This is a genomic window from Mesorhizobium sp. M0500, assembly GCF_040321165.1.
Taxonomy (GTDB): Bacteria; Pseudomonadota; Alphaproteobacteria; order Rhizobiales; family Rhizobiaceae; genus Mesorhizobium.
The window spans coordinates 1-52,264 of record NZ_JAMYRB010000031.1; the positions used below are offsets into that span (position 1 = coordinate 1).

General features: G+C 61.7%; 44 protein-coding genes and 5 pseudogenes. 13 read left to right on the forward strand and 36 right to left on the reverse strand.

From position 1 onward, the window contains the following. Window positions 1–28 precede the first annotated feature (28 nt). The 5 genes from NKI70_RS29555 to NKI70_RS29575 all read left to right on the forward strand — a co-directional run bounded on the left by NKI70_RS29555 (window position 29) and on the right by NKI70_RS29575 (window position 7,160). Entirely contained in the window at window positions 29–1,510 is a 1,482-nt protein-coding gene (locus tag NKI70_RS29555) for an arylsulfatase (protein WP_502898949.1), read from the forward strand. Window positions 1,511–1,849: 339 nt separating this feature from the next. After that, complete coding sequence (locus NKI70_RS29560; RefSeq protein ID WP_352641420.1) at window positions 1,850–2,809, forward strand: SphA family protein; 960 nt, start codon at window positions 1,850–1,852, stop codon at window positions 2,807–2,809. 90 nt (window positions 2,810–2,899) lie between these two features. After that, window positions 2,900–3,877 carry a formylglycine-generating enzyme family protein gene (locus NKI70_RS29565; RefSeq protein ID WP_502896963.1) on the forward strand — a complete coding sequence of 326 codons (978 nt, stop codon included), beginning with the start codon at window positions 2,900–2,902 and terminating at the stop codon, window positions 3,875–3,877. 123 nt (window positions 3,878–4,000) lie between these two features. Continuing rightward, window positions 4,001–5,221 carry an alpha/beta hydrolase gene (locus tag NKI70_RS29570; RefSeq protein ID WP_352725795.1) on the forward strand — a complete coding sequence of 407 codons (1,221 nt, stop codon included), beginning with the start codon at window positions 4,001–4,003 and terminating at the stop codon, window positions 5,219–5,221. 277 nt (window positions 5,222–5,498) lie between these two features. After that, the gene (locus NKI70_RS29575) at window positions 5,499–7,160 is read left to right on the forward strand and encodes an arylsulfatase (RefSeq protein ID WP_352641421.1); all 1,662 of its coding nucleotides are present in this window, start codon (window positions 5,499–5,501) and stop codon (window positions 7,158–7,160) included. 799 nt (window positions 7,161–7,959) lie between these two features. Here the strand turns inward: NKI70_RS29575 and NKI70_RS29580 are convergent. Genes NKI70_RS29580 through trbB form a run of 10 tightly spaced genes read right to left on the reverse strand, consistent with a single transcriptional unit; the run spans window position 7,960 to window position 17,307 of the window. Further along, window positions 7,960–8,232, reverse strand: coding sequence for a DUF2274 domain-containing protein (locus NKI70_RS29580; protein ID WP_352483803.1), 273 nt, complete (start codon window positions 8,230–8,232; stop codon window positions 7,960–7,962). Window positions 8,233–8,243: 11 nt separating this feature from the next. After that, window positions 8,244–9,461 (reverse strand): TraB/TrbI/VirB10 family type IV secretion system protein, encoded by a 1,218-nt coding sequence (locus NKI70_RS29585; protein ID WP_352641423.1) that lies wholly within the window; start codon window positions 9,459–9,461, stop codon window positions 8,244–8,246. Window positions 9,462–9,471: 10 nt separating this feature from the next. Further along, window positions 9,472–10,500: a P-type conjugative transfer protein TrbG gene (gene trbG, locus NKI70_RS29590; RefSeq protein WP_352641426.1), complete on the reverse strand. Its 1,029-nt coding sequence runs from the start codon at window positions 10,498–10,500 to the stop codon at window positions 9,472–9,474. Beyond that, the gene (gene trbF / locus NKI70_RS29595) at window positions 10,490–11,221 is read right to left on the reverse strand and encodes a conjugal transfer protein TrbF (RefSeq protein WP_352622083.1); all 732 of its coding nucleotides are present in this window, start codon (window positions 11,219–11,221) and stop codon (window positions 10,490–10,492) included. Before trbF ends, trbG begins: the two co-directional genes overlap by 11 nt. After that, entirely contained in the window at window positions 11,222–12,544 is a 1,323-nt protein-coding gene (gene trbL / locus NKI70_RS29600; protein WP_352622085.1) for a P-type conjugative transfer protein TrbL, read from the reverse strand. It abuts the gene before it with no gap. 36 nt (window positions 12,545–12,580) lie between these two features. Continuing rightward, window positions 12,581–13,306: a P-type conjugative transfer protein TrbJ gene (gene trbJ, locus NKI70_RS29605; RefSeq protein WP_352641428.1), complete on the reverse strand. Its 726-nt coding sequence runs from the start codon at window positions 13,304–13,306 to the stop codon at window positions 12,581–12,583. Then, complete coding sequence (gene trbE, locus NKI70_RS29610) at window positions 13,303–15,753, reverse strand: conjugal transfer protein TrbE (protein WP_352725797.1); 2,451 nt, start codon at window positions 15,751–15,753, stop codon at window positions 13,303–13,305. The genes trbJ and trbE overlap by 4 nt, the downstream gene beginning before the upstream one ends. Then, entirely contained in the window at window positions 15,747–16,019 is a 273-nt protein-coding gene (locus tag NKI70_RS29615; protein ID WP_352641432.1) for a VirB3 family type IV secretion system protein, read from the reverse strand. The genes trbE and NKI70_RS29615 overlap by 7 nt, the downstream gene beginning before the upstream one ends. Beyond that, window positions 16,019–16,327, reverse strand: a complete 309-nt coding sequence (locus NKI70_RS29620; RefSeq protein ID WP_352622092.1) for a TrbC/VirB2 family type IV secretion system protein — start codon at window positions 16,325–16,327, stop codon at window positions 16,019–16,021. Before NKI70_RS29620 ends, NKI70_RS29615 begins: the two co-directional genes overlap by 1 nt. 11 nt (window positions 16,328–16,338) lie before the next feature. Then, complete coding sequence (gene trbB, locus NKI70_RS29625; RefSeq protein WP_352690722.1) at window positions 16,339–17,307, reverse strand: P-type conjugative transfer ATPase TrbB; 969 nt, start codon at window positions 17,305–17,307, stop codon at window positions 16,339–16,341. Window positions 17,308–17,363: 56 nt separating this feature from the next. Here trbB and NKI70_RS29630 point away from each other — a divergent pair, with 56 nt between their 5' ends. Next, window positions 17,364–17,735, forward strand: coding sequence for a hypothetical protein (locus tag NKI70_RS29630; protein ID WP_352622096.1), 372 nt, complete (start codon window positions 17,364–17,366; stop codon window positions 17,733–17,735). A 102-nt stretch (window positions 17,736–17,837) separates the two neighbouring features. On the opposite strand, the gene NKI70_RS29635 is transcribed toward NKI70_RS29630, so the two are convergent. Continuing rightward, on the reverse strand, window positions 17,838–19,868 hold the full coding sequence (locus NKI70_RS29635; protein ID WP_352641434.1) for a conjugal transfer protein TraG: 2,031 nt from the start codon (window positions 19,866–19,868) through the stop codon (window positions 17,838–17,840). Between the two features lie 279 nt (window positions 19,869–20,147). Here NKI70_RS29635 and NKI70_RS29640 point away from each other — a divergent pair, with 279 nt between their 5' ends. The 3 genes from NKI70_RS29640 to NKI70_RS29650 all read left to right on the forward strand — a co-directional run bounded on the left by NKI70_RS29640 (window position 20,148) and on the right by NKI70_RS29650 (window position 21,266). Next, window positions 20,148–20,351: a hypothetical protein gene (locus tag NKI70_RS29640; protein WP_352725799.1), complete on the forward strand. Its 204-nt coding sequence runs from the start codon at window positions 20,148–20,150 to the stop codon at window positions 20,349–20,351. Window positions 20,352–20,369: 18 nt separating this feature from the next. Beyond that, complete coding sequence (locus NKI70_RS29645) at window positions 20,370–20,732, forward strand: FAD/NAD(P)-binding protein (protein ID WP_352725801.1); 363 nt, start codon at window positions 20,370–20,372, stop codon at window positions 20,730–20,732. 84 nt (window positions 20,733–20,816) lie between these two features. Further along, window positions 20,817–21,266, forward strand: a complete 450-nt coding sequence (locus NKI70_RS29650; protein WP_352725814.1) for a flavin reductase family protein — start codon at window positions 20,817–20,819, stop codon at window positions 21,264–21,266. Window positions 21,267–21,459: 193 nt separating this feature from the next. Here NKI70_RS29650 and NKI70_RS29655 read toward each other — a convergent pair. After that, window positions 21,460–22,341: pseudogene (locus tag NKI70_RS29655) on the reverse strand (ISNCY family transposase); the annotation flags it as partial. A 651-nt stretch (window positions 22,342–22,992) separates the two neighbouring features. Between NKI70_RS29655 and NKI70_RS29660 the strand changes: the two are divergent. Further along, window positions 22,993–23,220 (forward strand): annotated as a pseudogene (locus tag NKI70_RS29660) (DDE-type integrase/transposase/recombinase); the annotation flags it as partial. Window positions 23,221–23,337: 117 nt separating this feature from the next. On the opposite strand, the gene NKI70_RS29665 reads toward NKI70_RS29660, so the two are convergent. The 10 genes and pseudogenes from NKI70_RS29665 to NKI70_RS29710 form a co-directional block, all read right to left on the reverse strand. Continuing rightward, window positions 23,338–24,156 (reverse strand): aldo/keto reductase, encoded by an 819-nt coding sequence (locus tag NKI70_RS29665; RefSeq protein ID WP_352578190.1) that lies wholly within the window; start codon window positions 24,154–24,156, stop codon window positions 23,338–23,340. Between the two features lie 182 nt (window positions 24,157–24,338). Further along, complete coding sequence (locus NKI70_RS29670) at window positions 24,339–25,064, reverse strand: hypothetical protein (RefSeq protein ID WP_352517354.1); 726 nt, start codon at window positions 25,062–25,064, stop codon at window positions 24,339–24,341. 131 nt (window positions 25,065–25,195) lie between these two features. Next, complete coding sequence (gene wecB / locus NKI70_RS29675; protein WP_352642338.1) at window positions 25,196–26,338, reverse strand: non-hydrolyzing UDP-N-acetylglucosamine 2-epimerase; 1,143 nt, start codon at window positions 26,336–26,338, stop codon at window positions 25,196–25,198. A gap of 723 nt (window positions 26,339–27,061) precedes the next feature. Beyond that, window positions 27,062–27,541, reverse strand: a pseudogene (locus NKI70_RS29680) (NAD(P)/FAD-dependent oxidoreductase); the annotation flags it as partial. Window positions 27,542–27,557: 16 nt separating this feature from the next. Then, window positions 27,558–28,490: an electron transfer flavoprotein subunit alpha/FixB family protein gene (locus NKI70_RS29685; RefSeq protein ID WP_352496366.1), complete on the reverse strand. Its 933-nt coding sequence runs from the start codon at window positions 28,488–28,490 to the stop codon at window positions 27,558–27,560. Window positions 28,491–28,512: 22 nt separating this feature from the next. Then, window positions 28,513–29,277, reverse strand: a complete 765-nt coding sequence (locus NKI70_RS29690) for an electron transfer flavoprotein subunit beta/FixA family protein (protein ID WP_352642340.1) — start codon at window positions 29,275–29,277, stop codon at window positions 28,513–28,515. Between the two features lie 19 nt (window positions 29,278–29,296). Further along, window positions 29,297–30,154 carry a sugar phosphate isomerase/epimerase family protein gene (locus NKI70_RS29695; RefSeq protein WP_352642342.1) on the reverse strand — a complete coding sequence of 286 codons (858 nt, stop codon included), beginning with the start codon at window positions 30,152–30,154 and terminating at the stop codon, window positions 29,297–29,299. A 3-nt stretch (window positions 30,155–30,157) separates the two neighbouring features. Further along, window positions 30,158–31,306 (reverse strand): dihydrodipicolinate synthase family protein, encoded by a 1,149-nt coding sequence (locus tag NKI70_RS29700; protein ID WP_352725803.1) that lies wholly within the window; start codon window positions 31,304–31,306, stop codon window positions 30,158–30,160. A gap of 8 nt (window positions 31,307–31,314) precedes the next feature. Beyond that, window positions 31,315–32,094, reverse strand: coding sequence for a 3-ketoacyl-ACP reductase (locus tag NKI70_RS29705; protein ID WP_352725805.1), 780 nt, complete (start codon window positions 32,092–32,094; stop codon window positions 31,315–31,317). Next, entirely contained in the window at window positions 32,091–33,233 is a 1,143-nt protein-coding gene (locus tag NKI70_RS29710; RefSeq protein WP_352642349.1) for an acyl-CoA dehydrogenase family protein, read from the reverse strand. The genes NKI70_RS29705 and NKI70_RS29710 overlap by 4 nt, the downstream gene beginning before the upstream one ends. 156 nt (window positions 33,234–33,389) lie before the next feature. Here NKI70_RS29710 and NKI70_RS29715 point away from each other — a divergent pair, with 156 nt between their 5' ends. Continuing rightward, complete coding sequence (locus NKI70_RS29715; RefSeq protein ID WP_352578185.1) at window positions 33,390–34,406, forward strand: aldo/keto reductase; 1,017 nt, start codon at window positions 33,390–33,392, stop codon at window positions 34,404–34,406. Between the two features lie 42 nt (window positions 34,407–34,448). On the opposite strand, the gene NKI70_RS29720 is transcribed toward NKI70_RS29715, so the two are convergent. From NKI70_RS29720 to NKI70_RS29730, 3 genes are read right to left on the reverse strand one after another with little or no spacing between them, the layout of a single operon-like run. Then, a complete protein-coding gene (locus NKI70_RS29720; protein ID WP_352642352.1) occupies window positions 34,449–35,708 on the reverse strand; it encodes a glycerate kinase type-2 family protein in 1,260 nt (419 codons plus the stop codon). Window positions 35,709–35,748: 40 nt separating this feature from the next. Continuing rightward, complete coding sequence (locus NKI70_RS29725; protein WP_352642354.1) at window positions 35,749–36,522, reverse strand: enoyl-CoA hydratase/isomerase family protein; 774 nt, start codon at window positions 36,520–36,522, stop codon at window positions 35,749–35,751. Then, a complete protein-coding gene (locus tag NKI70_RS29730; RefSeq protein ID WP_352578182.1) occupies window positions 36,519–38,090 on the reverse strand; it encodes an acyl CoA:acetate/3-ketoacid CoA transferase in 1,572 nt (523 codons plus the stop codon). Before NKI70_RS29730 ends, NKI70_RS29725 begins: the two co-directional genes overlap by 4 nt. A gap of 138 nt (window positions 38,091–38,228) precedes the next feature. Between NKI70_RS29730 and NKI70_RS29735 the strand changes: the two genes are divergently transcribed. Then, on the forward strand, window positions 38,229–39,047 hold the full coding sequence (locus NKI70_RS29735; RefSeq protein WP_352496356.1) for an aldo/keto reductase: 819 nt from the start codon (window positions 38,229–38,231) through the stop codon (window positions 39,045–39,047). Window positions 39,048–39,098: 51 nt separating this feature from the next. Here the strand turns inward: NKI70_RS29735 and NKI70_RS29740 are convergent, their stop codons facing one another. The 7 genes from NKI70_RS29740 to NKI70_RS29770 form a co-directional block, all read right to left on the reverse strand. Further along, entirely contained in the window at window positions 39,099–40,751 is a 1,653-nt protein-coding gene (locus NKI70_RS29740) for a GMC family oxidoreductase (protein WP_352725807.1), read from the reverse strand. Beyond that, window positions 40,751–42,247 carry an aldehyde dehydrogenase family protein gene (locus tag NKI70_RS29745; protein WP_352725809.1) on the reverse strand — a complete coding sequence of 499 codons (1,497 nt, stop codon included), beginning with the start codon at window positions 42,245–42,247 and terminating at the stop codon, window positions 40,751–40,753. Before NKI70_RS29745 ends, NKI70_RS29740 begins: the two co-directional genes overlap by 1 nt. A gap of 24 nt (window positions 42,248–42,271) precedes the next feature. Next, on the reverse strand, window positions 42,272–43,306 hold the full coding sequence (locus NKI70_RS29750) for a zinc-dependent alcohol dehydrogenase (protein WP_352642358.1): 1,035 nt from the start codon (window positions 43,304–43,306) through the stop codon (window positions 42,272–42,274). A gap of 10 nt (window positions 43,307–43,316) precedes the next feature. After that, window positions 43,317–44,258, reverse strand: coding sequence for an ABC transporter permease (locus NKI70_RS29755; RefSeq protein ID WP_352496352.1), 942 nt, complete (start codon window positions 44,256–44,258; stop codon window positions 43,317–43,319). A gap of 8 nt (window positions 44,259–44,266) precedes the next feature. Beyond that, on the reverse strand, window positions 44,267–45,772 hold the full coding sequence (locus NKI70_RS29760; RefSeq protein WP_352578180.1) for a sugar ABC transporter ATP-binding protein: 1,506 nt from the start codon (window positions 45,770–45,772) through the stop codon (window positions 44,267–44,269). Between the two features lie 8 nt (window positions 45,773–45,780). Then, a complete protein-coding gene (locus NKI70_RS29765) occupies window positions 45,781–46,746 on the reverse strand; it encodes an ABC transporter permease (protein ID WP_352496350.1) in 966 nt (321 codons plus the stop codon). Between the two features lie 68 nt (window positions 46,747–46,814). Beyond that, complete coding sequence (locus NKI70_RS29770) at window positions 46,815–47,930, reverse strand: sugar ABC transporter substrate-binding protein (protein ID WP_352578179.1); 1,116 nt, start codon at window positions 47,928–47,930, stop codon at window positions 46,815–46,817. 267 nt (window positions 47,931–48,197) lie between these two features. On the opposite strand from NKI70_RS29770, the gene NKI70_RS29775 reads away from it, so the two are divergent. Continuing rightward, window positions 48,198–48,851 (forward strand): TetR/AcrR family transcriptional regulator, encoded by a 654-nt coding sequence (locus tag NKI70_RS29775; protein ID WP_352725812.1) that lies wholly within the window; start codon window positions 48,198–48,200, stop codon window positions 48,849–48,851. 353 nt (window positions 48,852–49,204) lie between these two features. On the opposite strand, the pseudogene NKI70_RS29780 reads toward NKI70_RS29775, so the two are convergent. The 4 genes and pseudogenes from NKI70_RS29780 to NKI70_RS29795 form a co-directional block, all read right to left on the reverse strand. Further along, window positions 49,205–49,919 (reverse strand): annotated as a pseudogene (locus NKI70_RS29780) (ArdC-like ssDNA-binding domain-containing protein); the annotation flags it as partial. Between the two features lie 741 nt (window positions 49,920–50,660). Further along, window positions 50,661–50,909, reverse strand: coding sequence for a DUF982 domain-containing protein (locus NKI70_RS29785; protein ID WP_352578178.1), 249 nt, complete (start codon window positions 50,907–50,909; stop codon window positions 50,661–50,663). Window positions 50,910–51,012: 103 nt separating this feature from the next. Further along, window positions 51,013–51,309: a DUF982 domain-containing protein gene (locus NKI70_RS29790; RefSeq protein WP_352578177.1), complete on the reverse strand. Its 297-nt coding sequence runs from the start codon at window positions 51,307–51,309 to the stop codon at window positions 51,013–51,015. A 545-nt stretch (window positions 51,310–51,854) separates the two neighbouring features. Continuing rightward, window positions 51,855–52,264: pseudogene (locus tag NKI70_RS29795) on the reverse strand (hypothetical protein); the annotation flags it as partial.

Consider the following 52,264-nt stretch of genomic DNA (forward strand, 5'->3'; position numbering starts at 1 on the left):
GCCGTGGCACGCTGATCACCCCGGCCCCATGCCGGAGAGCGCGGCGACCGAGCCGTCAGCTACACCACTCCCTGGGACACGATCGCCCAACATTGACCGCATCGCGAAAGAGGGCGCGATCTTCACCGACCTCTACGCCCAACAGTCCTGCACTGCCGGACGCGCCGCGTTCATCACCGGGCAGAGCTGCTTCCGCACGGGCCTGCTCAAGGTCGGCGCGCCCGGTGCCAAGGAGGGGCTATCCGAGAAGGACCCGACGCTCGCCGAGTTGCTCAAGCCGCAAGGCTACGCCACCGGCCAGTTCGGCAAGAACCATCTGGGCGACCGCAACGCATTTCTGCCCACCCTGCACGGCTTCGACGAGTTTTTCGGCAATCTCTACCACCTCAACGCCGAGAATGAACCGGAGAACCCGGACTTCCCAAAAGATCCGGGGTTCCTCGCAAAATTCGGGCCGCGTGGCGTGCTCAAGTGCTTCGCGACAGACACGGACGATCCCACCGAGGACCCGCACTGGGGCCGCGTCGGGAAGCAGAAGATCGAGAACACCGGTCCGCTGACCGTCAAGCGTCAGGAGACGGTGGACGAAGAGTTCCTCGGCGCAGCAATGAGCTTCATAGACAAGAGCACCAAGGCGGGCAAACCGTTCTTCTGCTGGTTCAACACGACCCGCATGCACATCTACACCCACCTCAAGGCGGCGTCGCAAGGCAAGACCGGCCTGGGGTTGGAGGCCGATGGCATGGCCGAGCACGACGGCATGGTCGGCCAGCTTCTGCAGCAGCTTGACGACCTCCGCATCGCCGACAACACCATCGTGCTCTGGACCACCGACAACGGCGCCGAGGTGTTCTCATGGCCAGATGGCGGAACCACCCCATTCCATGGCGAGAAAAACACCAGTTGGGAAGGCGGCTACCGCGTTCCCGGTATGATACGCTGGCCCGGTGTCACCAAGCCGGGAACCGAGATCAACGATATCGTCTCTCACGAAGACTGGGTCCCGACGCTGGTGGCCGCGGCCGGTGAGCCGGACGTCAAGAAGAAACTCCTGACCGGCTACGAAGCGGCGGGCAAAAGCTTCAAAGTCCATCTCGACGGTTATGACCAGCACGACCTTCTGGCCGGCACCGGCCCGAGCAAGCGCAAAGAGTTCTTCTACTGGACCGATGACGGAAACCTCTCCGCCCTGCGCTATGACCGTTGGAAGATCCTGTTCATGGAGCAAAGGACCGAGGGCCTGGACGTATGGCAGGATCCGCTGATCACGCTGCGGCTTCCCAAGTTGTTCGACCTGCGGGCCGACCCCTTTGAGATCGCGCAGCGAGTTGCCGGCGATTACGACAAATGGCGGGTCGAGCGCGGTTTCGTGCTGGTGCCGGCGCAGGCCTTTGTCGGCCAGTACCTGCAAACCTATGTCGATTTCCCGCCGCGACAGAAGCCGGGCAGCTTCGCGCTCGACCAGGTTCTGGCAAAATTGCAGGAAGCCGGCGGCTCGGGCAAGGAGTGACGCTGCGTTGGCAATGACAGGAACTTTCAGGATGGGGAGTCAGCTTTCGGTTAGCTTGGCTTGGGCGATGAAGACGCCATTCCAGTGTACCAAACAGGTCGCCTCGCGCTTGGCGGCACTTCGCAGTCCGATGGGGTGTCTACTGGGCGGCAAAAACACTGACAAGAGCGGACTGCGCACGCAGTTCTCCAGCGTCAGCGACATCCTGCCCCCTGCTGGGGCCGCAGACGGGTTGGTCGCCGGTCGGGTGACGGTGGACTTGAAATGAATGGGTCTGATCAGGCGCACCTTAAGAGCTTGGCTATACGGGAGCGCCTGCCGCTTCTGGAGAAGGGTGAGATGATAAAATCCGGATCAACTCCGTGCCTACTGGCCGCGGCAGTCTTAGTTGCTGCCTTCGTTTCCGTCAGGGAAGCCAAGGCTACCGAGGCCGTTGCCGGGCGCTACGTGCCAGGAGCATTCGCAGGCCCCGGTGCGGGCATTGTGCCGCCCACGCCGGGCGTTGCCTATTGGGCGGTCTCCAACGTCTACTACCATGGCGAGGCAAGTGGCCAGATACCGTTCGGCAATGGGTCAGTGGCGGTCGGCATGAGCGGCGATGTCTGGGCCACTGTCCTGGCGGGGATCTACGTGCCCGAACTGCATCTGCCGGGCAACTGGACCTACGCCGTTGAGGTCGCCGTCCCTATTGGCTGGACCGGAGCAAAGGCCCAGGTCGGCCCCTTTGGGGTGGATCAGCAGGTCGCCGCGCTCGGCGACATCGCTTTCGCGCCGGTCGTGCTTGGCTGGCACAACGACGCCATGAACACGTGGGTATCGGCATCCCTGATGATTACGGCACCAACCGGTGAATGGAAGCAGGGTGACCTGGCCTTCATAGGACTCAACTATTGGACATTCAGCCCGGCCTTCGGGTTCACCTATCTAGTCCCCGAGCACGGGCTGGACCTCTCCGCCAAGTTCGGCGTCGACATCAACACCAAGAACCCCGACACCGACTACTACAGCGGCGCGACGGCTCACCTCGATCTTTCGGTCACAAAGGACATTACGAAGAGCCTGTCCGTCGGGGCGATCGCAGGCTTTCTGGACCAGATTGAAGACGACCGCGGTGCATTCGCCGACACCCACAATGGCTTCAGGGGCCGCTCCACCGCGATAGGCCCGCTGGTCAAATACAAGGCCAGGTTCGGAGAGAAGACCGAGGTCGATTTCACCTTGAGATGGGCCCATGAGGTTGAGGTCGAAAACCGCATGAAGGGAGACGCGGTCTTCTTTGACGTCGCCGGGAAGTTCTGAGCGGTCGCGTGACGCGGTGCGCTCGCCGTGATGGCAACACGTTGACCGTGCGGACCGACGATGTGAGTGCCTGTTTTTAGGATCATTTCGATGAGCACCGATTCCCTTGCCGAAGTCTTCGATTGCGCCGCGGCCGAGCCGCCTTTTCCGGGTATGCTCTGGATCCCAGGCGGCACCTTCCTGATGGGCTCGGACACCCACTATCCGGAGGAGGCGCCGTCACACCGGGTCAGTGTCGACGGTTTCTGGATGGACAAATTCACCGTCACCAATCGCGACTTCGAACGATTCGTGGCGGCAACTGGCTATGTCACCCTGGCTGAGAACCCAGCCAATCCCGATGATTATCCCGGCGCCTTGGCGCACCTCCTGGCTCCATCCTCGATGATGTTCAGGAAGCCGGACGGCCCGGTCGACCTCAGCAATCACTACAATTGGTGGGTCTATGTCCAGGGCGCCAACTGGCGCCATCCCCGGGGGCCTGCCAGCACGATCAGAAGGCTTGCAGAACATCCTGTTGTGCATGTCGCATATGAGGATGCAGCGGCATTTGCCGAATGGGCTGGCAAGGAACTTCCCACTGAGGCCGAATGGGAACTCGCAGCGCGAGGCGGCCTCGACGGCGCCGAGTATGTCTGGGGGCACGATCTTACGCCGGACGGCAAGCATATGGCAAATACCTGGCAGGGAGAGTTTCCCTACCGGAATGCTGTTGACGACGGTTTTGAATATACGGCCCCGGTAGGTTCATTCCCTGCCAACGGCTTCGGTCTTTACGACATGGCTGGCAATGTCTGGCAATGGACGACTGACTGGTATCAGGAACACAAGGCGATCAACAGCCCGTGCTGCACGGCCGTTAATCCGCGTGGAGGCAATCGCGAAGCGAGCTACGACGCCCGGCTGCGCGATGTGAAGATCCCGCGTAGGGTCACCAAGGGTGGCTCCCATCTGTGTGCGCCAAATTACTGCCGGCGCTATCGGCCCGCAGCGCGAATGGCGCAACCGGTCGACACGTCTGTCTCTCATCTCGGCTTTCGCTGCATCGTGCATAGAAAACTGGATTGAATGGTCAATGAGCACAACCCATCCGCGGCCTCCCTTGGAGCAAATCGGTCCGCTTCGGGTCAGAAGCGACCAAGGGCTATGTCGGCGTTGATCCAGATGCGGAGGTTCTCCTTAGGAAAGACCATGAGCCAGTCAATGTTCAAGCGGGCTGCAGAAATTGCTTCGGTTTTGTGTCTGCTCACGCTGACTGCGTGCGGAGGGGGACCGCAAGGCGTCCTAGCGCCAGTCGCCGCGAACATGTCGGCGTCGACGTCGGAGGTAACGATGTTGGTGGCGACCAGCCGCAAACCTTCCGGCGATCCTGCAACTCTGTTTACAGGCGAACGCAGCCCGACACTTTCGTTGACCGACTTGACGATTTCAATTCCCCCGAACCGGGTATCCGGCACGGTCGAGTGGCCGAAAAAGCTGCCGCCGAATCCCCAAAAGGAATTCGCCGTCGTTGCCGTGAAGAACCTTTCGATTCCCCAGGCGGGCGACTGGCTGCACTCCCACAATTCGAACGGTCATGTCCTCGTGTTCGTCCATGGCTTCAACAACCGCTATGAGGATTCCGTTTTTCGCTTTGCGCAATTTGTCCATGACTCGGGGGCAAAGGTCACACCCATTCTCTTCACCTGGCCGTCGCGCGCGAGCGTGCTCGACTACAACTACGACAAGGAAAGCACCAACTTTTCCCGCACCGCATTCGAGCGAACATTGAAGGCTTTGGCCAATGATCGCACCGTCACGGACATTACGGTCATGGCTCACTCGATGGGGACGTGGCTCGCCATGGAGTCGCTCAGGCAGATGGCATTGCAGGACGGGCGGGTGTCTCCCAAGGTCAAGAACGTAATTCTTGCATCTCCCGACCTTGATGTGGACGTCTTCGGGCGCCAGTGGACCGAACTCGGGCCGGAAAAACCCAAGTTCACGATCATGATCTCGCGAGACGACCGGGCGCTTGCCATCTCGCGCCTGATTTCTGGCGATGTCGATCGGGTGGGGCAGATTGATCCGTCAAAGGAACCGTACAAATCAAAGCTGCAGGCAGCAGGGGTTACGGTAATCGACCTCACCAACGTAAAGACGGACGATCGTTTAAACCACAGCAAGTTTGCCGAGAGTCCTGCAATCGTGGCGTTGCTGGGAGCTCAATTGGCCTCCGGTCAAATCCTGACGGACTCGCGAGTAGGCCTTGGCGACGGACTAGGCATGGTGATTGCCGGCACTGTGGGAACCGTAGGCAAGGTCGCGGCAACGACGGTCAGTGCTCCCATCGCGATGGTGGAGGGAAAAGGAAACACCCCCGCCCCCGATCAGCTCGGTACGATTCTAAAGCACGATCCGGCGGCGGAGTGATTCCGATCCGGCGGAAGGCTCGTCATAATGAGAGGATTGATCATGTTCAGAGGAGAAAGTGACGCTGGCGAGCGCATCCCGAGCTGAGAGCGCCGTTTCGCGAAGTGCCGCGATAGGAGCACAACATCGCTGAAGCGCATCCACGTCAGCGCTTCGGTTTGTTCTCGCCCAACATATTGGGCCACAGCAGTTCGTGACAGAGCACGGCTGAACTCATTGTGCTGCCATGACGCGACTCCCGGTGAAGACAGGTAAGGCTAAACGGAGAAACAAACACATGACAAAGGGCAGAAATAATCCAAGTCCAGTCCGGGTCAATAGACGTTCTCTTTTGCTGGGCGGCACCTCCTTGGCAGCCTCGGCACTTGGGGTAGCCAGCGCGATTCAAATCCAAGCCGCGCAAGCCCAGAACCAGCCCGCAAATTCTTCCTCGGGCCGACAACCAAATATCCTCGTGATTTGGGGCGATGACATCGGCTGGCAGAATGTCAGTGCCTATGGGATGGGCACGATGGGCTACACCACTCCCAATATCGACCGCGTCGGGTTGGAGGGTATCCGGTTCACCGATCACTATGCTCAGAACTCCTGCACCGCAGGCCGAGCATCTTTCATCACCGGCCAGTATCCGATCCGCTCCGGAATGGTGACCGTCGGGGTGCCGGGTGACAAACTTGGCCTGCAAGCGGCATCACCTTGCTTGGCGGAGGTGCTGAAGAAGGCCGGCTACGCCACTGGTCATTTCGGCAAGAACCACCTTGGGGATCGCAACGAGCACCTGCCGACAGCGCACGGTTTCGACGAATTCTTCGGCAATCTGTACCACCTGAATACCCAGGAGCAGCCCGAGTATCGCGACTACCAGGAGTTCGCCAAAGCATATCCCGGTGGGTCGAAGGCCTTTGCAAACAAGTACGGGACGCGTGGCGTGCTGCACTCAGTCGCCAGCGACACGGACGATGTCACGGAGGATCCACGATTTGGTCGCATCGGCAAACAGATCATCGAGGACACCGGACCGCTCACCATTGAGCGGATGAAAGATTTCGATGCCGCCGAGGTCATCCCTAAAGCGTTCGATTTCATGAAAAAGGCGAACGGCAGCGGGAAGCCATTCTTCGTTTGGCTCAACACCAGCCGCATGCATCTTTACACCCACCTGAACGACAAGTGGCGCTATGCCGCCGATAAATACACCTACGATGAAGATATCCATGGCAGCGGCATGCTCCAGCACGACCATGATATTGGCCTCGTCCTCGATTGGCTCAAGGAGAACGGGCTCGAGGACGACACCATCGTTTGGTACTCGACCGATAACGGGCCGGAACATTCATCTTGGCCGTGGGGCGGGACAACGCCGTTCCGCGGCGAAAAGATGACCACCTACGAAGGCGGCGTGCGGGTGATTTCGATGCTGCGCTGGCCGGGCGTGATCAAGGCTGGCCAGGTTCTGAACGGCATTCAGGCTCATAGGGACATGTTCACCAGCTTCGCTGCGGCCGCCGGCGAAGCTGGTGTTGTCGAACTGATGAAGAGTGAAAAGAAACAGTATATCGATGGTGTCAACAATCTAAACTATTGGACAGGCAAAGCGCTGGAGAGCAGCCGAACGAATTTCTTTTACTACTATGAAAGCAAGTTAATGGCTATCCGAATCAGTCCGTGGAAGGTACATTTCCAGACACGCGAAAACTACTACGATATCATTAGACCCCAATTGATATTTTTTAACATTCGAGCTGATCCATTCGAGAGTTACGACAGCATCGATTCCTTCGGTCATCTGGAGCAGAGGGTATCGTGGCTGTTCCAGCCAATGAACGAACTCGTCGGCGAGCACCTAAAAACACTCGCCCAATATCCGCCGGTGCAAGGCGGAAGCTCATTCGACATGTCAAACGTTGTCGAGGATTTCTTGCGAAAGTCGCAGCAATAGCCGCGCAGTTGAGTTGACGCTGCGCATCTATTGACCAGGCGACGCCATCGTTAAGCTAACCTAGCAGCCCCCAAAGTGAAAAAGGTGCCTTAGACAGAGGAGAAAGCTGAAATGAACACCGTTCTCAAAACGATTGCCATAGTTTCGACCTTGGCAGTGGCACAGCCCGCATTTTCTTTTCCTACAGATGTGCGACCGTCCGGTGAGCAGTGGACTCGCCCCTTCGCAGAGCCGGTGGTTCGCAGAAAGGTAATCAGGCCGAGAGTGGTACGTCCGAGGCCGAACGTTATTATTAGGAGAAACGTGGTGGTACGGCCGGTTCGTCGTTGGGTCCGCAGGCCATATTTTGGAGCCATTGTGGCTGGAGTAGCATTGGGGACAATCGTCGCCGTAGCGGCCGCATCTGTGCCACCCCCTGCACCTTCTGCAGACCTGTGTTGGTTCTGGTCGAACAACGCCAGAACGAGAGGATACTGGGACTACTGCGTAGCGCGATAACGCTGGCAAGCTTCCCCACAAGCTGTGAGAACCGGGGAGAAAGTGACCGCGTTCCTCGATGGTGGCTACCACGACAGCCACGCGCGGAAACCTGACCTACAGCGTCCTAGCCGGCGACGTCTGCTTTTAGGAAGCGGCAGAGCTCCCCTCAACGGCCGAAATTGGGCGCAGAGCCGGCATTGGTTCGGGGCAGATCAGCTCGTCTATTGTACCCTATGTTTCGGCTTGCCGCCGGCAAATTGCTTCAATGCATTTGCTCGCCCAGAAAGGTGTCCCCCTCGGACTCACTGGTCGCTGTCACTTATTCGGACCCTGAAATTGGCTGCCGCCGCGATTTCTCTGACTTGTCGACGACAGGGAGCCCTTCCTTTCTGGCCTTGGCAAACGCTCGGTCGCTCTCCAGGAACTCCGCCAGCATGAACGGGATCAGTTCCGCTACCGATTCGGACTCGCCATAGGTCTGACGATAAAGCGCCGCATAGTCCTTCAGTGCTTGGTTCATGTCTGCACTTACGCTTATGGTGATCTTCGAAGGTGTCCGATCCGGAAGTTTGCCGAGTTTCAGATTGGTCATGATGACTCCAGTCAATTCGGGTACGGCCGTAGCACAAGATCCTTGTGCAGGATGACGCGCAGTGGCCAACCAGGGCGGACGGTGATCGTGGGCTGAATATTGAGGTTCTTCTCGGTGATGCGCTGGCCAGCTTGACTGACGTTCTGCTGAGCGGATTCGCGGATCGCTTTGACCAGGTCGCTTTCGTCTTCCCCGAGGCTCAGCTCCGTGCCGACCCCCAGCAACGTGGCCAGCGCAACGCCTTTCATCAGCTGCCAGGTGTGGAAATCCACCTTGTCCTCAAGCCCCGCATAGCCGGCAGTGTCTGTTGCCGGCAGATTGTCGATTTCGATCGAAGAGCCGTCGGGCAGCAGTATCCGTTGCCAGACCAGCAGCGCGCGCCTTTGTCCAAAGGCAACAACGCTGTCATAGGTGCCAATCAGGCGAGAGCCTTGCGGAATGAGCAAGGTGCTGCCGGTGACTGTGTCGTGCACATTCTCGGTGACCTGTGCGACGACGAGGCCGGGCAAGTCGGAATTGATGCCAGTGATCAGGCTCGCTGCGATGACGCTGCCGGCCATCAGCTGATACGGCGAAGCCGGCGTCTGCAATGCATGTAGATTGTAGATTCCACTTGTGTTCCGCTGGCTGACAAAATCGAGCTTGCGCTGTTGATTGTTTTGGTCGCCCTCGGCCGGTGCTACGGAAGCTGAATCGCGTGCGGCATCGGATTGCGGAGCCGTTGCCTCAAAGGGTGGACGCCCGCCCTGCCCGTTGCCCGCGGCATCCGCTTGCCGGGGTCGATTTTCGATCCGGAAGAAGACTTGCGATTCGCGCGCCTCGATCGCCTGCTGTGCAAGGCGCTGCTCCTCCGCCGAAACCTCCTGGCCCGGCGCGATGCCCAGCTGGCGTTGGTGCTCAAGGATGGGGCGGCCGAGGTCGCCGGGCAGCGGTGGTCCAAGCACCGGAGGCTTGGGCTTGATCCCGGAATAGTCCTTAGGCAGCCTTTCAATTGCCTCCGCGGTTGGCTTCCGCTCAGTGTTGTAAAGCTCTTCAGCCTGCTCTTTGATGCGCAGCGCCGGTCCCTGCAGCGCCATCATGGTGACGCCTAGAACGGTCCCGGAACCAACAGCAGCAATGGCGACAATAATGCCGCGCTTGAAGCGCACAGCGCGGCGAGGCGAGGCCCGCAGCTGCAGCTGTTCTGGATCGAGTTTCGGTGGAGCATCGGAGCGGGAAGTATCCGTCATGGGCCGTCCCTCACCTGCTGGAACGCGAAAAGAGCAATATCCGCCGCGGCGCTTGCCTGCCGTCGGTCCTCGTGATGCGCACCACCTGCTGCTGCTTGGCGCCTAGGCGCAGTTCGGCCGCGGCGAAGAGGCGATCGACGATGTAATAGTTGCCCCGTATGCGGTAGTTGACGAGCTGGTTGTCCCCGTCAGCACCGACGATGAAGAGCGGCGGGGCCTCGCCCTGATCGATGCGGCGCGGGAACTCGATGTAGACCTTGCTGCCATCATCGAACGCGCGGGTCGGCCTCCAGGGCGGCATGTCGCCGGTAATCGAATAGCGGAAGCGAATATTTTCGAGAGCCACATTCGACGCCACTGCCATAGCAGCCTCGGCCTGCGCATTGCGCCGGCGTAGCGCGATGATCTGGTCCTCGCTGTAGGTCCAGGAGATTGCCGCCATGGCGGTCTTATCCGTGCTTTGAAGCTGCAGGTGATAGCTTCGCCGGTCCGTGGTGATCACCAGATTGGTGGCAAGTCCCGGCGCGAAGGGCTTCACCAGCACATGGGTGCGCTGGTCATCGCCGGAGCCACTGACGGTGTCGCCAATTACCCAGCGCACTGTATCACCGGCCGACACGGATTGGAGTTTCTCGCCTGACTGCAGAGCGATATCGCTGACGCGCTCCGGTGCGGCATAGAGCTGGTAGAGCGCGCCTTCGGCAAAGGGGTAAACCTGCACCGCATTCACATAGCCATATTTGGTGGGTTGCTGCGTCGCCGCCTTGTTGGCATAGGCGACACGTTCTTCAGGCGAGCGCCTGTCTTCAGCAGCCTTGCCCGGCTCGGGCTGCAACTGGCCGGGCAGCGGCAGCGGTTTCGGCACTTCCACGACTTTGACGGGCTTCTCCGGCGCCTTCTCAATCGCGGCCGGCTTGAAGTCAGCATGGTCATAGGAAATCTGCGGCGGCGGCACCGGCTTCGAGGCACAGGCGGAGATGACCGCAGCCAACGCCGAGAGGATTAGCGCAGTGCGGAGCGACGAGAGTCTATTTATCATTGGCGGGCTCCTTTGGGGGAACGAAAGTCTGCGCGGCACTGTCGAGCTCGCGCGACCAGTCGATGGCATTGATGAAGACGCCGAGCGGGTTTTTGCGCAGCTGATCGGCATTGTTCGGCGGCCGGATCACAATGGTGAGGATCCCGGTCCAACGAGTTGTGCTGGCGAGGCTGCCGCGCTCAAAGACCTGCTCGGTCCATTTGACTTGAAAGGAGCTGTCGGACGCTCGAACCACGCTCGTCACCTGCACCGAGACGCTGCGCGTGCCGATCTTGCCGAACGGGTCATTGGCCTTAGCGTACTCATTGAGAAAGAGGGCTGCACGGTCGGTGGCAAAGTCGTAGGCCGAGAGCCAGTTCTGCCGCACCAGCACCGGATCGGTGGAGATGGAACGGACGTTCTGGATGAAATGGCCGAGATGCCAGGCAATCTGGGCATCGTCGGGCTCGTAGGTTTGGATTGCCGGCGCGACAGCCCGTGTTTCACCGAAACGATCTACCTCGACGACATAGGGCACGACGCGGCCCTGCATCGACTGCCACAAGAGTCCACCAGAGAGCCCGGTGGCCAGAGCGAGGCAGCCGAAGGCCATCAGGCGCCAGTTCCTTGCCTGCACGCGCGCTGTGCCGATGCGCTCGTCCCAAAGTTGGGCGGCCTTCTGGTATGGTGTGACGGGGTGGGGCGTCTTCGCGTAACGCTGAACAGGTCGCTTGAAGAGCATCTAGTCTTCCTTATCGTTGAGAGAGGGGTTGGCGCCGCTTCCGCCACGATCGCCATCGCGCACCGCTTGCGTGGCGGCGTGGCGATGGGCGCGGGCTGTCTGTTCGGAACGCAGACGCCTTGCCCATGCAGGCGCCGCGGCTGGATCCGCAGCGGGGGAACTTCCGTTCATCGAGCGGGTCGGCGTGCCGCCGGTCGCTGTCCAGGCAGCCTCGCGACCGGCATCGGCACTACGGCGGAATGGTTCTGCTGCGGATCGCATTCCCCGCATCGCGGCGCCGCCAGCGGCACTCGCAACACCCTGCAGCCCAGCAGCTACCCCGGAGAGGCCGGAGTCAGGCGCTGTTGCACGGCCCATATGCCAGGCCGTGGAAGCAGCCGACCCCATAGCTGTGCCGGCACGGATTGCACCAAGACTACCGCCGGCCGCCATGCCCGTGGCGGCAAACGCGGCGCCTCCGGCAACGAGCGTTGATCCGGCTGCAGCCGCCGTTGTTCCAAGTGCTGCGCCCGCGCCAAGCTGCGGCGCGCCGGAGACAAGTCCCGAGGCAATCCCGGGCCCAAAAATGCCGAGCCCAAGCAGCGCCAGCGCACCCAGCACCTGAGACATGGCCGCCGCCAGGTCCGGCTCCTTGCCCTGCAGGGCGGAAACGAACTCGCCAAAGAGCGTGGAGCCAATGCCGACGATCACGGCCAGCACCATTACTTTGATGCCCGACGAAATCACATTGCCGAGCACGCGCTCGGCCAGAAACGCCGATCGGTTCCAAAGCGCGAAGGGCACCAGAACGAAGCCGGCCAGCGTAGTGAGCTTGAACTCCAGGATGGTGATGAAGAGCTGGATGGAAAGAATGAAGAAGGCGATGAGGACCAGGAACCAGGCGAGAAGCAGCACGAAGATGGTCAGCGCGTTGCCAAAGATCTCGGGGAAGCCGACTAGCTGGCTCGCTTGATTGAGCAGCGGCCAGGCGCCCTCGAAGCCGGCCGCGGCAATGCGGCCTGGCCGCAGGAGACTGTCGGCGGACAGATTGCCGGCCGATGCGTTGATGCCGAGCCCGGCAAAGGAATGATAGATGATGTCGGCGAGGTTCTTAAAATTGTTCAGGATGAAGGCGAAGGCGCCGACATAGAGCACTTTTCGGACAAGCCGGCCAAGAACATTGGGCTCGCCGCCGAACCCCCAGACCAGGCCTGCCAGCGTGATGTCGATACCGATCAGGATGGTGGTGAGAAAAGCGACGTCGCCGGAAAGCAGACCGAACCCGCTATCAATATAGCGGGTAAAAGTCTCCATGAAGCGATCGATGACGCCGAGGTCATTCATGTCGCCGCCTTCCTCGTTGTCTTGAAGAACTGCTGATCAGTTGCCGGGATAGGCCGTACCGGTGCCCAGGAAACGCTTCGTCGTCTCGCGGGCGGCTTCCTCGGACTGCGCCTTGCGGGCAGCATCTTCGGCTTCAGCCCGGAACTGGGTCGCGAGCAGCGTCTGGATCTGCATCTGCTGCTTGGTCGAAAGCGCGATCAGCTGATTGGTGGCCTGGCTTGCCTCAAGGGCACCTGCCGCGCCCTGACTGCGGTTGACGAGGTCGGTAAGCAGGTCGCCGTCGCCCCGCACGTTCTCCACGATCTGCGACTGCGCGCTCATGGTTTGGCGGAACGCCTGCATGGCGTTTTGCCAGCGCTCGCGCGCGGCGCTCGCCACATCGCTGACCTCGATTGTGGCGTCGTAGCTTTCCGGATATTGCACACGCCACTGGTTCTGAAGCTTGTCGAGATCGAAGCTCAGGCCGCTGGCCTGGGTCATCAGGCCGTCGATCCGTTGGAGCGAACCTGTGAGCTGGCCCACGGAAGAGAAATCCAGGTGCTGAAGGTTGCGCGCCATGTTCTGCAGCATGGTCGCCTGGTTCTGAAGCGACTGGATCTGGTTGTTTATCTGCTCCAGGGAACGTGCCGCTGTCAGCACGTTCTGCACATAATTCGACGGATCGAACACGATTAGGGCGTGGGCCGGCTGGACGTAGTCGGCCATCGGTTTTGCGATTAGGGAAACGGTGATCAGGCTGGTGAGAAGGCGGCGCCGCATCATGACGATTGCTCCTTGTCTGGTTTAGGGAATTGCTGGAGAAGCTCGGCAGCCCAATCGAGGCCGCGCGCGCTCAAGAACCGGGCGGCAAAGCTGTCCTGTCCGTGCTCCGACAGGACCCTGTCGATCAGGGTCTGCGTGGCCGGGTCGGAGGCTCCGCAAAGCGCAAGCGTGATGGGGCCGAGCCCGAGCTCGAAGAGCCGGTTGCCGCGACGCGACTGCAGATAGTATTGCCTCTTCGGCGTCGCCCGGGCGACCAGTTCTATCTGCCGCTCGTTCAGACCAAATCGCTCATAGGCCACCCGCGCCTGCGGTTCCACGGCACGGTCATTGGGAAGAAAAATGCGCTGGGGGCAGCTCTCGATAATCGCCGGCGCGATTGTTGAGCCAGCAATGTCAGCCAGCGACTGCGTGGCGAAGATGACCGACACGTTCTTCTTTCGCAGCACCTTCAGCCATTCACGGATGCGGGCGGCAAAGAGAGGGTTGTCGAGATAGACCCACGCCTCGTCGAGCATCAGCAGCGTCGGCCGTCCGTCGAACCGCTCCTCGAGACGATGGAAGAGATAGGTGAGCACCGGCAGCACAGCGCCTTGGCTGTGCATCAGCTCTTCGGTCTCGAAGCACTGCACATCCGACAAGGCCAGCCGATCGTCATCGGCGTCGAGCAGACGCCCGAACGGGCCATCGAGCGTGTACGGCATCAACGCGGATTTCAGCGCATTGGACTGAAGCAGGACCGACAACCCAGTGAGCGTGCGTTCCTGCGCCGGCGCGGTGGCAAGGCTGGTGAGGGCCGACCAGATCGCCTCCTTCACCTCCGGCGTGACGGTGACATTCTCATGGGCGATGAGGCCGGCGATCCATTCGGCTGCCCAGCTGCGGACAGCCTGGTCGTTGACATTGCGCAGCGGTTGGAAGGCAAGCGCACCGTCCGCACCAAGCGCATGGTGCTCTCCACCCGTGGCGAGTGTCGCCGCGCGGGCCGAGTTGCCCTTGTCGAAGACATAAACCTGTGCGCCGGCATAGCGGCGGAACTGCAGAGCGATGAGGGCAAGCAGAACCGACTTGCCGGCACCAGTTGGACCGACGATCAGCATGTGACCGACATCGTCGACATGGGTGGAAAGCCGAAACGGGGTCGACCCGCTGGTCTCGGCAACAAGAAGCGACGGTGCCTCCATCCGGGTGACTTTCGCGAGATGCTCGTTTGTCGCCGGACCGGCCCAAACCGACGATAGCGGCATGAGATGGGCAAGGTTCAATGTATGAATGAGCGGCTGGCGAATGTTGGCATAGACATGGCCGGGCAACGAGCCGAGCCACGCCTCGACCGCATTGACGCTTTCACGGATTGTGGTGAAGCCGAGTCCGTTGACAATGCGCTCGACCGCGCGAAGTTTCTCCGCGGCGGCTTGGCGATCCTCGTCCCATACCGTCACGGTAGTGGTGAGATAGCCGAAGCCGACATGATCGCCGCCCAACGCCTGAAGTGCTTCGTCGGCGTCGAGCGCCTTGTTGTCGGCATCGCTGTCGACGAGCGGGACCGGTTCGTTGGTCACAACTTCGCGTAGGATCGCGACGATCGATTTGCGCTTGGCAAACCACTGCCGCCGCAACCGGGTCAGTGTCTTGGTGGCTTCCGTCTTGTCGAGCGGGATGAAGCGCGTCATCCAGCGATAGGCGAAATCTTGATTGTTAAGGGGATCCAAGATTCCGGGCCGGGTGAGGCTCGGGAAGCCGAGAATGGTAAGGGTACGCAGATGCTGCTCACCTAGCATCGGCTCCAAGCCGCCGGTGAGCGGTGCATCGACCAGCACGCCATCGAGATATATCGGCGTCTCCGGGACGGTGACAGGATGGCGGCGGGGCGAGATTGTGCCGTGTAGGTAAGTCAGCGTCTCGGCATCATCGAGAGCGCGCACTTCGGGCATAAAGCCCGACAGGAGATCCAGGACGCGGTCGGTCTCATCACGAAATCGCGCCAGTTCCTGGCGCCAGTCTCTTACGCCCTGGGAATGACGAAAGTCGACGAGTGCGCTTTCCGCCCGCGCTTGGGCGTCTGGCGGCGGCATAAATAGCAAGCTCAGGTAATCGCGGCTCTCGAAGTGCTCGACCTTGCCCTCGAAGGCCGCACGCCGTTCTTCATCGACCAGCCATGAAGCCGCGTCGGGAAAACGCGAATTCGGATAGCCCAGCGCTTCGACGCGCTCGGCTCCGAAGAACAATGCCCAGCCGGAGCCAAGCCTTCTCAGCGCATTGTTTGCCCGCGCGCAGATGCCGACAAGTTCGGCTTCCGTCGCGCTTTCCAGATCGGGGCCGCGGAACCGGAAGGTCCGTTGAAAGCTGCCGTCCTTGTTGAGAACGATGCCCGGAGCGACCAGTGCGGCCCAAGGCAGATGATCGGCAAGCCGATCGGCCTTACCGCGATACTCCGAAAGGTTCAGCATGCAAGCCACCCCTTCAGGCGAAGATGACGGACAAGCACGCCGGCGAAGTCCGGATCGCGGCGAGCGGCAAAGACCGCGAGCGTGTAGCCGGCGATCCAGAGCACCAGCCCGGCAATCCACTGCTGCAGGCCAAGGCCTATTGCCGCGGCCACCGTGCCATTGAGGATCGCCACCGCTCGCGGTGCGCCGCCCAGCAGGATCGGCTCGGTCAATGCCCTGTGAACGGGAACCTCGAAGCCTGCGATATGCTGCTCTCCGGTGGCCATCAGACGAGTGCCCCGCCGCCGAAGGAGAAGAAGGAGAGAAAGAAGCTCGATGCCGCGAAGGCGATCGACAGGCCGAAGACGATCTGGATAAGCCGGCGGAAACCGCCTGCCGTGTCGCCGAAGGCGAGCGTCAGGCCGGTGGTGATGATGATGATCACCGCGACAATCTTGGCGACCGGTCCCTGCACCGATTCCAGGATCTGCTGCAGCGGCTGTTCCCATGGCATGCCGGAGCCCGCTGCGTAAGCTGGGGCCGTAATAAGAAACGCGAGCGCGGTGAACGAAAGAAAGCGAAGCTTCTTGCGCATGAGGTGACCTTTCAAAGCTGCTGGAGTTGCGAAAGCGTGAGCGGGGCGACGACGTAATCGCCGCTGCCGTCGAGACCGGTGACCTCGGCGATCGCGTCGATGCGGCGCGAGGATCCGCGCCCGGCGATGAACACGATTAGATCGATGGCATCGGCTATGAGACGGCGGGGAACGGTGACGACGGCTTCCTGGGCGAGTTGCTCGATCCGGTAGAGGGCGGAGCGCGCCGAATTGGCGTGAACCGTGGCGATGCCGCCGGGATGCCCGGTGTTCCATGCCTTCAGCATGTCCAGGGCCTCCGCGCCCCTGACTTCGCCCACGATGATGCGGTCGGGTCTGAGCCGCAGCGTCGAGCGCAGGAGATCGGCGAGCGTGACCGACCCCCGCCTCGTCCTCAAGGCAACGCAATCCTTCGCCGCGCATTGCAGTTCGCGCGTGTCCTCGATCAGGATCACCCGCTCGTCGCAATCGGCGACTTGTGCCAGCAGCGCATTGGCAAGTGTTGTCTTGCCCGACGACGTGCCGCCGGCGACCAGGATGTTGCGCCGCTCGCGCACCGCCTTCCTCAGGGCATCGGCCTGCACCTGCAGCATGATGCCATCGGCGACATAGTCGGCCAACGTGTAGAGTTTTGCCGCAGGCTTTCGGATGGCGAAGCATGGCGCCAGCACGACCGGCGGCAGCAGACCCTCAAAGCGCTCGCCCGACGGAAGTTCGGCACTGACAATCGGATTGTCCGCATGCGCCTCGTCGCGCACGTGTGACGCGACCAGGCGAATGATGCGTTCCGCCTCGGACGGGTGCATATGCACGCTGGTATCGCCCCGGCCTTCACCCAACCGGTCGAGCCACAGCGCACCGTCGGGATTGACCATCACCTCAATGACGGTCGGATCGGCAAGGGCTTCGGTGATCGCCGGGCCCATGGCGGTGCGCAGCATGGCGCGGCGGCGATGCTCGGCTTCTGGATGAGAACTCATCCTTCCCCTCCCCCACGATTGTCTTTGCCAAGAGACCGTTTCCCAGAAGCGAGCTGGTGGCCGACCTGTTCGACAAATTTGTCGAAACGCTCCTGGGCAATCGCCTGCGTCGCCCTGTCCGGGACCGGCGTGTGCGCATGAAGCGTGATCGAAAAGCGGATGAAGAGCGCCAAGCTCTCCAGGATCACCTCGACATCGCGCCTGACATGGCCGAGGTCGCGGGAAAGACGGTCGAGCCTCACACCGTAGCGCTGATCGAGCTCGTTCTCACCGCGCCGCTCGATGAAGGCCTCGACCGCCTTTGCCACGATCGCGGATTTGGTGGCCGAGGGATCACGACTAAGTTTATCCAGCCTCTTGCTCAACTCGAGTTCGAGCAGAAACTGGTGGCGAATGCGGTGGGGCTTCATGAAGCTCGTTCCAACTGACCGACGCTGATGCGCCAGCGGCAGGAACAAGCATCGGCCAGACACCCCAAATTGCTTATGGCCGTTATCTACGCTGAGATGCGCTCTGCCTTTGAGCGCCGTTCAGAAGCCGGGCACGATGTCCTTGTCGTCGCCCATTCCCTCGTTGAGGCCGTACGCACGTGCTGCGGTGGAAATCCGGTCCATCACGCGTTGGTCGGCAGCCGCCTCGCTATCATCGTCAGCAGGCTTGAGCAAATCCTCCTGATCAGGCTCTTGGGCAAGGAGGGGATGGTCTTCGGGCAGACCTGGATGACGCTGCTGCTGGAGACCGCCGTCCTCTTCGATTGCTGCGCCGGTGCTGTCGCCCTCGGCAGCAAGACGGCGGTCAACGCCGCGCACCTGTCCGACCCAATCGTCCGGGCGTGACGCAGGGGAGTCCGCGTAGGGACCCTCGCGTAGCGCCGGCGAAGGCAGCACCCGTTCGGTGAAATTCTGATCCTGGTAATAGCGCAGTTTCTTCGCGCGGATCGGCGGCAACCCCGAAACCAGTATCAATTCGTCTTCCTGCGGCAGCTGCATCACCTCGCCCGGCGTCAGCAACGGCCGTGCGGTTTCCTGGCGGCTCACCATGACGTGCGAAAGCCAGGGCGCCAGCCGATGGCCGGCATAGTTGCGCATGGATCTGAGCTCCGTCGCCGTACCGAGCGCGTCCGAGATACGCTTGGCCGTGCGCTCGTCATTGGAGGAAAAGGCAATCCGCACATGGCAATTGTCGAGAATGGCGTTGTTCTCGCCATAGGCCTTGGAGATTTGGTTCAACGATTGCGCGATCAGATAAGCGCGGATGCCGTAGCCTGCCATGAAGGCGAGCGCAGTCTCGAAGAAGTCGAGCCGACCGAGCGCCGGGAATTCATCCAGCATCATCAGGAGCTGATGCTTGCGGCTCTTCTTTGCATCGCCCTCCAGCCGCTCGGTCAGCCGCCGGCCGATTTGATTGAGCACCAATCGCACCAGTGGCTTGGTGCGCGAGATATCCGACGGCGGCACGACCAGATAGAGCGACATCGGTCGCTCGGCATCCACAAGGTCGGCAATGCGCCAGTCGCAGGCCGATGTTGCCGCGGCCACGGTTGGATCACGATAGAGCCCGAGAAACGACATGGCGGTCGAGAGAACGCCTGAACGCTCGTTCTCTGATTTGTTCAGCACCTCACGGGCCGCCGACGCCACAACGGGATGGGCCTCAGGCTTGTCCGCCGCGCCGAGGTGGTTGGTCATCATCATCTGCTGCAGTGTCGCGACAAATGAGCGTTGTGGGTTCGACAGGAAGGTGGCGACGCGGGCAAGCGTCTTTTCCTCTTCGGCGTAGAGCACGTGCAAGATGGCGCCAACTAGGAGTGAATGACTGGTCTTCTCCCAATGGTTCCGCCGCTCCAGCGCGCCTTCCGGATCGACGAGAATGTCTGCGATGTTCTGAACGTCGCGGACCTCATCTGGACCTTTGCGCACTTCCAGCAGCGGGTTGTACCGCGCCGATCTCGGATCGGTGGGATTGAACAAAAGGGAGTACGAGAACTTCGACCGCCAGCCGGAGGTCAGCTGCCAGTTCTCGCCTTTGATGTCGTGAATGACGGCCGAGCCGGTCCAGGAAAGAAGGGTTGGAACAACGAGTCCGACGCCCTTGCCCGAACGTGTCGGCGCAAAGGCCATGACGTGTTCCGGTCCGTCATGGCGCAGATAGCGATCCTTCAGTTCGCCAAGCAAAACGCCGGCCGGCTGAAACAGCCCTGCCTTCTCGATCTCCCGAGTCGCGGCCCACCGTGAGGAACCATAGGTGGTGACCAATCCGCGCTGCCGCGCGCGCCAGAGGGAGCCAGCTATCGCGGCGGCACAGCCTAGGAACCCACTGGCTCCAGCAAGCATGCCGGCCTTGTCGAAAACCTCAGGCGCATAGGCGTCGAATTGAAACCACCATTCGAACAGTTTCCACGGCTTGTAGACCGGCCAGGCCGCCGCGACAAACCATGGCGCGCCGAGTGGCGGCTGATAGGAGAGCATGTGGGCGCACCATTGGGTTGCAGTCCACACGCCAAGAATGACAATTGCGAATACGACAGCGATCTGCCCAATCAGCAACTTCGTGGGTGTCAATGGCTTGCTCCGCTCTTCTGGGCAGACGGACCAAACATCGCGCGGAGCGATGAGAATTCGAACGGCCTCTACGTGCGACTAGGTGCGATGACAAGGTTGATAGGTATTGTTCAGCTGCGAACAGCGAAAATCCGCCGCAGCAACCTATCGGCGTGCCAGGTACGCGGTTTGGTTGCAGAAATGTTGGCATCTGCGCGGGGCACATTGAAGAAGGCTGTGTGTGGTGAGGAAGGCGCATCCGGGCCACGATGATGCCAAGCGTCAGGGGACTGGCACCCGGTGCTTGATGCCGTCCGGCGTCGGGGACAGGCCATCTGGCAGGCCTTGCCGCTAGCCGAGCAGCGCCGCGTGGTGCGTCATCTTCGTGCGCTGTGGGATGTGCATCGCTTCCGCATCGCGCCACAGATCGCGGCCGTGCTCGATCGCCGCGTTGCCGAGGGCAGGCTTGCCTATCGCGCCGCATCGATTGTCGGCGCCGAATAGGCAGACGGATGCATTCGCGTGCGGCAGCGGCTGCGTGGCCAACGCAGCCTCGTTGTCGATGCTTTCGACAGTGTGATCGTGACGACCGGACCGGCGCACGCCGATGTCTTGCGGACCAACACAGCGATTGCGGCGCTCGAGCGGATGGGATTGGTCCGGCTCGACCCGATTGGTCTTGCTTTGGAGACCGACAGTCAAGGCCGTGCGGTCGGCACATCCGGGCGCCCGACCGACAGCATTTTCGTCAGCGGGCCACTGGCGCGCGGCAGCGTTGGCGAATTGATGGGAATTCCCGAAGTCACCGCGCATGCCGAGCGCATCGCCGCTGAAATCGACGAATGGCTTGGATATCAAACGGCGTTGCGCCACAAGGTGTCATGAAGCTGCAAACACGATAAGGCTATCCAGATGACACTGACCGAACGCGTTCCCCCAGTGGAAACCCGGATTCCCCTGAAATTTGCGATGCGACACTTGGCCGGAGCTGTCTCCGTGGTGACCGCAGGTGTTGGCGACGAACGGACGGGCGCAACCGTTACTACCGCCCATTCCCTATCGGTCGAACCAGAGGTGATGGTTGTGAGCATCAACCTGAACTCGTCTACCTGGGCAGCCATCAGCCGGCATGGGCATTTCTGCGTGAATGTGCTGCGTGCCGACCAGATGGCGATTGCCGACCGTTTCGCCGGACGCGGTGACCTGAGGGGGGCGGCGCGTTACGAGGGAGCCCGCTGGTCTAGCCTTACAAGCGGCGCATTGGCACTCGACAGCGCGCTCGCCGCGGTCGACTGTACGGTCGAGGACACGATTATTCGCCACAGCCACGCGCTGATCCTCGGCAGCGTCCGGCAGGTGGTGAGCGGAGAGCCAGGCCCGGCGCTGATCTATCATCACGGCGCATACGGATCATCGTGAGCTTGTTGGGTTCGGCTCCTTTCCAAACAGCTTGATTAAGCTAAACCGCGCGAAGCGATGTAAAGCGCCATCAGCCTGGCACTGGGCCACGGCGCCCCATCGCGCGAAGGGCAAGGTCGAAACCTTCGTCCACCGAGTTCACGATCCGGCCACTCAGTTCGTATCCAGGCAGACATCGGGATGGCGGGACAGGAGGCAGGGCAATGCCGTCGTGCATGACCTCGAGGCGACCATCGGGGTAGTCGCAGACGACGAACTTTTTGCGGGCAAGTCGCCTCGCGGTATCGGTCGGATCGAGAATGAACAGCACCTTGTCGTAGCGCAGTGTCAGGGCCTGAGACAGCGTGCGGACCTCCTTGCGGCACATGGCGCCGACCAGATTCTCGTGATCGGGGCGGCGCATGTCCTTCGGGTTGCGTGGTTCTTTGCGAAAACGTGCGTTAAAGTCCGCCATGAATGCCGGCGCAAAGGCGTTGGCCGCCTCGATGGTGTTGATGCCGCGAAGGCGCAGTTCCTTCATAAGCCGGTCCTGCAGCGTCTGATGGGCGCTTAACACGACCTTTTGCCTGTGGGGAGTTGGCGCAGATGATGTGGATGTTGAGCTCATAGAGAGCCCGGCCGAACTGCGTCAGGCCACTGCTTCTATCCTTCTCCGAACATGTGTCGTCCGGAAGACGCCATGCTTGTCCCTGTAGAAAGAAAGCGGCTTGCCCCAGCGCCTTGCGGCATGAAAATAGTCGCACGTGTTCTCCGACCCCGCAAAGCGCAGATGCAGCAGCTTGCCGGTCGCGTCGTCTATGAAGACGAGCATGGCGCATTTGGGGCCACGATTCTCGAACCACCAGTGATGCGAGCCGTCGATCTGCACCATCTCGCCGAGACAGTCGCGCCGTCCGCGCGGCTGGTGCACGCGGCGCTTGCGTTCACGGCCCGATGTCCAGATCCCGGCCTCCGTCATCCATTTGCGCAGCGTCTCTGCTGACGGCGATTTGATGCCGCTCGATCACTCTTCGTGGGCAAGCGTTGGACCGAAGTCGACATAGTGTTCGCGGATCAGCTCCAAAGCGAAGTCGCGAATGCCATTGATGATGCGGGTGTCAGAGTCGGAAACGACAGCACATCGCGATGCCGTTGGGGGGGCGTCCACCGCATCGAGTAGGGCTGAGCATGAGGGGGAAGGCGGATAGCCGAAGCGTGACAGCGCGATGACCCGAAAGCCCTCGCCAACAGGGCGGCCGTAGGAGCACCGGCATACCGTCAGGCGCGATGCGGACCGACAGCCCCCCGGCGAAGGGCGCTGATTGATCGATCGAATTTGAATTCGGATCGTTTTATCAGCTGACATAATCCAAATCGAATTCCTCACGATGTTTCAGCACGCGCCTGGATTTTTCTGCATTTGGCTCCGGCGAAGACCCCGGTGGTGCGGTGTAAGCGCGCCTCCGGCATCTTGGACTTGTTTTCATTAGCCATCCAGGACTGCTGCATTGCCGCAGCGATGGTTCCAACCTGCTAGGCGTCGCCAAACCGCGCATCATTGGGTTGGATGCCGGATCCCCGTGGGCGACGTTGCCGGATCCAAACCAACCATGGCCGCGACCAGAGTTGCCACGTCGGAATGGCCAAGCACCTTGCCGTCGCCGGACTTGATGGTTTCGCCGACATTGCCCGGCCCGGCGAACAGTCATTGATCAGCCCTTGTCGGTGGTGCCCAGTACGCTGGCTGAAACCGATCACGATCAGGAAAAGTCGATACTTGAACAACAGGATCGAGCAGGACCATCGGCGCATTCAATCGCCGTGTGCGGCCGATGCTGGCCTTCAAGTCGCCGGCCACCGCCAGCATCATCCTGTCCGGGATCGAAATGCTTCACATGATGCGCAAGCGACAGGCAAGTACGCATTCAATCCAAATCCCTCCCTGGCCGAGCAGTTCGCCATGCTGGCGGCATGACAGCGGCCGGTCTCGACCACCTTCATGACGCAGAAAAAACTTTGGGACCGAGCAGGGAGATTTTGCAGAGAGACAGGAAGCAGAGAGCGGTTGCTCATGGCATACTCATGCAATCGGTCAATCCCATTCCGGCGTCCACGGCACCTTGTTCTTGTCCACGCACCTGAAGTTCGTGCATGTGAGAGCGTCGATCCGCTTCATGTCGACGCTAGATAGAACGAAATCCATGACGTCGAAGTTCGACCGCATGTTTTCCGGCTTGGTTGACATTGTATTGACGGCGACGCCTTTCTGCAGAATCCATCTCAACACCACCTGCGCAGCCGACTTTCCGTAGGCTATGCCGATCTGGCCAAATTGCGGATATTTGAAAACCTCCCCCCTCGCGACCGAAGAGAACGAAGCCAGCGGAACGCCCGTCTGAAAGGACATGTCGAGCAGAATTGACTGATCGAGAAGCGGGTGGAATTCAACCTGGTTGATCGCGATTTCGCCATTGGTGAATGATTGCGCGTCCCGCATCATTGAGGCCGTGAAATTAGAGACGCCGATCTCGGTCGCGATTCCCTTACGCTTCGCGTCCTGAAGTAGGGCGAGAGACTTGCGATTGTCCCCGGACGGATCCGGCCAATGAAGGAGCAGAAGGGCGACCTTCGACACGCCAAGAGCGTTCAGACTCGCCTCCACCGATTTCAGGAACTGTTCCTCGGTGTAGTTCTCGGGATGCACTTTCGTGGTGATGAGAAGGTCGTCTGTCGAGACGTTAGCCTGGCGGATGGCCGCGCCCAAGTCGGCCTCGTTTCCGTACAGTTGAGCTGTGTCGAATGATCGATAGCCGACCTCGTACGCAGCGGCAAATGCCTTCTCCAAATCCTCGCCCTTGAGCGGATATGTTCCAAACGAACGTTCATGTCCCGGCCGAAAGCAGATCGACATTTTCCTTTCCTTTCCCGGGCGCCGTAGCGAACCGTGTGCACATTGAGCTGCTATAGATGGATGCTGTCCCAAACCACGGCGCGATCGATCGACTGGATCACCTTCCTCTCTGCCACGGCCATTCTCCGACTGACGTCCTTTCATAATGCAGTGGTCAACCTCCGTTGTGGATGGAGCCGACGTCAATCATGCGATCCAGCGAACGGATGAAGCTCCAAAGCTAGCCACATGCAATCCGTATCCGCGTAATACTGATGCCATGGGTAGAGAAACCCGCCAATACTATCGCTTGTGCAATCGAAGAATGGCTGGGCGAAGCCCGGAGCCATCAGGATTTCTTCGGTCAGTGTTTCCCGCTGCTGCGTCTGAAACTTCTGCATCCGTCCCACTCCCATGATCTGCACATGGGTCTCGATGAATGGATGCAGATTGTGGATCAGGCAGTCCGTCGCTTCCGGAGCAAACCAAAGATTGGCTTTCGCGGCAAAAGTCATGCCGTCGGTCTCCGGGTTCCCGGCAAGCATTGCCGCTGCACCGCTCAGACGAATTTCAATAAGGTCGTCCTGCGATGAGCGGTAGAGCGGCAGTCCGAGAATTTCCGCGGTCGGGTCGGTGATCGTCTCCGCATATCGCGGCCACCCTAGAGTGCTCGCCCTGGCGCCTACTGTCTCGAGAACACGGATCACAATCATTGCCTGTGCGTTCTCGATGACCGCGTCGATGAGCGTGGTCGATGAAAATGGCTGGATTGTTTGCCGAGGCTTACCAGCGATCTCAACGACGGTATCACCGATGTTGAAGACGATATTGCGCCCGTGAAGTGCGAATGACGAAGCGCCCTCAATCAGTTCGGCGTCAACCACAGCGTTGGAGAAATTGAGATCTCGCCGGTTGTTACGCCTAGCCATGAGCTTCCTCTCTTGCCATCGTCGCCCGGTCCGGTCCGTCCGACAGGGACGTGGTGGTGTTCGTGGGAGGGCGTGGATCGCAGCGAAATCCAAAGATCGGTGCGCGCCACGCCGCTGACATCTGGTGCCCATCAGCTGGCCAGCCGCGCCTCGCGTGCCGTCTGTGCAGCGAAATATCTCGCGATTGCATCGATAACCCGAGTTGTCGCCTTTCCATCGCCGTAGGCGTCCACGGGCCGGGCCATTCGTGAATATTCGTCCGGATCGCGCAGCAGTCGGGTCGCTTCACTCACGATGCGGGCGGTGCTGCGGCCCACAAGGCGCGCTGTGCCAGCTTCGACAGCCTCCGGCCGCTCGGTGATGTCCCTTAAAACAAGCGTCGGTTTGCCGAGTGAAGGGCCTTCTTCCTCTGCGCCGCTGCTGTCCGAGATGATGATGTCCGAGCGCAGCATAAGGCTGCAGAAATTCCGGTACGGTAGCGGATCCACCACCGTAATATTCGCCTGGTTGCTCAGATAGGGCAACATGACTTCGCGCACTGCCAGGTTCTTGTGCAATGGGATGATGACACGCACGTTCTCCTGGGATGATAGCTGCACCAGAGCTCTTGCGATCTCGTGCATCGGTGCACCCCACGACTCGCGTCGATGTGCTGAGGCGACCACGATTCGCCGCGTATCGTTCTTGAGGTCGGCAAGTGCGGGCTCGGCGAAGGCGGGAGCATTTTCGGCCGCCCAATGAAGTGCATCGACGACCGTGTTGCCGGTGACCGTGATACGATCCTCACGGGCACCTTCGCGGATAAGGTTCTCGCTGCTCCGGATGGTCGGCGCTAGGTGGAGATCCGTTATCTGGGCAACGAGGCGCCGATTGGCCTCCTCTGGATATGGTGATGCAATGTTGCCGCTGCGTAAGCCCGCCTCGAGATGAATGATGGGGATACGGTGCTGGAAGGCGGCCAGGGCGCCTGCCAGGGTGCTCGCGGTATCGCCATGAACGATCACCGCGTCCATTCCCCATTGTTCCATTTGCACGGAGAGCATTTCCAGTATTCGATGTGTGACCTGCGACAAGGTCTGGCGAGGTTGCATGACGTTTAGTTCGATGTCCGGTCGAATACCGAATTCCGGTAAAGTGATATCAAGCATCTCGCGATGCTGCCCCGTGGAAACAACGAGTGGCTCGAACCTGCGGTCGAGCTTCATTGCGTTGATGACTGGGGCGCATTTAATCGCCTCAGGACGAGTACCGAAAATGAATGCCACTTTGGACATGATCGTCTCTCCAGAAGAATCTGAGGGGTCGCCGGCGACCGCAGTTGCCAAGGACTTGCATAGGGGGGCCATCCATCAGGGCCTAAGCGAACCACGTGTTGGCCAATCACAGCGGACAACGAGAATCCTCTAGCCGAGGTCGACTGGAATGCGAGCGTCGCTTTCTGGTGGACGGCGATGTGCCCTTCCCACAGAATGCGGTCTGACGCAGATCTCCTTCTTGTTTCATCCATCGCGGCTAACCGCGCCATCAATGCTGGTCGGCAGTTGCTGCCGCCACTCCTCAACGAAGAGACACAAAACTCGTGCCAATTTGGCTGATCGAGCTGAAGAAAAAACTTTGTGGTTGCTTTACAGCTATTTAGCCAAAGACAAAGGATCGGCTAAACAAGACTGTGTGTGACGGATCCGACAAAGAGACTGTGTGTCACGGACCCGACAAGGCCGACAGAAGGCGCGGATCTGGTGCAACGAAGAAAAAATTGGCCGCGTTGGTCCACGTTGGCGTTGGACCGCCCCTCAAAGCGTCGCTGACTCTTCACTCTTTCCCTGATCGCCCACCACAGTCCCGGCAGTGATTGGCGGAGAATGGCTGTGGGGTTCTGGATTGGCTTTTCGGTCGAAAAGCGAAGGGGATTTCGGGCTGACAGAATGGGAACTCTCGGAACGAGGTAACCCGATGATGGTCTATCGCAACAGAGGACTAACCATCATTCCGTGCTGGTCGCCGGTGGCGACACCGATCACCGCGCCCTCGTCGTTGTAGAGCACTTCGGTTGCGGCAAAGCCGGGATAGATCTCGACGCCGAGCTCTTCCGCCTTGGTCGCTAGTCAGCGACAGACATTGCCGAGCGATACGATGTAGTTGCCATGATTGTTCATCAAGGGCGGCATGGCGAAGTTCGGCAGGCGGATCGAGCCGGCCGGGCCGAGCAGCAAGAAATGGTCGTCCGTCACCGTGGTCTTGAACGGATGGCTATCGTCCACGCACCAGTCAGGCAGCAGGCGGTCGATGCCGATGGGATCGACAACGGCGCCCGACAGGATATGGGCGCCGACTTCCGAGCCCTTTTCCAGCACGAGGACGGTGAGATCAGGATTGACCTGCTTCAACCGGATCGCGGCCGACAGGCCCGCAGGCCCCGCGCCGACGATCACGACGTCGAATTCCATGCTCTCGCGTTCGGAGAGTTCGATCGTCATCGAAGCAGCTAAGTCCTCAAAGCGCCTTTTCGAGTTCCGGCAGGGCCTCGAAGAGATCCGCAACGAGACCGTAGTCGGCAACTTGGAAAATAGGCGCCTCCTCGTCCTTATTGATCGCGACGATGACCTTCGAATCCTTCATGCCGGCCAGATGCTGGATGGCCCCGGAGATGCCGCAGGCGATGTAAAGGTCCGGGGCGACCACCTTGCCGGTCTGACCGACCTGCCAGTCGTTGGGTGCATAGCCAGCATCGACGGCCGCACGCGACGCACCGACGGCGGCGCCAAGCTTGTCCGCAACGGGAAGGATGACTTCTTTGAATTTCTCCGACGAGCCGAGCGCCCGACCGCCGGAGATGATGATCTTCGCCGAGGTCAGCTCCGGTCGGTCCGAGGTCGAAAGTGCGTTCGACACAAAGGTCGAAAGCTCTGAAGAAAAGGCTGCCGTCGAGATTTCCTCGACGACAGCAGATGGGCCTTGGGAGGCGTGGGAAAAGGACGCCGTGCGTACGGTGATCACCTTCTTGGCGTCAGTCGACTGCACCACCTGGATGGCATTGCCGGCATAGATCGGCCGTTTGAACGTGTCGGCAGAGACGACCTCGACGATTTCCGAGATCTGCGCGACATCGAGCAGCGCAGCAACGCGCGGCAGGATGTTTTTGCCGACCGAGGTCGCGGCCGAGACGACCGCATCGTAATTGCCGGCGATCGACACGATGAGCGCCGCCAGCGGTTCTGCGAGATTGTTGGCAAGACTGGCGTCGTCGGCAAGCAGCACCTTGGAAACGCCGGAGAGTTTTGCAGCCGCATCGGCCGCAGCCTTGACGCCGGAGCCGGCGACGAGCACATGCACGTCGGAACCGATCTTCGACGCGGCCGTCAGCGCCTTTGCGGTCTGGTCGGAAAGGGTTTCATTGTCGTGATCTGCCAGAAGAAGAATGGCCATGGTTTAGTCTCCCTTTCCCACCTTAGAGCACGCCGGCTTCGGTCTTGAGCTTTTCAAACAGTTCGGCGACCGACTTAACCTTGACGCCTGCCTTGCGGCCGAACGGTTCCTGGATCTTCAGCACCTTGAGGCGCGGGGCGGTGTCGACGCCGAAGTCGACCGGCGTCTTCTTGTCGAGCGGCTTTTTTTTGGCCTTCATGATGTTCGGCAGCGACGCATAACGCGGCTCGTTGAGGCGAAGGTCGGTCGTAACGACGGCCGGAAGCTTCACGTCGATCGTCTGGAGACCACCGTCGACTTCGCGCGTCACCCTGGCTGTGCCCTCTGGTGCCTTGCCGTCGTCGATCTCGACCTTGGAAGCAAACGTCGCCTGCGCCCAACCAAGAAGGGCCGAGAGCATCTGGCCGGTCTGGCTGCTGTCGTCGTCGATCGCCTGCTTGCCGACGATGACGAGGCCGGGCTGTTCGGCCTCGGTGACACCCTTGAGAATCTTGGCGACGGCGAGCGGCTCGACGGCGTCGTCCGTCTCGACCAGCAAGGCGCGATCGGCGCCCATGGCAAGCGCGGTGCGCAGCGTCTCTTCGGCTTTCGCAGGACCGATCGACACCACAACCACTTCCTCAGCCTTGCCGGCTTCCCTGAGGCGTAGCGCTTCCTCAACCGAAATCTCGTCAAACGGGTTCATCGACATCTTGACATTCGTAAGCTCGACACCGGAGCCATCCGCCTTCACGCGGATCTTTACGTTGTAATCAACAACGCGCTTGACTGGGACCAAGATCTTCATGGCTCGACTCCAAAATTCGTCAGCAGAGGGCGTGGAAACGTTCGACCATGACGTCAAGCACCTCGCGGGGATCACGCTTCCACCAATTGTTAGCGGAGAAAATCTCGACCTCGCAGGGACCGGTGTAGCCGGTGCCTTCGACACTCGCGCGGATCGTCTTGAGATCGGCAACACCGTCGCCCATCATACCGCGGTCCAGCAGCACGTCGCGCGTGTCGGCAAGCCAATCGCAAAGGTGATAGCCGAAAATCCTGTCCTTGCCGGCGCGCTGCAACTGGGTGTCAAGATCGCAGTCCCACCAGACATGGTAGACGTCAACGGCAATGCCAAGGTTCGGCGCATCAACCGCCTCGCAGATATCGACAGCGTCACGCACGGTCGTCAGGCAGGAGCGGTTCCCGGCGTAGACGGGATTGAGAGGTTCCAGCGCCAGCTTGACATTGCGGTCCGCCGCATAGAGTGCGAGGTCGGCAACACGTTCAGCGACAATCTTCAAGCTCTCGGCAGTGCCCTTGGTGCCGGGATGTACGCCGCCCACCACAATCGTCAGCACAGTGGCACCCAGACCGGCAGCCATATCGATGGACGCCCTCGCCTCATCGAGAACCGCTGTCCTGTCGATCGCTTCGCTACCGACAAGGAACGGTGTGCGGCAAAGCCCGGCGACGGAAAGGCCTGCCGAGCGCACCCGCTCGCCAATCTCGTTCGCCCGCGCACCGACTTCGCGGCGCCAGAAGACGATCGAGCCGAAACGACGGGCAGCACACGCATCAATCACCCGCTCCGGTGACCAGCCTGCACCGTGGCCATCCAAGTTGTGTCCGAGGCTGGCCGTGTTGAGCGCGAGCGCCAAATGGTCCGTCGAGAAATCGCGCATCGCCTACGCCCCGTAAACAGCGAGCAACTTCTTCATGCGCTCGACGGCGCGGTTGGGATCGCGCAGCAGGCCGCACTGGTCCGCCTGACGGAACACCTCGACGAAATACGGCAGCGGCCGCATCGCCTGGGCGCCGTTCAGCATCACGAAGTGATCCTGGAAGCCGTTCAGCCAGGCGAGGAAGACGACGCCGGTCTTGTAGTATTGGGTGGGCGCGCGGAAGATCAGGCGAGCGAGCGGCACGGTCGGGTCGAGCGTTGCACGGAAGCCCGCCTTGTCGCCGTCGCCCAGCCGCTCCACCGCATAGGCGGCGGCCGGCGCGAGCGGGTCGAAGATGCCGAGAAGGGCGTGCGAAAAGCCCTCGCTGTCACCTTCGATGAGTTCCGGATAGTTGAAGTCGTCGCCCGTATACATTTTCACGCCGGCGGGCAGACGACGGCGCATGACGGCCTCCTTTTCCTTGTCGAGAAGGGAGAGCTTGATGCCGTCAACCTTGGCCGTGTTCGCTTCGATGACGGCGAGCGCCGTCTGCATGGCGGGGTCAAACGCCGCGTCGCCCCAATAGCCGGCAAGCTGCGGATCAAACATATCGCCGAGCCAATGCAGGATCACCGGCTGTTCGCAGGCGGCGAGCACATCGGAATAGATCTTGACGTAGTCTTCCGGCTTTTTTGCGACGCGCACCAGAGCACGGGAGGCCATGAGGATGAGGCGGCCGCCGAGCTTCTGAATGGCTTCCGCCTGTTCCAGATAGGCCCGGCGCACATCGTCCAGACTCGCCACTGCCGCGGGGTCGAGATGATCCGTGCTGCAGCCATTGGCGACCACCGCATCCGGGAGTTCCTCGCGGGTGCGGCGGATCAGCTCCAGTGCGCCCGGCCAGTCGAGACCCATGCCGCGCTGCGCCGTATCCATCGCCTCGGCAATGCCGAGGCCGAGGCCGGCGAGATAGCGGCGAAACTCCATCGTCTTGGCCCAGTCGACCGTGGCGGGACCCGACGGATCGTTCGCAGTGAAGGGATCGGCGACGACGTGGGCGGCCGAGTAGACTGTTCGCGCCGGGTTCCTGCCAAGCGTGGCGGCGGCGATTGGCTTTCCGGTCAGGGCATAGTGCGCAAGGCGGCCAGCGGTATCGGGAAGGGCGATTTTCATGAAAAACCTCAGAAGCGCGGGACGAGCATGCCGGCATCGGCTGGGATCGACAGTCCGGTTGTGTACGGAAGCCTGCCAGTCGCAAGCGAGGCAATCAGCGCACCGACCTCCTCCGGCTCGCCGACACGCGGGAAAAGCGTGAGGCCCTGCGCGGCCCGTTCGCGATAGGCCTCGATAACCGGCGCGGTCATCTCGGTGGCAATCAGGCCCGGCTGGACGTCATAGACGGCAATGTTCTCGCGCCCGAGACGGACGGCGAGAGTCTTGGAGACCATGGCGGCGGCGGCCTTCGAGGCGCAGTATTCCGAGCGCTGCTCCGCCACCGCGACCGCATTCGAAGACGTGACATTGACGATCGAATGGAAGAGTGGCGGCCGCGCGCGTGCAAGCAGATGACGCGCGAATGCCTGGCTCAGGAAGAACATAGCCTTCGTGTTGACGGCAAAACACCGGTCCCAGCTCTCCTCGGAGACCTCCATCATGTCTCCGCGCTTGAGCACGCCGACACCGGCATTGTTGACGAGCGTGGTAAGCGGCCCGAGCTTTTCCTCGACCGCATCGATCGCCGCACCGTGACCGCCGATCGCAGCGACATCGAACGCGGCGGCGACGACGGGGACGCCATGGGCGGCGACGCGCTCGACCGCGGCGGCAAGTTCGGCGTCCTCAGCCGGCCCGTTGACGGCGACCGCAAATCCTTCCTTCGCCAGAGCTTCAGCAACGGCAAGGCCGATGCCGCGCGAGGAGCCGGTGACGAGCGCGACCGGCCGGGCGGACGCGGCGCTCATGCCCTAGCGCCTTTCTTCAGGAGTTCGCGCGCGATGATCATGCGCTGGATCTGGTTCGTGCCTTCATAGATCTGTGTGATCTTTGCATCGCGGTAGAGCCGCTCCACCTCGAAGCCGCGGATATAGCCGGATCCGCCAAAGACCTGCACGGCATCGGCGGTACGCTGTACAGCCATGTCGCCGGCAAAGCACTTGGCGATGGAGCAGGCTTTGGTCGCATCCGCGCCGCTGTCGATTTTCGAAGCGGCAGAATGGACGAGCAGGCGTGCGGCCTCGATGTCCTTCGCCATGTCGGCCAGAAGCCATTGCACGCCCTGGAAGTCGGCGATCGCCTTGCCGAACTGTTTGCGCGTCCCGGCATAGTCGAGGGCGGCCTCCAGGCCGGCCTGTGCGATACCGACGGCGAGTGACGCAATGCCGACGCGCCCCTTGTCGAGGACCGACATCATCATGTGGAAACCGCGCCCCTCGGTGCCGAGCAGGGCATCTGCCCGAAGGCGCACATCGGTGAAGTTCAGCGCGCCGACCTGGCTGGCGCGCTGGCCCATCTTGTGCTCCTTCGGCCCCTTCTCGACGCCGGCCGCATGCAGGTCGACGATGAAGATCGACATGCCGCGATTGCCGGCTTGCTTGTCGGTTCGCGCCAGCACGAAACCGTAGTCGGCCACCGGCGCATTGTGGATCCAGATCTTGCCGCCGTTCAAACGCCAGCCGTCGCCGTCGCGCTCGGCCGTCGTGCGGATGCCCGAAACATCAGTGCCCGCCTCCGGCTCGGTGATGCAGTAGGCGACCTTCGAGCGCATGCCGAGTATTTCCGGCAGCAGGGCCTGCTGGCTTTCAGTGCCGTGGCGCACCAACAGGCTTGAGATCAGTTCGACCAGGCCGCACTGGTCGGCGACGGAAGCATATCCGCGGCTCAACTCCTCCATCACAAGGGCATAGGTCAGCGTGTCGAAGCCCGGCCCGCCGAGGGCTTCCGGCACGCCTATGCCGAATAGGCCGAGCTTTGCCATTTCGTCGTAAAGAGCCGTCGGGAAGCGTTCCTCGCGGTCCAATTCCTCGGCCACGGGCCGGATCATTTCGTCGGCAAAGGCGCGCGCCATCTCTCGCACCTGCTCCTGCGTTTCAGTGAGATACATGGCCCTCGACTCCCACTTAGTAACTATCCGGTTATATACATTCCCCAGTCTCAAGACGTCAAGTCGGAAAAATCGGAGACTGGGAAGAAAGCTGCTTGCACAGGCGTTTGGTCCGTGCTTATTTATTCACCAACTGGTTACTTATGGAGGAGAGGCATGCACCCTGGCGAAAAGAGGAAATTCGGCCGAACAGAACTTGACGTCACGACGTTCGGCTTTGGGACCGCGCCCCTCGGCAACATTTTCCGCGAGATCGACGAAGCCACAGCCGGGGATATGTTCGAACGCGCATGGGCCGCCGGCGTACGGTTCTTCGACACCGCGCCGATGTATGGCCACGGGCTTGCCGAACTGCGCACGAGCCACGCCCTGCGCTGGAAGGAGCGAGACGATTTCGTCCTCTCCTCCAAGGTCGGGCGCCTGCTGCGACCGGCACGGCGCGACACCATCGATTTTGCGCCGTGGACGAATGCTGCGCCCTTCACCATGCATTTCGACTACAGTTACGACGGCACGATGCGCGCCTTCGAGGACAGCCTGCAGCGGCTGGGGTTGGAGCGGATGGACATGTGTTTCATCCATGACATCGACGTTTTCACACGCGGGAGCGAGCAGCCGGAAGTGTTCGAGCAGGCGATGGACGGCGCCTGGCGCGCGCTGGAGCGGCTGCGCTCGGAAAAGGTCGTGAAGGCGATCGGCGTCGGCGTCAACGAATGGCAGGTCTGCCATGAGGCCCTCCGCCGTCACGATTTCGACTGCTTCCTGCTGGCCGGCCGCTACACCCTCCTCGAACAGGACGCGCTCGACGCGTTCCTTCCGCTGTGCGAGGCACGTGGCGCGGCGGTCGTCGTGGGCGGCGGCTTCAATTCGGGAATCCTTGCCACCGGCGCGAAGGAAGGGGCGAAGTACAATTACGCGCCGGCGCCGCGCGACATCCTGGAAAAGGTCGCGAAGATCGAGGTGGTCTGTGCGGCGCATGGCGTGCCGCTGGCCGCCGCCGCACTGCAATTCGTGCTCGCCCATCCTGCCGTACCCTCTTTCATGGCGGGCACGCGCACGGTCGAACAGCTTGACCAGAACCTTGCCTGGTTCTCCCATCCGATCCCGGCAGAGTTCTGGGCGGATCTCAAGAGGCAGGGCCTATTGCGCGAGGACGCACCCGTTCCGGGCTGAGCTCGCATCAGCCCGCGCTGCAACAAGCGGCGCGGGCAACCTCTAACGGATCAGGATTGCCCTGAAGTCATTGACATTGGTTCCTGTCGGGCCGGGCACGAACAGGTCGCCCAAACGATGAAACGCCGTCCAGGCGTCGTTGCCGGCAAGCAGTGCGGCAGGATCCGCCCCCAGTTCCCGCAGGCGCCCCATGCTGGCGCCGTCGGCAAAGGCCCCCGCATTGTCCTCTGAGCCATCGATACCATCCGTATCGGCGGCAAGTGCTGCAAACGGCACACCTTCGCCTGCGAGCGCGAGCGACAACAAAAACTCCGTGTTGCGTCCACCCTTGCCACGTCCCTTGATCGTCACCGTCGTTTCTCCGCCGGAGAGGATGACGACGGGACGCAAGAACGGGCGGTCACGGCTGGCGACCTCGCGAGCGATAGCGGCGTGAACACCCGCGACGTCGCGTGCCTCCCCCTCTATGCAGTCCGATAGAATGACGGCGGGCACGCCGAGCGCCTCCGACCGTTGCGCGGCAGCCTCCAGTGAGAGGCGTGCAGAAGCGATGATGTGGACCTCATGACTGGCAAAGGCTGAGTCATGAGGCGATGGCGGCTGGCCCACGTCTTCATCAAGCCAAGCCAGGATCCGCTCGGGCAGCTTGACACCCCATGTCTTGACCAGTGCGCGCGCCTCTTTGCGATTGCTTGCATCCGGCACGGTCGGTCCACTGGCGACCTGCGCCGGGTCGTCGCCAGGCACATCGGAGACAACGAGCGTCACAACCCTTGCAGGATGACATGCGGCGGCGAGCCGCCCACCCTTAATGCCGGAGACCTGCTTGCGAATAGCGTTCATGACGGAAATCGGCGCACCGCCCGCCAGCAGCGCGCTGTTTAGAGCGGCTTCATCCTTCAGCGTGAGATCGCCGGGCGGGGCTGGGAGCAGGGCGGACCCGCCGCCACAGATCAGCGCCACGACGAGATCATTCTCACCAAGCCCCTTTACAGCGTCGAAAAGCGATTGAGACGCTTCAAGCCCTGCAACATCCGGAACGGGATGGGCAGCCTCCAGCACACGGATCCTCTGGCAGGCCGCCGAATAGCCATAACGCGTCACCACAACCCCTTCCAGTGGGCCATCCCACAGCCTTTCGAAAGCCGCGGCAAGCTGCGCGGCGCCCTTGCCCGCGCCGATGACGACGGTCTTTCCTTTGGGTCGGGTCGGTAGATATGTGCTTAAGGCCTTTTCGGGAGCCGCGGCTTCGATCGCTGCGCGAAAGAGTTGTGCGAGAAAATCTTTGTCTTCAGGCTTCATGAGACCGCCAAACGGATCAGGAGTATGCGATGACCGAAAGCTATCTGTCGAAACGCGCCGGCCGCTTCTGCCTGTGGGCCGCCAGCCCTTCCGTGAGATCTTCGGATGCAGCCGCCACCGCGCCGGCCAAGGCCTCTACGACCCGTTCGCTCTCCTCGTGCTCGGCGGCATTGATCAGCATCTTCGTCAATTCTGTCGCCCTTGGAGATCGCTTCAGCACGCGGGCCGCGGCGGCCTGTGCGGCGGCGCCACCCTCGCCCGTGGGCACGACCTGATCAACGAGCCCGAGCGCGATGGCCTCATCAACTGAGTAGACTTCGCCAAAAAGCGCCATGCGGCGGACAAGCTGCGTGCCGAAGCGGCGCGAGGCGCGCTGCGTGCCGGACCAGCCGGGAATGATGCCGAGGCCGGCCTCCGGCTGGCCGATCTTCACATGCACTTCGGCGATACGCAGGTCCGCGCAGGCAGCAAGCTCCAGCCCGCCGCCGAGCGCGTGGCCGTTCAGCACCGCGATCAGTGGAACCGTGAGGCGGGCCAGCGCATCGAAGGCGCCGTGTCCGTCGCGCAGCCAGCGGCGCGAGAACGTGTCGGCGTCGAGGCTGCTCCACGCCTCGATATCGCCCCCCGCGCAAAAGGACCTGCCGCCCTCTCCCGACAGGATCGCAACTCGGGCATCCGAGCGCTCGATGGTACGGCAGGCCCGCAACAGCGCATCGACCATGTCCTCGTCGATCGCGTTCAGCTTTTCCGGCCGTCGCAGGGTGAGCCGCGCAAGGTGTCCCTCGATTCGGAGTTCGATGCGCGGATCGCTCACAGCGCCAGCCCCATGGTGCCAGCGCGGAATAGCGCATCGTCCATCACCCTGAGCGTCTGCGAGACGCGTAACGGCGTCGCCGCCTGGTCGAGGACGTCACGCTGAAGGTCGAGGCCGGGGGCGATCTCTGTTATCACAAGTCCGTCCGTATCAAGCTCTATTACGCAGCGCTCCGTGACACATGTGATCTCCTGCCCCTGCGCGCGGGCGCGCTTGCCAGAAAAACTGACCTGATCAACTTTTGGCACGAACTTGGCGATGCGGCCCTCCATGTCGATCACCAACCGGCCGTCCTCGATGTGCATCTTGGCGCCTGCATTGAAATTGCCGGAGAAGACGATTTTTTTCGCACGCGACGTGATATCGACAAAACCGCCGGCGCCAGCGGTGCGGTGTGGCGTTGCCGCCAGGCGGCTGACATTGACCGAGCCCTCGGCGTCGATTTCCAGGAAGGACAGGAGCGAGCAGTCGAAGCCGCCCGCCTGGAAGTAACAGAACTGATGGGGCGAGGCGACGAAGGCCTCGGCGTTGGAGGCACAGCCGAACTTGAAATCGAGAAGCGGCACGCCGCCGACGGCGCCCTGCTCGATCACCCAGGTGATTTTGCCGTGCAGCCCCTCCTCGATGAGGATGCGCGGCACGTTGGCCGAAATGCCGAAGCCGATATTGACGGCCCAGCCATCCTGCAGTTCCCGCGCCACGCGGCGGGCGATGACCTTGCCAACATCGAGGGCCGGCAGGCGGAAGGTTTCGAGCGGCCGGAAGAGCTCGCCGGAAATCGCCGGGTCATAGGGCGTCGCCGTCGTCTGCAATTGATCGGGCGCCTCGACGATGACGTCGACGAGGATGCCGGGGACGCGCACGTCATGGGGCCGCAGGGTGCCGCTGGCCGCCACCCGCTTGACCTGCGCTATGACCAGACCGCCGGAATTGCGGGCGGCCAGCGCCATTTCCATAGCGCCGAGAGTCGCACCCTCCTGTTCGAAGGTGAGGTTGCCCTTCTCGTCGGAGGTCGTCGCACGGATGATCGCAACATCGGGGCGAAGCGCCGGGAAATGCAGCCAGTCCTCTCCCGCGAACGAAACCCGCTGAACGATCGGCTCGGCGCGCGCACTCGCATTCATCGCGCAGCCTTCCTGATCGGGATCGACGAAGGTCTCCATGCCGACCTTGGTGAGCACGCCCGGACGCTTGGCGGCGCCCTCCCGGAGCATGTCGAAGACGATGCCGGAGGGCACGTTCCAGGCGGCGAGCTCCTCCTTGAGGATCATCTGCCAGACCAGCGGCGGCTCGGCATTGCTTGGCCCCGAGGGATAGGAGCCGCCGATGATCTTCTTCAGCATGCCCGGCTTGGCGATGTGGTCAACACCACGGGTGCCAAAGAAGTCGCCGGCCGCGATCGGGTGAATGGAGGTGAGACCGCGCGGATGGCCTTCGCGATCAAAGCGTTCGCCTAGCGCCTTGAGAACGGCCTCAGGGCAACACAGGCCCGACGAAGAGTTGACTGCAACGACCGCACCATCCCTGACGAGTTGGGCCGCCTCCTCCGCCGTCTTTACCTTCTTCATCGACTTCACCTCCGTTCCGCATTGCATTAAGTAACTAACTAGTTATAGATTAAACACGGCCTGGGCAATCAGGCAAGCAGGTTTTTCGCGTCGACGCGCATGGCGCCATCGATGCTCCCAGACAGCCAAGGAGGAGGCATGAACATCTATTTCCAGAAGAGCTTTCAGCGCGGCTTCGGCACCTTTCCGCTGAAGGGAAACGACCTCAGACACGCGATCGCTGCCGCCATCGGCGCCGGTTACCGAGCGTTCGATACGGCGCAGATGTACGGCAATGAGGCCGATACGGGTGCGGCACTCGCAGTCTGCAGCGTCGCGCGGGAAGAGCTCTGCATTACCACGAAGGTGCATCCGGACAACTATTCAGAAGAAAAATTCCTGCCCTCGGTCGAGGCCAGCCTGAAGTCATTGCAGATCGATCGCCTCGATGCGCTTCTCCTGCACTGGCCGCCGGCAGACGGTGACGTCGCGCCATCCCTGCGCCTCCTGCAATCCGCCCGGGACAGGGGTCTTACGGATACCATCGGCGTCTCGAACTATACCGCACGCATGATGCATGTGGCGCGCGCCGTGGTCGAAGGACCGCTCGTCACCAACCAAGTGGAGTTTCACCCGCTGGTCAACCAGCAGAAGCTCCTCGCCGCCGCATCGGAGACGGGCATCCCGCTTTCCTCCTACGCGTCCATCGCCCGCGGCGAAGTGTTCAAGCACCGTCTTTTCGCCGAGATCGGCAAAACCTACGGAAAATCTGCTGCACAGGTCGTGCTGCGCTGGACTCTCCAGAAGGGTGTGCCGCTCAACACGATGTCGACGAAGCCGGAAAACATCCGGGGGAATTTCGACATCATGGATTTCACGCTGTCGTCCATCGACATGGACAGGATCGACGCCCTGAACGCGACCGGTTACCGCATTGTCAAGCCGGGGCAACTGCCCTGGGTCCCCCAATGGGACTGACGCAAAAGGGCGGCCGCAAGGCCGCCCTTTTGCTTGAGACGCCTCGATCGATCAGGCATTGCCGCGGATCATGTCCGATGCCTTTTCGCCGATCATGATAGTCACCGCATTGGTATTGGAGCCGACGAGGCTCGGCATGATGGAACTGTCGCAGATGCGGATGCCATCGAGGCCGTGGACGCGCAGTTGCGGGTCGACCACCGACATCTCGTCCCGCCCCATCTTGCAGGTGCAGGTGGGGTGATAGGAGGTACGCCCGTATTGGCGCGCATAGGCGACATAGTCTTCCTGCGTGCGCACGTTTCTATCGGGAAAATGCAACGTTTTGATGCATTTCTGCAGGGAAGGCTGGCCAAAGATTTCCTGACTGATCTTCACGCCTTCAGCGGAAATCCTTACATCGTCGGGGTCGCCGAGGAAGTTCGGATCGATAACGGGCAAGGCGCGCGGATCGGCCGAGCGCAAGGTCACGGTTCCGCGCGACTTCGGCCGAAGCGTATAGGAGTTGAGCGTGATGCCGGACGCGCCCTTCGGCACGCTCGGTACGCCTGCCTCCGCCCCCGCGCCCGCAAGGAAGTGGAACTGCAGGTCCGGGGTCGGGCTCGCCTCGTCGCCATACCAGAACGCCCCACCCTGCACGAGGTTGGAGGTGATGCGGCTCGCCTTGTCGCCATACCAGAACGCCCCACCCTCCACGAGGTTGGAGGTGATGGGGCCGGACTTGAAGAGTGTGTACTGAATGCCTGCCCAGATCGACCAGTGCAACTTGTTGTATTTGTCGAGGCTATCGTGGTTCTTCAGTTCCGCGACGATGTCGACGCCAAAATGGTCCTGGAGGTTCTGCCCTACGCCGGCCATGTCCTGCACCACCTCGATGCCGTGGCTGTTGAGCGCATCGGCCGGCCCGACGCCGGAGAGCATCATCAGCTTCGGCGTGCCGATGGCGCCAGAGGTAAGAATCACTTCGCTTTCCGCCCGCGCCGTCGTGCGGTAGCCGCCGGCCTCATAGTCGACGCCCACCGCACGGAGTCCCTCGAAGACAATGCGCAGGACAAGCGCACCGGTGACGACCGTCAGGTTCGGACGCTTCAGGGCCGGACGCAGATAGCCGACGGCCGCCGAGCAGCGCCGGTTGTCGCGCGTCGTCGTCTGGTAGACGCCCGCCCCCTCCTGCACCGGGCCATTGAAATCCGGATTGTAGGGAATGCCGAACTCCTGGCAGCTCTGCACGAAGGCGCGCGTCATGCGTTGCGGCTCGGGGATGTTGGAGACGCCGAGCGGGCCATCCGTTCCATGCCAGGCACCGGAGAGGATCGAATTGCCCTCCGATCGCAGGAAATATTTCTGGATGTCCTTGAAGCCCCACCCTTCCGCGCCTTCCTCGACCCAGCGATCATAATCGGCGGGCACACCACGCGTGAAAACCTCGGCATTGATCGACGACCCGCCCCCGAGCACCTTGGCCTGCGCGTAAAGGATCTCACGGTTGTTGGCGTGCTTCTGGGGCGCGGTCTTCAGGCCCCAAGTGAGCGGCCCCGTCGTCATCTTAGCGAAGCCAACGGGCATGTGGATGAGCGGATTGGTATCGCGCCCGCCCGCCTCGATGAGGCACACTCGCGCGGACGGGTTTTCCGAAAGCCGCGCCGCCAGCACGCACCCGGAGGTACCGCCGCCGACGATCACATAGTCATAGCCAGCGGCCATCATGCGATCCAATGCGTGCGCTTGCCGATCTCGACATGAACGGACTTCACCTGCGTATATTCCTCTACCCCATACATGCCGGCCTCTCGGCCCCAGCCGGACTGCTTGAAGCCGCCGAGCGGCATTTCGGGACCGCCGGCCATGATCGTGTTGACCCAGAAGCGCCCGGCGCGAACCCGGCGGCTCACCATCAGTGCCTTGTCGATATTCTTCGTCCAGACGCTCGCCGCAAGACCGTAAACCGTGTCATTGGCAAGCTTGATGGCTTCTTCCAACGTATCGAAATGCATGGAGCACAGCACGGGGCCGAAAATCTCGTCGCGGGCGATGACCATGTCGCATGAAACGCCGGAGAAGAGCGTCGGCGCGATATACTGGCCGCGACCAAGATTGATCGGCCCGCCGCCGGTGAGAAGTTTTGCGCCCTCGGCCTTGCCCTTCGCGATGTAGTCGAGGATCGTGGCGTTCTGCGCCTCTGTCGTAATGGCCCCGACCTGAGTCGCCTCGTCCAGCGGATCGCCGACGCGGATCTTCTTCATTTTTTCGACGAGCAGCTTTTCGAATTCGGCGGCGATGGAGCGCTCGACGATCAGGCGCGAGGAGGAGACGCAGCATTGCCCGGTGTTACAGCTGATGCCGAAGGCCGCGCCGTCGGCGGCGTCTTCCAGATCGGCATCGGCGAAGACGATGATGGGGTTCTTGCCGCCAAGCTCCAGGCCGAGCTTCTTGAAGTTGCTGTCGGCTGCCGCGTGGACGCAGGAGCGGCCGACGGCTGTCGAGCCGGTGAAGGACAGCATGTCGACGTCAGGATGCTCGGACAGCGCCTGGCCAATCCTGCGGCCGGCACCGGTGATGACGTTGTAGACACCGGCCGGAAGGCCCGCTTCCGCCAGCACTTCGGCGAGCAGCAGCGTCGTTGCAGCGGTGACTTCCGACGGCTTCACGATCATCGTGCAGCCAGAGGCGAGGATGAAGGGCACGCGCTCGCAGAGGATCAGGAACGGGAAGTTCCAGGGCGTGATGAGGCCGACGACGCCGATCGGCTCGCGCAGCACCATGCCGAAGAGATCGTCGCCGAGCGAGTTGAAGCTGTCTCCGTGCAGCATGCGCGCCGCACCGGCGCCCGTTTGGAAGCAGGCGATGCAGTGATCGATTTCACCTCGCCCTTGGGAGATCGGCTTGCCGTTTTCCAGCGCCTCCCAATAGGCGATTTCGTCGCGACGGCGGCGCAAGATTTCAGCAACGCGCAACAGGACGCTTCCGCGGGCCGCACCCGAAAGGCCAGCCCAGCGGCGATCTTCGAAGGCGCGGCGTGCCGCGGCGACGGCGGCGTTCAGATCATCGACCGTGCAACGAACCGTGCGCGTGACAGGCGTGCCGTGGCCGGGCGACGTGCGTTCGAAGTATTGCGCGCCGTCTTTCCACTCGCCATCGACGAAAAAGCCGAAGGTGCGCGCTGCGGCCGGTGCAGAAAGGAACGGGTTTTTCTGGTCCACGGGATACCTCCACTTCGATAGGTCTTACGCCGCAATGGCGATTTGCGTCTTCAGGTCGTGCGGCCGTTCCCCGAGGGTGTCGAAAGCCGCCTGGATATTCTCCAGGGAGTAGCTCGCCTTGGTGAAATCATCCGTGCGGAACCGGCCATGCGATAGAAGGGTCAATGCGTCATGCATATCCTCCCCCATGCCCGCGACGGAGCCCTTGAGGCTCGTCTCCTCCAGAACCGTGCGGAGGATATCGAGGGGGACCGTCTCGCCCCGCGACGTGATGCCGAAGAAGGCGATGTGCCCGCCGCGGCGCGTCAGGTCGAAAGCCTGTTCATAGAGCTTTCTGTTGCCGACGCTTTCGACCACCAGATCCGCGCCGCGTCCGCCGGTCATCCGCAGCACGGTTTTCTTGAGCTCGGCCGGATCGGACACCGCCGCATCCGCGCCGGCTTCGAGAGCCATCCGGGAGCGCTCGGCGGACAGATCGGCGACGATAATGGGGGCCGCGCCGACGAGCCGCATCATCTGCACATGAAGATTGCCGATCGGCCCTGCGCCGAAGATTACGACCGACTGGCCGAAGGTCGCCCTCGCCTTGCGCGCGGCGCGGACGACGCAGGCGACCGGCTCGGTGAGGACGAGAACTTCGTCAGCGATGTTAGCCTCAACGGGGATCGCGAGGCGCGCGGGCACGGCGACGAATTCGGCGAAAGCCCCATCCCTGCCGATGCCGACCTGGGTGACCTCGGCGCAGTTCAACACCTCATTACGCCGGCACCAGAAGCATGTGCCGCAGCCGATATTAATGTCGACGACCACGCGCGTACCAGGCGCCAGATGGCGCACATTGGTGCCCATCTCAGCAATCGTGCCGCAGAACTCATGGCCGGGGATCAGCGGCAATTGGTCAGCGGCGTAGTGGCCGTTGAAGATATGGATATCCGTGCCGCAAATGCCTGTGCGCGTTACCCGCACCAGTACATCATCCGGCCCGACGGACGGCACCGGAACGTCGCGGAGTTCGAAGCGCTTCGGCGCAGTGAGGACAGCGGCGCGCATGGTGCTCATGGCCAGATCCTCACTTCACGGTGCGCAGCTTTGCGCGGTCGATGGTCAGCGCGATGGCGACGATCAGCACGACGCCGAAAACCATCTGCTGGCGCGTCGCGTCGATCTCGAAATAGAGCATCGAGGCGCGGATGACGGCAACAATGAGCGTACCGACCACGGTGTTGACGACACCGCCGACGCCACCTGTCAGCGGCGTACCACCGACGAGCACCGCAACGATGGCCGGCAGCAGGAAGCCGTTGGCGATCGTCGGCGCACCGCCCGAAAGCTTTACAGCAAAGAGGAGGCCGGCAATGGCGGCGAGTGCGCCCGAGATCGCGAAAGCAAGAATCTTGTAGCGGGCGACATTGAGGCCTGAGGCCGCGGCCGCGAGTTCGCCGGCACCGACGGCCTTCAGGGCACGGCCAAGCGTCGTGCGTCGCTCGATGAAGAGGCAGATCGCGACGAGCGCCGCGGCAATCAGCAGCTCATGCGGCACGCCCCAGGTGCGGCCGATCATCCAGCCGAAGGTCTCGTTGCGCTGTGTGGCATCCATGTTGAGTGCGCGCTGGCCGGAGAGCCATTGCGCAATAGAAAAGGCGACACCGCCGACAGCGAGCGTGGAGATGAAGGACGGCACGAAAAGCCGCGTCGTCACATAACCGGAGAGCATGCCGAGCAGGAAGCCGGCAAGCACGCACAGCACGGCGACCCACGCCCCCATGGAGGCGAGATATACCGAGGCGACGACCGTCACCATGTTCGCCATGGACTGGGCCGAAAGATCGATGCCCCCGATATAGATAGCAAAGGTGAGCCCGAGCGCCATGATGAAGAGCGGCACGATATCCCCGGCGATGCCGAGTAGGTTCGAAGGGCGCAGGAAGCCGGGATCGTTGACGCCGACGATCGCGACGAGCACGACCAGCGTGATCCAGGGTAGGTGCGGTTTGAGGCGCTGAATATCCATCTCTTCCCTCAGATCATATGGTGCAGCAGGTCGAAGGGCGTGGGCTTGGCGCCCGGCTTACAGGCGAATTGCTTCTGGATGCGCCCGTCCTTGACGACGATGATGGTGTGCGACAGGCCGATCCCTTCTTCCAGCGTATCGGCGACGAGCACGATGCCGACGCCTGCCTCGCCCATCGCGCGGATCATGTCGTAGACGTCTTCCTTCGCGCCGATGTCGAGGCCGCGCGTCGGGTGGTCGAGCAACATGATGTCGGAGCCGGCGGAACGCCATTTGGCCAGCACGACCTTCTGCTGATTGCCGCCCGAGAGATTGCCGCAATCGGCAAATTCCGAATGTGCCTTGATCGAGAGTTTCTTGATCCAGTCGCGCGCCAGCGCCCGCTCCTCGTTAACGCGCAGTACCCCCCCGCTCGAATGGTTCCGCATCTGCGAGAGCGTCATGTTCTCGTAGACGTTCATGCCGGCGACGATGCCTTCGATCTTGCGTTCGCGCGGCACATAGCCGACCCCATGGGCGACCGACTGGCGCGGCGAATAGCCTGTGGCGTCAGCGCCCTTGATCTTGAGACGGCCGGTCGCCGGCGTCAGCATGCCGTAGATCGTGCGCAGGATCGCCTCGCGCCCGGAACCTTCCGTGCCGACGAGACACAGGACTTCACCGGCATGCACTTTGAACGAGATATCCTGGATGCTGCCCGGCAGTCCGACGGCCGCCATCTCGACCAGCACCTTCGAGCCATCGAACGGCTTCTGCAGGTGTTCTCGGTAATATTGCTTGTCGACGTTGCGGCCGACCATCTTGTGCTGGATGGCCTCCGCCGTCGCGCCGCCCCGCTCTACCACGTCGACCACCTCGCCGTCCTTCATGACATAGATGCGGTCGGAGAGCTCCATCACCTCTTCCATGCGATGCGAAACGAAGATGAAGGAGGCGCGCGTCGTCAGCTCCCGCACAAGCTTGAAGAGCAGCTCGACCTCTTCCTTCGATAGAACCGAGGTCGGCTCGTCGAGCAGGATGACGAGGTCGCCCTTCACCCGCTCCTCCAGTGTCAGAACCTTGGCGAGTTCGACAAGCTGGCGCTGGGCGAAGGAGAGTTTCGAGGTCACCGTCACCGGGTCGATGTCGAGCTTCACCTTGGCGAGCTGCGCCTTGGCCGCGCTCGCCATCGCCTTCCAGTCGACCACGCCGAAGCGGACGAACTGGCGCTCGTAGCCGAGAAAGATGTTCTCCATGACAGAGAGGTTCGGGATCAGGGACTGTTCCTGGAACACCATCCCGATGCCCTTTTCCATCGCCTGGCGCGGATTGGCGAAGCGAACGGACGCGCCGTTGATAAGGACCTGGCCGCCATCCGGCTGGTAGGCGCCGTAGATGACCTTCATCAGCGTGGATTTGCCGGCGCCGTTCTCACCGACGAGACCGACGATCTCACCGCGCTTGATGTGGAAATTGATAGACTTCAGCGCGTGGACGCCGGGGAATTTCTTGTCGACGGCTTTCAGCTCGTACATGGCGCTCCTCACTTAACGAAGGAAACCATCTTGCGGTCGGTGGAAAGCACCACCGCAAGAATGACGAGGAGGCCCAGCACTCCGTCCTGGAGGAAATCGGGCAGACCGATGACGACCATGCCGTTGTCGATGACGTTGACGATAAGAACGCCGACGAGCGCGTTCCACACGCCGCCGATGCCGCCCCAGAGCGCCACGCCACCGACGACCACAGAGGTGATGGAGACGAACATGAAGTTTGCGCCCGTCACAGATTCCGCCTGCCCGATGCGGGCGACGACGAGGATCGCGGCGATGGCGTAGAAGACGCCGGCGAGCGCAAAGCCGGTGACGCGGACGCGGGTGACGTTGAGGCCCGAGGCGTGAGCGAGGTCCTCGCCGCCGCCGACAGCGTAGAAATTGCGGCCGAGCGTCGTGTGGGTTTGGATGAACCTGCCGACGAACAGGAAGAGGGCCGCGACATAGACCATCAGCGGGAAGCCGAGCCAGCGCACCGTGAGCAGGCCGCGGAAGGTGGCATCGCTGACCTTCACGATATCACCGCCGGTCAGCAGGATCGCGGCACCGGTGCCGACAAAGCCCATGGCGAGGCTTGCCATGAAGGACGGGATCTTCAGTTTCACATGCACCAGCCCGTTCAAGAGCCCGAGCATGCCGCCGAGCACAAGCACAAGCGGAATGGCTATCCAGCCGAAGCCGGCGAGCGTGCCGCCAAGCTGGGCGAAGATGAAGGCGAAGGAGACCGCCGTGAGCGAGACCGTTCCCTCCATGGAAAGGTCGATCGAACCCATGACGATGATGAAGGTGACGCCGACGGCGACCATGAGCGCCGGGGCCGCCGCGATCGCGATACGGGCAAAGTTCCGCAAGGAAAAGAAGGTCGGGTTGAGTGCGGTGAAAAAGATCAGCAGCGCGATCAGCACCAGTAGCGGCGCCCACTTGATCAAGGTTTCGCGCGAAAGGCGACGTGTCACGTCAGACACCCCTCTAATGGTTTCGCAGGAGATGTGGCGGCAGCGTACGGCTGCCGCCCTGCCTATGGTCAGGACTTGTACTGGATCTGACCGTTCGACGGGCCCCAGAAGTCCTTCCAGTCGTAGGTCGGCACGGAATCCAGGTACTTCGCCTTGAATTCCGCCGCGTCCTTGGCCGTAACGAGAATCGTCGGGCCATAGAATTCGCGATGCTCCTTCGGCTCCTCGGAAGGTTTGAAGGTGCCGATGGCGGCATGGTAGGCGAGTGCAGCGCTGATGCCGCCGCCCCAATGCGGATTGGTGAAGACGGTGGCGAGTAGCTGACCATCCATGACCATCTGCACGGCTTCCGGATTGCCGTCATAGGCGACGATCGGCATGTTCTCGATGCCCTCGGCACGCAGCGCCTCGATGACGCCGTAGGCTATGTTGTCATTGGCGCAATGCACGCCCTTGATCTTGTCACCGTAGCGCGTCAGGAACGAGGCCATCAGTGCCGCGCCCTTCTGTGTGTCCCAGTCGGCCGGCTCGGCATCGAGCAGCTCGACCTTCGGGAAGTCCTTCAGTGCGTTCTTGAGGCCGTTGAGGCGCTCGACGGCCGGATTGTTGGCTGCGATGCCGCCGAGATGGACCACGCCACCCTCACCGCCCATGGCTTTGAAGAGGATGCGGGCGGTTTCTTCCGCCGGCTTTTCGTCCGACCAGGTCATGTGCGAGACATAGTTGTCGCCGATGTCCCAGGGGTGCAGGTCGTCGGTCTTGTTCCAGATCGTCGACACATAGGCGCCGGCAGCTTGAACGGCCTCGACGACCGGACGGGCGTTCGGGCTGTCATTGGCATCGCAGGCAATGGCGCAATTGCCATTGTTCTTGGCAAGGAAGGCCTTGATGTCAGCGAGCGACTTTTCCGTCGAGCCCTCGTTGATAAGGCTGATGAGTGTGCTCTTCGGCTTGCCGAGCGACTCCACGAAGGCCTCGCCGCCGGAGACGACAGAGTTCCAGTATGCCGAGGCGCGGTCGCGGTAGCTCCAGGCAATCGCCGGGTCTGTCAGCGCGGCGCGTGCGATGCCGCCACCGAATAGTCCCGGCACGGCAGCCGCGCCCATGCCGGCCGCAGCTGCGAACAGAAAATTGCGACGGCTGACCGTTTCGCGCTCGATGAAATCCTTGATAAAGGTCGACATTGGTTCCTCCCAATCTTCGATTGAAACGCTTCGCGCGTCACGACTGGCGCTGCTGTCGACAGGAGAGCCTTGCCTTCGGGCGAGGCGCTCCGGCGTGACCTACGCCATTTAACGCACTAACCAGTTACTTCTTTTAGTTTGCCCAAGTCAAGCGGTTTCAGTATGATCAAGACAAGCAATCGCGTCGAACGGCTGTGACGGACGGCGACGCGCGTGTATGAGTTGCAGGGAAGAAATCCCGACCGCGGCAGAGGGCAGGCGCAAAACATGACGGGCGAACGAAACGAAAAACCGGGACGAAAACCGCGCATCCGCGACGCGAAAGCCACCAAAGCGCGCATCCTCGAGGCGGCAAAAAAAGAATTTGCAAAGAAAGGCTTGGGTGGGGCGCGCGTCGACGACATCGCAGAGAAGGCGAAGGCCAACAAGCGCATGATCTACCACTATTTCGAGAGCAAGGAGGGCCTGTTCCAGACCATTCTCGAAGAGGCCTATCTCGATATTCGCAACGCCGAGCAGAAGCTGCACCTGGAAGATCTTGACCCGAAGGCAGCGCTCGAAAAACTGGTGCGCTTCACCTGGGAATACTACCTGAAGAACCCGGAATTTCTGACGCTCGTCAACAGCGAAAATCTGCATCGAGCCAAGCACCTGAAAAAGTCGGAGATCGTCAAGGTCTCCAGCAGGAAGCTCGTGAACTTGGTCTCGAGCATCCTTGAGCGCGGGGTGAAGGCGGGCGTCCTCCGCGACGGCATCGATCCCGTGCAGCTCAACATCACCATCGCGGCCGTCGGCTACTACTACCTGACAAACCGCTTCACCGGTTCGATCATCTACGAGCGGGACCTGATGGCCAAGGACGCCCTGGAGCAGCGCATCCAGTTCAATATCGATACGATCATGCGGCTCGTTGCCGCTTGACGTTACCGGCCGGCGGCACATTCCCTGAAACGGTCCGGAATCAAGGAAGTCGCGGCGGTGGCAGGCGTCGGTCGCAACGGCATCTTACGTGCTTTCGGGAACCGGCCGACCCTCCGAAGCGACACGCAAGCAGGTGCTGGCGGCGGCGGATGGGTTGTGTTGCAAAGTTTTTCTGCGTCATGAAGGTGGTCGAGACCGACCGCTGTCATGCCGCCAGTATGGCGAACTGCTCGGCCAGGGAGGGATTTGGGTTGAACGCGTACCTTGCCTGTCGCTTGTCCGCGAGGCCTCGGCAAACAAACGGGCTGCGGCGGCAGTTGGATGAAGTCGCCGCCCGGCGTGTAGAAGGCGCGATTGCCGCCGATGCGAATTTCTGCGCCGCTGGGAGCGATGAACGCCTCGGCCTGCGGGATGATTTCGCGTTTGGGCAGCGGCTCAGACTGGGTGTAAAACTGCTCGGGCAGGCCCTCGCACTGCGCGACATTGAAGACGGTGAAACGCTTGAGGAAGGGCACCGCCTGCGGCTCGGTGTCTTCTTTTCTAGCGCGTTCCTTCTCGTTCTTCGGGATGAAGCGATCGGCATGAACGATAGTCGAGCCGTGCTCGCCTTTTCGACATTGCCGCAAGCGAAAGCGCCTGCCGGAAGGTGAGCCAGTTCTGGCCGGGGTGGCCGCGCTCGATCAGCGCGCCCCACAGGATCAGGATGTTGATGCCGGAACGTTGCGACCGGTGGCGGCATTCTTCGGCAAGCCAAGAGCTGATTTGGCGCTGCCCCAAGGGTTTGACCCAAGGCAGCGAGCCCCGCTCCAGATCTGCGATGATGCGGTCGGTGATCTCGCAATAAAGGCTCGCCCTTGGAGCCTCGTTCTTGTTCCCGCCCACTTCGCCACGGGCACCACGCTTGCCGGTCTGCGCATGATCTTCGTTTCCGGTCGCTAATCTCCCGCGCCTTACCCGTGAGTGGGGTGGGCGGCAGAAAGCGACTGGCTTGGCCCGCTGAACGAGGCGGGCCGCACCCGGAGGGCCGCAACGGAGTGGAGAATGTGAGCCAAGCAGGCATTGCGGCACGCCGCAGCGGGCTTAGAAAGGAGCGTCGCCCACCCCGCGAGCGGGGGCTGGCAACACAAAACAAAACCGCATCGCGAAGCGATGGCCTGAAGCAGCTATCAAATCGCCCTGACCGGCATATCGCTCAAGAGCGACTTGCAGGGCTACATTTGCTTTGAACGTTCTGGGAATGGTGCCGAGCGGTGATCATCGCGCTGACGAGGAGCTCCTGACTATGCCGTAGGATAAGTTCATCACGTCATTGAGGAAGCCGTGGTGACGCCGGCCTGATTCCGTCCACACCTTTGCGCCGGATTCGACCGTTCCCGGCTACTCCGGAGTTTCGTTCCGAGCCCCTTGCCGGCGAAAGCGGGATATGGTGCAGCTGCCATAACATAGCGACGGTATGTGATGAGTTTAGTTTGGGCCGGTGCTTTCGTTGAGAAGCCAAGCCCCGCCCGCGCTCTCCACGCCGGATCGGGCCGCAGCGCTGCGCCGGCTCCCGCTCAGCCTCCAACGAATAGAAAGTCTGCTGTCCGGCGCTCCAGGAAGTATGCGTCTCAATCCGCAAACAGGATAGGCGGCAACGCGAGCCGAGGGCGCAGCGCAGTTGGCCAGTTGGCCTATCGCTTGGGCTTGCGGGTCGCTCGCGAGCACGGCGACGACGCGCTTCAAACTCCCTTGCCGCGCTCTGATGGGTCATATCCGACGGCTGTACCAGGCAGCAAGAGGCCGAAGAGATGACCCGTGCCAGAGCTCGGTTTAATCGCCGCGCAGAATCTTTGCTTCGAGTGCGGCCACGACGAAAGCGCCTCGAGCAGCTGGCGACCGAGCCTTCCCACGCAGCACCTGCAGACACACGTCCATTGCTATCCTACTCTTCTCGGTCTGACGACCAATATCCCGCAGCAAGATAGCGGCGGCGTCATTGACGTCGAGCACGATACGCTCTGAGCCATGGCGGCCGACCTGCACAATGACTGGCCTTTCGAATCTGCTCGAGCCGGCCATCTCCCCTCCCCCTTCCCTCCTTGACAGCCAGTCTGCGGCGGCAGGCCGAATGCTAAACCGAATGTTACTCGCGCCTCGCCCCAGTCGCATCGGCGAATAGGATTTAGACTTTTGCGGTGCCCGCTTTGCAGGCAGCAATCCACTGCATCGCAGAGGTCGCATCCTCTAATATGCCAACCTGCTTTGCAAAGTCGTAAAGCGCGTTACGCGCCGCACCTACAGGCTTGTGCCCATCGTAGGCATCATGGCACGTCCTAAGGGCAGTTTCGTGGGCACGATCTCTGCGATCTGGCGGCCATTCATCGAGATGATCGATGGCTTCGGCAAGACTTGCAATCTCTTGCACGATGTAGGTGGAGCGCTTCACGAAAATGGGGCTGCTGAAAGCCTCGGCCTTCATTTGTTCCTCCCGACCTGCTGAACAGCCAGTTCACGTGAGGCAGGGGCCACATCGGCGCCCGCCGATCGTCGCACAAAGTGTTGTCGGCGCGATGACGCTTCAAGAGGGAAACGCGGGCGTGATGCCATCGGCCATTGGCCGAAGCATCTCAAGGCGCTCTCAATGGTCAAGCGGTGGCCGGTTCTCTCCGCTTCGTTCGGTATGCTCTGCATTCGAACGGCAAGTTGCAGTTCCTTTGCGGCGGGATCGACACCCCAGCCGAGGGAAGCTCGAATCCTTGCCTACCTCATTGACGAGCTCAACCCGGTCAGTGATGCAGATTGCATAGAAGAAAACTCGCCAAGTTCGCCGACACAAAACGCCTGCGGTATGCGCACGGCGCCCGCGCCTGGGAATGGATTGAACGAGCCCCTGGAATGCTACCAGGCACCCTCGGCCCGTAGTCGAAGTCACGCATGGAGAGGCGGATGCGGTAAAACGCGCACGCCGGGGTTCGCAGCGGAGATGAAGAAACCGCCTCGGTAACGAGGTAAGGCGCTTTATCCCTACTCAAGCCAGGCCAAGCGCCGGGGCTGCGGCAGCGGGTGCGTCAGGGATGCGTGCCCGAAGGGGTGAAGACGACCGCAGGCCGGCTTCAGCGAAGCCCGCAGCCCGGCCCGCAGGGAGACGCCCACCTGATCTCTTCCCGCGCCGATCCGCGAGGCATCGATAAGCCAGGCGCGGCATGCGCCCTTCTCATCCGTCGAGAACCACTGCGGTCGCGTCGACGCAGATCCCCACTGCCGCAGGTCTTGCTCGGAATTGCGATAGCGATGCCAAGAAATGGAAAGTGCCGAAGAATACGATTGTTCGCTCTTTACCAAAACTTCTGGGTCGTGTCCCCAGACGTGGTGTAGCTCGGCGGTAGCGAAGCCGCTCGCGAGCGCGCCCTCAACAGCGCCGTAGCGAGCGAGCG

Excerpts from the sequence above, each read along its gene's own strand:
- NKI70_RS29615 (WP_352641432.1), bottom strand. The coding sequence starts at position 16,019 with ATGGCCACCGGAGAGCAGCATATCGCAGGCTTCGAGGTTCCCGTTCAC.
- NKI70_RS29670 (WP_352517354.1), bottom strand. The coding sequence starts at position 25,064 with ATGGCTAGGCGTAACAACCGGCGAGATCTCAATTTCTCCAACGCTGTG.
- NKI70_RS29555 (WP_502898949.1), top strand. The coding sequence starts at position 29 with ATGCCGGAGAGCGCGGCGACCGAGCCGTCAGCTACACCACTCCCTGGG.
- NKI70_RS29570 (WP_352725795.1), top strand. The coding sequence starts at position 4,001 with ATGAGCCAGTCAATGTTCAAGCGGGCTGCAGAAATTGCTTCGGTTTTG.
- NKI70_RS29710 (WP_352642349.1), bottom strand. The coding sequence starts at position 33,233 with ATGTATCTCACTGAAACGCAGGAGCAGGTGCGAGAGATGGCGCGCGCC.
- NKI70_RS29705 (WP_352725805.1), bottom strand. The coding sequence starts at position 32,094 with ATGAGCGCCGCGTCCGCCCGGCCGGTCGCGCTCGTCACCGGCTCCTCG.
- NKI70_RS29740 (WP_352725807.1), bottom strand. The coding sequence starts at position 40,751 with ATGGCCGCTGGCTATGACTATGTGATCGTCGGCGGCGGTACCTCCGGG.
- NKI70_RS29580 (WP_352483803.1), bottom strand. The coding sequence starts at position 8,232 with ATGACCAATCTGAAACTCGGCAAACTTCCGGATCGGACACCTTCGAAG.
- NKI70_RS29755 (WP_352496352.1), bottom strand. The coding sequence starts at position 44,258 with ATGGATATTCAGCGCCTCAAACCGCACCTACCCTGGATCACGCTGGTC.
- NKI70_RS29690 (WP_352642340.1), bottom strand. The coding sequence starts at position 29,277 with ATGAAGATCTTGGTCCCAGTCAAGCGCGTTGTTGATTACAACGTAAAG.
- trbJ (WP_352641428.1), bottom strand. The coding sequence starts at position 13,306 with ATGATGCGGCGCCGCCTTCTCACCAGCCTGATCACCGTTTCCCTAATC.
- NKI70_RS29620 (WP_352622092.1), bottom strand. The coding sequence starts at position 16,327 with ATGCGCAAGAAGCTTCGCTTTCTTTCGTTCACCGCGCTCGCGTTTCTT.
- NKI70_RS29560 (WP_352641420.1), top strand. The coding sequence starts at position 1,850 with ATGATAAAATCCGGATCAACTCCGTGCCTACTGGCCGCGGCAGTCTTA.
- NKI70_RS29775 (WP_352725812.1), top strand. The coding sequence starts at position 48,198 with ATGACGGGCGAACGAAACGAAAAACCGGGACGAAAACCGCGCATCCGC.
- wecB (WP_352642338.1), bottom strand. The coding sequence starts at position 26,338 with ATGTCCAAAGTGGCATTCATTTTCGGTACTCGTCCTGAGGCGATTAAA.
- NKI70_RS29720 (WP_352642352.1), bottom strand. The coding sequence starts at position 35,708 with ATGAAGCCTGAAGACAAAGATTTTCTCGCACAACTCTTTCGCGCAGCG.
- NKI70_RS29730 (WP_352578182.1), bottom strand. The coding sequence starts at position 38,090 with ATGAAGAAGGTAAAGACGGCGGAGGAGGCGGCCCAACTCGTCAGGGAT.
- trbL (WP_352622085.1), bottom strand. The coding sequence starts at position 12,544 with ATGAATGACCTCGGCGTCATCGATCGCTTCATGGAGACTTTTACCCGC.
- NKI70_RS29685 (WP_352496366.1), bottom strand. The coding sequence starts at position 28,490 with ATGGCCATTCTTCTTCTGGCAGATCACGACAATGAAACCCTTTCCGAC.
- NKI70_RS29785 (WP_352578178.1), bottom strand. The coding sequence starts at position 50,909 with ATGGCCGGCTCGAGCAGATTCGAAAGGCCAGTCATTGTGCAGGTCGGC.
- trbF (WP_352622083.1), bottom strand. The coding sequence starts at position 11,221 with ATGCTCTTCAAGCGACCTGTTCAGCGTTACGCGAAGACGCCCCACCCC.
- NKI70_RS29770 (WP_352578179.1), bottom strand. The coding sequence starts at position 47,930 with ATGTCGACCTTTATCAAGGATTTCATCGAGCGCGAAACGGTCAGCCGT.
- NKI70_RS29735 (WP_352496356.1), top strand. The coding sequence starts at position 38,229 with ATGAACATCTATTTCCAGAAGAGCTTTCAGCGCGGCTTCGGCACCTTT.
- NKI70_RS29715 (WP_352578185.1), top strand. The coding sequence starts at position 33,390 with ATGCACCCTGGCGAAAAGAGGAAATTCGGCCGAACAGAACTTGACGTC.
- NKI70_RS29585 (WP_352641423.1), bottom strand. The coding sequence starts at position 9,461 with ATGACGGATACTTCCCGCTCCGATGCTCCACCGAAACTCGATCCAGAA.
- trbB (WP_352690722.1), bottom strand. The coding sequence starts at position 17,307 with ATGAGTTCTCATCCAGAAGCCGAGCATCGCCGCCGCGCCATGCTGCGC.
- NKI70_RS29695 (WP_352642342.1), bottom strand. The coding sequence starts at position 30,154 with ATGCGCGATTTCTCGACGGACCATTTGGCGCTCGCGCTCAACACGGCC.
- NKI70_RS29760 (WP_352578180.1), bottom strand. The coding sequence starts at position 45,772 with ATGTACGAGCTGAAAGCCGTCGACAAGAAATTCCCCGGCGTCCACGCG.
- NKI70_RS29750 (WP_352642358.1), bottom strand. The coding sequence starts at position 43,306 with ATGAGCACCATGCGCGCCGCTGTCCTCACTGCGCCGAAGCGCTTCGAA.
- NKI70_RS29790 (WP_352578177.1), bottom strand. The coding sequence starts at position 51,309 with ATGAAGGCCGAGGCTTTCAGCAGCCCCATTTTCGTGAAGCGCTCCACC.
- NKI70_RS29665 (WP_352578190.1), bottom strand. The coding sequence starts at position 24,156 with ATGTCGATCTGCTTTCGGCCGGGACATGAACGTTCGTTTGGAACATAT.
- trbE (WP_352725797.1), bottom strand. The coding sequence starts at position 15,753 with ATGCTGAACCTTTCGGAGTATCGCGGTAAGGCCGATCGGCTTGCCGAT.
- trbG (WP_352641426.1), bottom strand. The coding sequence starts at position 10,500 with ATGATAAATAGACTCTCGTCGCTCCGCACTGCGCTAATCCTCTCGGCG.
- NKI70_RS29575 (WP_352641421.1), top strand. The coding sequence starts at position 5,499 with ATGACAAAGGGCAGAAATAATCCAAGTCCAGTCCGGGTCAATAGACGT.
- NKI70_RS29700 (WP_352725803.1), bottom strand. The coding sequence starts at position 31,306 with ATGAAAATCGCCCTTCCCGATACCGCTGGCCGCCTTGCGCACTATGCC.
- NKI70_RS29650 (WP_352725814.1), top strand. The coding sequence starts at position 20,817 with ATGCGACACTTGGCCGGAGCTGTCTCCGTGGTGACCGCAGGTGTTGGC.
- NKI70_RS29565 (WP_502896963.1), top strand. The coding sequence starts at position 2,900 with ATGAGCACCGATTCCCTTGCCGAAGTCTTCGATTGCGCCGCGGCCGAG.